Origin of the sequence: Nocardia barduliensis (assembly GCF_013315795.1) — a bacterium.
Lineage (GTDB): Bacteria > Actinomycetota > Actinomycetes > Mycobacteriales > Mycobacteriaceae > Nocardia > Nocardia barduliensis.
In genome coordinates, this window is sequence record NZ_JABLTE010000046.1 from 1 (window position 1) to 55001 (window position 55001).

General features: G+C 69.5%; 56 protein-coding genes (1 of these 56 running past the window's edge). 25 read left to right on the forward strand and 31 right to left on the reverse strand.

Annotated elements, in window-relative coordinates; translation table 11 throughout:
• The 7 genes from HOV91_RS20455 to HOV91_RS20485 form a co-directional block, all read right to left on the reverse strand.
• Nucleotides 1-539: TerD family protein (locus tag HOV91_RS20455; RefSeq protein ID WP_174187061.1), on the reverse strand; the 539-nt coding region annotated here is incomplete at its 3' end.
• A gap of 68 nt (nt 540-607) precedes the next feature.
• Nucleotides 608-1138, reverse strand: a complete 531-nt coding sequence (locus HOV91_RS20460) for a hypothetical protein (RefSeq protein WP_174187016.1) — start codon at nt 1136-1138, stop codon at nt 608-610.
• A gap of 87 nt (nt 1139-1225) precedes the next feature.
• A complete protein-coding gene (locus tag HOV91_RS20465) occupies nt 1226-2026 on the reverse strand; it encodes a family 1 encapsulin nanocompartment shell protein (RefSeq protein ID WP_174187017.1) in 801 nt (266 codons plus the stop codon).
• Nucleotides 2023-3078 carry a Dyp-type peroxidase gene (locus HOV91_RS20470; RefSeq protein WP_174187018.1) on the reverse strand — a complete coding sequence of 352 codons (1056 nt, stop codon included), beginning with the start codon at nt 3076-3078 and terminating at the stop codon, nt 2023-2025. Before HOV91_RS20470 ends, HOV91_RS20465 begins: the two co-directional genes overlap by 4 nt.
• A gap of 57 nt (nt 3079-3135) precedes the next feature.
• Nucleotides 3136-3462: a cupin domain-containing protein gene (locus tag HOV91_RS20475; protein WP_043732196.1), complete on the reverse strand. Its 327-nt coding sequence runs from the start codon at nt 3460-3462 to the stop codon at nt 3136-3138.
• 196 nt (nt 3463-3658) lie between these two features.
• Complete coding sequence (locus tag HOV91_RS20480) at nt 3659-4165, reverse strand: dihydrofolate reductase (RefSeq protein WP_174187019.1); 507 nt, start codon at nt 4163-4165, stop codon at nt 3659-3661.
• Nucleotides 4162-4989, reverse strand: a complete 828-nt coding sequence (locus HOV91_RS20485) for a thymidylate synthase (RefSeq protein ID WP_174187020.1) — start codon at nt 4987-4989, stop codon at nt 4162-4164. Before HOV91_RS20485 ends, HOV91_RS20480 begins: the two co-directional genes overlap by 4 nt.
• 111 nt (nt 4990-5100) lie before the next feature.
• On the opposite strand from HOV91_RS20485, the gene cobF reads away from it, so the two are divergent.
• On the forward strand, nt 5101-5844 hold the full coding sequence (gene cobF, locus HOV91_RS20490; protein ID WP_174187021.1) for a precorrin-6A synthase (deacetylating): 744 nt from the start codon (nt 5101-5103) through the stop codon (nt 5842-5844).
• A gap of 60 nt (nt 5845-5904) precedes the next feature.
• Complete coding sequence (locus HOV91_RS20495; RefSeq protein WP_174187022.1) at nt 5905-6774, forward strand: Fpg/Nei family DNA glycosylase; 870 nt, start codon at nt 5905-5907, stop codon at nt 6772-6774.
• 9 nt (nt 6775-6783) lie between these two features.
• Here the strand turns inward: HOV91_RS20495 and HOV91_RS20500 are convergent, their stop codons facing one another.
• Genes HOV91_RS20500 through pdxR form a run of 4 tightly spaced genes read right to left on the reverse strand, consistent with a single transcriptional unit; the run spans nt 6784 to nt 11377 of the window.
• Entirely contained in the window at nt 6784-8292 is a 1509-nt protein-coding gene (locus HOV91_RS20500) for a carboxylesterase/lipase family protein (RefSeq protein WP_174187023.1), read from the reverse strand.
• 13 nt (nt 8293-8305) lie between these two features.
• Nucleotides 8306-9742: a dihydrolipoyl dehydrogenase family protein gene (locus HOV91_RS20505; RefSeq protein WP_174187024.1), complete on the reverse strand. Its 1437-nt coding sequence runs from the start codon at nt 9740-9742 to the stop codon at nt 8306-8308.
• A gap of 8 nt (nt 9743-9750) precedes the next feature.
• Nucleotides 9751-9996, reverse strand: coding sequence for a DUF2630 family protein (locus HOV91_RS20510; RefSeq protein ID WP_043732245.1), 246 nt, complete (start codon nt 9994-9996; stop codon nt 9751-9753).
• Nucleotides 9997-10006: 10 nt separating this feature from the next.
• Nucleotides 10007-11377: a MocR-like pyridoxine biosynthesis transcription factor PdxR gene (gene pdxR / locus HOV91_RS20515; RefSeq protein WP_174187025.1), complete on the reverse strand. Its 1371-nt coding sequence runs from the start codon at nt 11375-11377 to the stop codon at nt 10007-10009.
• Nucleotides 11378-11457: 80 nt separating this feature from the next.
• Here pdxR and HOV91_RS20520 point away from each other — a divergent pair, with 80 nt between their 5' ends.
• On the forward strand, nt 11458-12132 hold the full coding sequence (locus HOV91_RS20520) for a pyridoxamine 5'-phosphate oxidase family protein (RefSeq protein ID WP_174187026.1): 675 nt from the start codon (nt 11458-11460) through the stop codon (nt 12130-12132).
• 43 nt (nt 12133-12175) lie between these two features.
• On the opposite strand, the gene HOV91_RS20525 is transcribed toward HOV91_RS20520, so the two are convergent.
• From HOV91_RS20525 to HOV91_RS20535, 3 genes are all read right to left on the reverse strand, one after another.
• Nucleotides 12176-12916, reverse strand: a complete 741-nt coding sequence (locus HOV91_RS20525) for an MspA family porin (RefSeq protein WP_174187027.1) — start codon at nt 12914-12916, stop codon at nt 12176-12178.
• A 361-nt stretch (nt 12917-13277) separates the two neighbouring features.
• The gene (locus HOV91_RS20530) at nt 13278-14519 is read right to left on the reverse strand and encodes a hypothetical protein (protein WP_174187062.1); all 1242 of its coding nucleotides are present in this window, start codon (nt 14517-14519) and stop codon (nt 13278-13280) included.
• Nucleotides 14520-14524: 5 nt separating this feature from the next.
• Complete coding sequence (locus HOV91_RS20535) at nt 14525-15298, reverse strand: crotonase/enoyl-CoA hydratase family protein (RefSeq protein ID WP_217440852.1); 774 nt, start codon at nt 15296-15298, stop codon at nt 14525-14527.
• 53 nt (nt 15299-15351) lie between these two features.
• Between HOV91_RS20535 and HOV91_RS20540 the strand changes: the two genes are divergently transcribed.
• Both HOV91_RS20540 and HOV91_RS20545 read left to right on the forward strand, forming a co-directional pair.
• Nucleotides 15352-16002 carry a TetR/AcrR family transcriptional regulator gene (locus HOV91_RS20540; protein ID WP_174187029.1) on the forward strand — a complete coding sequence of 217 codons (651 nt, stop codon included), beginning with the start codon at nt 15352-15354 and terminating at the stop codon, nt 16000-16002.
• Nucleotides 15989-17608: an acyl-CoA dehydrogenase family protein gene (locus HOV91_RS20545; protein ID WP_174187030.1), complete on the forward strand. Its 1620-nt coding sequence runs from the start codon at nt 15989-15991 to the stop codon at nt 17606-17608. Before HOV91_RS20540 ends, HOV91_RS20545 begins: the two co-directional genes overlap by 14 nt.
• A gap of 97 nt (nt 17609-17705) precedes the next feature.
• Here HOV91_RS20545 and HOV91_RS20550 read toward each other — a convergent pair whose 3' ends face one another.
• The gene (locus HOV91_RS20550; protein WP_174187031.1) at nt 17706-18107 is read right to left on the reverse strand and encodes a nuclear transport factor 2 family protein; all 402 of its coding nucleotides are present in this window, start codon (nt 18105-18107) and stop codon (nt 17706-17708) included.
• 71 nt (nt 18108-18178) lie between these two features.
• Here HOV91_RS20550 and HOV91_RS20555 point away from each other — a divergent pair, with 71 nt between their 5' ends.
• Together HOV91_RS20555 and HOV91_RS20560 are read left to right on the forward strand one after the other, a co-directional pair.
• Nucleotides 18179-19096, forward strand: coding sequence for a LysR family transcriptional regulator (locus HOV91_RS20555; RefSeq protein WP_174187032.1), 918 nt, complete (start codon nt 18179-18181; stop codon nt 19094-19096).
• Between the two features lie 111 nt (nt 19097-19207).
• Nucleotides 19208-19891: a nucleoside/nucleotide kinase family protein gene (locus tag HOV91_RS20560; RefSeq protein ID WP_312884715.1), complete on the forward strand. Its 684-nt coding sequence runs from the start codon at nt 19208-19210 to the stop codon at nt 19889-19891.
• A 151-nt stretch (nt 19892-20042) separates the two neighbouring features.
• Here HOV91_RS20560 and HOV91_RS20565 read toward each other — a convergent pair whose 3' ends face one another.
• Nucleotides 20043-20345 (reverse strand): hypothetical protein, encoded by a 303-nt coding sequence (locus HOV91_RS20565; RefSeq protein ID WP_217440861.1) that lies wholly within the window; start codon nt 20343-20345, stop codon nt 20043-20045.
• Nucleotides 20346-20617: 272 nt separating this feature from the next.
• Between HOV91_RS20565 and HOV91_RS20570 the strand changes: the two genes are divergently transcribed.
• The gene (locus tag HOV91_RS20570) at nt 20618-21166 is read left to right on the forward strand and encodes a potassium channel family protein (protein ID WP_174187033.1); all 549 of its coding nucleotides are present in this window, start codon (nt 20618-20620) and stop codon (nt 21164-21166) included.
• A 14-nt stretch (nt 21167-21180) separates the two neighbouring features.
• On the opposite strand, the gene pgi is transcribed toward HOV91_RS20570, so the two are convergent.
• Nucleotides 21181-22818: a glucose-6-phosphate isomerase gene (gene pgi / locus HOV91_RS20575; RefSeq protein ID WP_174187034.1), complete on the reverse strand. Its 1638-nt coding sequence runs from the start codon at nt 22816-22818 to the stop codon at nt 21181-21183.
• Nucleotides 22819-23048: 230 nt separating this feature from the next.
• On the opposite strand from pgi, the gene HOV91_RS20580 reads away from it, so the two are divergent.
• Complete coding sequence (locus HOV91_RS20580) at nt 23049-24506, forward strand: NAD-dependent succinate-semialdehyde dehydrogenase (protein WP_174187035.1); 1458 nt, start codon at nt 23049-23051, stop codon at nt 24504-24506.
• 184 nt (nt 24507-24690) lie between these two features.
• On the forward strand, nt 24691-25890 hold the full coding sequence (locus HOV91_RS20585) for a hypothetical protein (RefSeq protein ID WP_174187036.1): 1200 nt from the start codon (nt 24691-24693) through the stop codon (nt 25888-25890).
• 133 nt (nt 25891-26023) lie between these two features.
• Here the strand turns inward: HOV91_RS20585 and HOV91_RS20590 are convergent, their stop codons facing one another.
• Complete coding sequence (locus tag HOV91_RS20590; protein WP_174187065.1) at nt 26024-26317, reverse strand: chorismate mutase; 294 nt, start codon at nt 26315-26317, stop codon at nt 26024-26026.
• 385 nt (nt 26318-26702) lie between these two features.
• Here HOV91_RS20590 and pcrA point away from each other — a divergent pair, with 385 nt between their 5' ends.
• Nucleotides 26703-29291, forward strand: coding sequence for a DNA helicase PcrA (pcrA, locus tag HOV91_RS20595; protein WP_174187037.1), 2589 nt, complete (start codon nt 26703-26705; stop codon nt 29289-29291).
• Nucleotides 29292-29369: 78 nt separating this feature from the next.
• Complete coding sequence (locus HOV91_RS20600; RefSeq protein ID WP_174187038.1) at nt 29370-29795, forward strand: hypothetical protein; 426 nt, start codon at nt 29370-29372, stop codon at nt 29793-29795.
• An 11-nt stretch (nt 29796-29806) separates the two neighbouring features.
• Here HOV91_RS20600 and HOV91_RS20605 read toward each other — a convergent pair whose 3' ends face one another.
• Nucleotides 29807-30325 carry a TetR/AcrR family transcriptional regulator gene (locus tag HOV91_RS20605; RefSeq protein WP_174187039.1) on the reverse strand — a complete coding sequence of 173 codons (519 nt, stop codon included), beginning with the start codon at nt 30323-30325 and terminating at the stop codon, nt 29807-29809.
• A gap of 189 nt (nt 30326-30514) precedes the next feature.
• Between HOV91_RS20605 and HOV91_RS20610 the strand changes: the two genes are divergently transcribed.
• Nucleotides 30515-31738, forward strand: coding sequence for a cytochrome P450 (locus tag HOV91_RS20610; RefSeq protein ID WP_174187040.1), 1224 nt, complete (start codon nt 30515-30517; stop codon nt 31736-31738).
• Between the two features lie 180 nt (nt 31739-31918).
• Here the strand turns inward: HOV91_RS20610 and HOV91_RS20615 are convergent, their stop codons facing one another.
• On the reverse strand, nt 31919-32734 hold the full coding sequence (locus HOV91_RS20615) for an SDR family NAD(P)-dependent oxidoreductase (protein WP_174187041.1): 816 nt from the start codon (nt 32732-32734) through the stop codon (nt 31919-31921).
• 109 nt (nt 32735-32843) lie between these two features.
• Between HOV91_RS20615 and HOV91_RS20620 the strand changes: the two genes are divergently transcribed.
• A complete protein-coding gene (locus HOV91_RS20620; protein WP_174187042.1) occupies nt 32844-33449 on the forward strand; it encodes a TetR/AcrR family transcriptional regulator in 606 nt (201 codons plus the stop codon).
• A 185-nt stretch (nt 33450-33634) separates the two neighbouring features.
• Here HOV91_RS20620 and HOV91_RS20625 read toward each other — a convergent pair whose 3' ends face one another.
• Genes HOV91_RS20625 through HOV91_RS20635 form a run of 3 tightly spaced genes read right to left on the reverse strand, consistent with a single transcriptional unit; the run spans nt 33635 to nt 35840 of the window.
• Nucleotides 33635-34147, reverse strand: a complete 513-nt coding sequence (locus HOV91_RS20625; protein WP_174187043.1) for a carboxymuconolactone decarboxylase family protein — start codon at nt 34145-34147, stop codon at nt 33635-33637.
• A 50-nt stretch (nt 34148-34197) separates the two neighbouring features.
• Entirely contained in the window at nt 34198-34629 is a 432-nt protein-coding gene (locus tag HOV91_RS20630; protein WP_174187044.1) for a DoxX family protein, read from the reverse strand.
• Between the two features lie 38 nt (nt 34630-34667).
• A complete protein-coding gene (locus tag HOV91_RS20635) occupies nt 34668-35840 on the reverse strand; it encodes a serine hydrolase domain-containing protein (protein ID WP_174187045.1) in 1173 nt (390 codons plus the stop codon).
• A 280-nt stretch (nt 35841-36120) separates the two neighbouring features.
• On the opposite strand from HOV91_RS20635, the gene HOV91_RS20640 reads away from it, so the two are divergent.
• The gene (locus HOV91_RS20640) at nt 36121-37002 is read left to right on the forward strand and encodes a sigma-70 family RNA polymerase sigma factor (protein ID WP_174187046.1); all 882 of its coding nucleotides are present in this window, start codon (nt 36121-36123) and stop codon (nt 37000-37002) included.
• A 143-nt stretch (nt 37003-37145) separates the two neighbouring features.
• Here HOV91_RS20640 and HOV91_RS20645 read toward each other — a convergent pair whose 3' ends face one another.
• Nucleotides 37146-37415, reverse strand: coding sequence for a hypothetical protein (locus HOV91_RS20645; RefSeq protein ID WP_174187047.1), 270 nt, complete (start codon nt 37413-37415; stop codon nt 37146-37148).
• A gap of 254 nt (nt 37416-37669) precedes the next feature.
• Between HOV91_RS20645 and HOV91_RS20650 the strand changes: the two genes are divergently transcribed.
• The gene (locus HOV91_RS20650; RefSeq protein ID WP_174187048.1) at nt 37670-38914 is read left to right on the forward strand and encodes a helix-turn-helix domain-containing protein; all 1245 of its coding nucleotides are present in this window, start codon (nt 37670-37672) and stop codon (nt 38912-38914) included.
• Between the two features lie 10 nt (nt 38915-38924).
• Nucleotides 38925-39929 carry an NsdA family TPR-like regulatory protein gene (locus HOV91_RS20655; RefSeq protein ID WP_174187049.1) on the forward strand — a complete coding sequence of 335 codons (1005 nt, stop codon included), beginning with the start codon at nt 38925-38927 and terminating at the stop codon, nt 39927-39929.
• Nucleotides 39930-39945: 16 nt separating this feature from the next.
• On the opposite strand, the gene HOV91_RS20660 is transcribed toward HOV91_RS20655, so the two are convergent.
• Together HOV91_RS20660 and HOV91_RS20665 are read right to left on the reverse strand one after the other, a co-directional pair.
• A complete protein-coding gene (locus HOV91_RS20660) occupies nt 39946-41325 on the reverse strand; it encodes a DUF1731 domain-containing protein (protein ID WP_174187050.1) in 1380 nt (459 codons plus the stop codon).
• A gap of 231 nt (nt 41326-41556) precedes the next feature.
• Nucleotides 41557-42675 carry a M23 family metallopeptidase gene (locus HOV91_RS20665; RefSeq protein ID WP_174187066.1) on the reverse strand — a complete coding sequence of 373 codons (1119 nt, stop codon included), beginning with the start codon at nt 42673-42675 and terminating at the stop codon, nt 41557-41559.
• 741 nt (nt 42676-43416) lie between these two features.
• Here HOV91_RS20665 and sucC point away from each other — a divergent pair.
• The 6 genes from sucC (at nt 43417) to purH (ending at nt 50901) form a co-directional block, all read left to right on the forward strand.
• Nucleotides 43417-44583 carry an ADP-forming succinate--CoA ligase subunit beta gene (sucC, locus tag HOV91_RS20670; protein ID WP_174187051.1) on the forward strand — a complete coding sequence of 389 codons (1167 nt, stop codon included), beginning with the start codon at nt 43417-43419 and terminating at the stop codon, nt 44581-44583.
• Between the two features lie 26 nt (nt 44584-44609).
• A complete protein-coding gene (sucD, locus tag HOV91_RS20675; protein ID WP_040782761.1) occupies nt 44610-45524 on the forward strand; it encodes a succinate--CoA ligase subunit alpha in 915 nt (304 codons plus the stop codon).
• A gap of 430 nt (nt 45525-45954) precedes the next feature.
• The gene (locus tag HOV91_RS20680; protein ID WP_174187052.1) at nt 45955-47025 is read left to right on the forward strand and encodes a DUF5336 domain-containing protein; all 1071 of its coding nucleotides are present in this window, start codon (nt 45955-45957) and stop codon (nt 47023-47025) included.
• 93 nt (nt 47026-47118) lie between these two features.
• The gene (locus HOV91_RS20685; protein WP_174187053.1) at nt 47119-48618 is read left to right on the forward strand and encodes a cell division protein PerM; all 1500 of its coding nucleotides are present in this window, start codon (nt 47119-47121) and stop codon (nt 48616-48618) included.
• A gap of 58 nt (nt 48619-48676) precedes the next feature.
• Nucleotides 48677-49333, forward strand: a complete 657-nt coding sequence (gene purN, locus HOV91_RS20690; protein ID WP_174187067.1) for a phosphoribosylglycinamide formyltransferase — start codon at nt 48677-48679, stop codon at nt 49331-49333.
• Complete coding sequence (purH, locus tag HOV91_RS20695; protein WP_174187054.1) at nt 49330-50901, forward strand: bifunctional phosphoribosylaminoimidazolecarboxamide formyltransferase/IMP cyclohydrolase; 1572 nt, start codon at nt 49330-49332, stop codon at nt 50899-50901. Before purN ends, purH begins: the two co-directional genes overlap by 4 nt.
• A gap of 300 nt (nt 50902-51201) precedes the next feature.
• Here the strand turns inward: purH and HOV91_RS20700 are convergent, their stop codons facing one another.
• The gene (locus HOV91_RS20700; RefSeq protein ID WP_174187055.1) at nt 51202-51663 is read right to left on the reverse strand and encodes a hypothetical protein; all 462 of its coding nucleotides are present in this window, start codon (nt 51661-51663) and stop codon (nt 51202-51204) included.
• 211 nt (nt 51664-51874) lie between these two features.
• Between HOV91_RS20700 and HOV91_RS20705 the strand changes: the two genes are divergently transcribed.
• On the forward strand, nt 51875-52453 hold the full coding sequence (locus HOV91_RS20705; RefSeq protein WP_174187056.1) for a LysM peptidoglycan-binding domain-containing protein: 579 nt from the start codon (nt 51875-51877) through the stop codon (nt 52451-52453).
• A 103-nt stretch (nt 52454-52556) separates the two neighbouring features.
• On the opposite strand, the gene rpsR is transcribed toward HOV91_RS20705, so the two are convergent.
• The 4 genes from rpsR to rpmB are packed head-to-tail and all read right to left on the reverse strand — an operon-like array spanning nt 52557 to nt 53570.
• Nucleotides 52557-52811, reverse strand: a complete 255-nt coding sequence (rpsR, locus tag HOV91_RS20710; protein ID WP_011211513.1) for a 30S ribosomal protein S18 — start codon at nt 52809-52811, stop codon at nt 52557-52559.
• Between the two features lie 34 nt (nt 52812-52845).
• Nucleotides 52846-53151, reverse strand: a complete 306-nt coding sequence (rpsN, locus tag HOV91_RS20715; protein WP_043732067.1) for a 30S ribosomal protein S14 — start codon at nt 53149-53151, stop codon at nt 52846-52848.
• Between the two features lies 1 nt (nt 53152).
• Nucleotides 53153-53323 carry a 50S ribosomal protein L33 gene (gene rpmG / locus HOV91_RS20720; protein ID WP_019049259.1) on the reverse strand — a complete coding sequence of 57 codons (171 nt, stop codon included), beginning with the start codon at nt 53321-53323 and terminating at the stop codon, nt 53153-53155.
• A gap of 10 nt (nt 53324-53333) precedes the next feature.
• Nucleotides 53334-53570, reverse strand: a complete 237-nt coding sequence (gene rpmB / locus HOV91_RS20725; RefSeq protein WP_043697994.1) for a 50S ribosomal protein L28 — start codon at nt 53568-53570, stop codon at nt 53334-53336.
• Between the two features lie 101 nt (nt 53571-53671).
• Between rpmB and mrf the strand changes: the two genes are divergently transcribed.
• Nucleotides 53672-55001: the 5' portion of a ribosome hibernation factor-recruiting GTPase MRF gene (gene mrf / locus HOV91_RS20730; RefSeq protein ID WP_312884716.1), read on the forward strand. The gene runs 23 nt beyond the window's last position; 1330 of the gene's 1353 nt are visible here — the first part of the coding sequence; its start codon is at nt 53672-53674; the stop codon falls past the right edge of the window.

The window sequence follows — 55001 nt, forward strand, 5'->3', positions numbered from 1 at the left end:
GTGTATTCGTGGGGCGGGGCGGGCGCGTCGTCCACGCTGATGCCGTAGTCGGCGGCCAGGGCGGCCAGACCCGACGCGTACCCCTGGCCCACCGCGCGGAACTTCCATCCGCCGGCGCGCCGGTACAGTTCGCCGAGCACCACCGCGGTCTCGTTCGTCGCGCCGATGCTGTCGAAGCGGGCCAGTTCCGCACCGGTGCCCGCGTCCACGACGCGCACGAACAGCCCGTCCAGCTGCCCGACCGCGCCGCCCTCGGTGGACGCCGCGATCACGACGCCGTCGATCTGCGACTCGATCCGCGCCAGGTCCGCGGACAGCACGTCCAGCACGACCGATCCCGGCCGCTTGCCCTCGTGCCGGACGGCCCCGGAAGGGTGGGCGGGCTGGTTGTAGAAAACGAAATCGCGGTCCGAGCGCACCTTTCCGGACACCACCAGCAGTGCGGAGGCGTCGGCGTCCGGCACGTCGGCCCCGGCGCGCCGGCCCACTTCGATCCGGACGGCGGAACTCGGCACCGGCACGTTGGCGCCCTTCGGCATGGACACGTCTGTCAACGTAACCGAAACCGGCCCACGGCGTCCCACATCCGCACGCACCGCCGCCGGTCTCAGCGCGTCGGCGGCGCGATCTGCCAGTGTTCCTGCAGGGCCCCCGCGATCTGCGGGAGCACGGTCACCGGAATCCGCTTGTGCCGCAGGATCGCCCGGATCTCCGTCACCTGGTCGCGTTTGCGCAGGTCGTAAGCGCCCGCCACCGGGCGGACCACCGGCGGGATGGACAGCAGGACCAGTTCGCCGTGCGGTTCGTCGCCGCCGGACAGATCCAGCGCCAGCGACCAGCGGGCGCGCTCGTCGAGGGTGAACCGCCCGGCCACCACCCGGTCCCACGGGATGCTGGAGACCGTCCAGGGCTTGCGCCGGTAGATGGCGTGGTCGGTGAGCACGATGGCGTCCCTGGTGAACAGCGCGGCCAGCACCGCTATCCCGACGACGGTCCCGGCCAGCAGGCCGGTGAACACCCGGTTCACTCCGAACGCGGCGACGAACGAGCCGCAGATCGTGACGGTCGCCAGGATGCCGGACACGCTGTAGAGCGCGGCGCGCTGGGTCGGGACCACACCTGCTCGCACCGTTGTCATCTCACCTACCTGCCTCGGGCGCATTTCCGGCTCAGGCTACCGCCTCGCGCCATCGGCGCACACCCGGCCGTTTCCCACCTCCGGCCGTCAGACGGTCAGCGGTACTGCGGCCTCGGCGGTGTACACCAGGAACGTCAGGCTCTGCTGGAAGTACAGCTGGACCGACGTGCTGTCGTGCGACAGGTAGCCGATGGACAGGTCCTGGCCGATGCGCAGATCGAAGTCGCCGCCGCGGGTGGTGAGCACGATCGCGCCTTCGATGGCGGGCGCCCAGATGATCTCGCCTTCCGGTATCAGCCGCTCGATGTGCGTGCGGATCATGTGGCCGTGGTCGGCGGTCTCGCTCACCGCCGTGTACAACTCGGCGCTGAGCAGCACCGAGTACGGCCCGTCGACACCGGCCAACCGCAGGGCGCTCAAGGCCTGCGCGATCGCCTCGGGGACCAGCCGGGTGTCACTGGGCAGCGTGATCGGCTCGTTGGAGGCGCTGGCGCGGATGCCGGTGATGTGCGCGGCCGGGTAGCCCTCGAAGATCGCGCGGTCCTCGGCGAACGCGATTTTCTTCGCGGCGTCCTTCACCGGGTCCAGGTCGGCGTCCTGGGCGCCGCGCTCCACGTTGTCGAGTTCCTCGCGGGAGAGCGTGAACGGCACGCGCAGTTCGACCAGCGGCGCGACCACCCGCTGGCGGGCGAACACTCCGGGGTCGGGCGAGTCGATCGCCGTGGTGTGCCCGGTGCCGACCGCGGAGTAGTCGATGCCGTGCGGGCCGGACAGGTCGACGACGCGCCGCCCGGCGATGTGCCGCTTGAACGTGCGCGTCGCCTCCTCCTCGATGGCCGCCCACGCCTCGGCGGTGATCGGCGCCAGTTCGCGATGGAGGTTGTTCATGACCGGGTGCTCCTTTTCAACGAGCCGATACCGAGGGCGCCGTCGCCCGCGGGCGCGGCGGTGCCGGGCAGATCTGCGGGACCGCCGTCGGTCTCCACCGACACCGCCGGTTCCGCCGTTTCCCACGGCGCGGGCGGCAGATCGTCGAGGAAATCGACGGTGGGTGCGAAGAACGAGGTGCCGGTGTGGGCGACGGAGAAATCCAGGATGCGGTCATAGGCGGCCTCGTCGGTGCCGAGGAACATGCGGGTGAGCATGCGTTCGATGACGCTCGGCGTGGCCGCGTAGGCGATGTAGTAGGTGCCGAACACGCCCTCGCGGACGCTGCCGAAGGGCATATTGCCGCGCAGGATCTGACGTTCCGTGCCGTCCGGATCGATCAGCGTGTTGACCTCGACGTGCGAGTCGGCGGGTTTGATCTCGTCGGGAAGTTCGAAGTCGTCCAGTTTGGTGCGGCCGATCACCCGCTCCTGTTCTTCGACCGACAGCGCGCGCCAGTCCGCCAGCGGATGGGTGTACTTCTGCACGATGACGTAGCTGCCGCCGGTGAACTGCGGGTCTTCCGCGCCCACCAGCGCGGCCGCGGCGGCCGCGCGGCCCTCCGGATTCTCGGTGCCGTCCACGAAGCCGAGCAGGTCGCGCTGCTCGAAGTAGCGGAAGCCGACGGTCTCGTCCACGATCGTCCCCGCGCCCGCGAGCCGGTCGGCGATGGCCATGGCCAGTTCGAAACAGGCGTCCTGCACCTCGGACTTGAGGTGGAACAGCAGGTCGCCCGGTGTCGCGGGCGCGGTGTGGCGGGCGCCGACGTAACCGGGGAACGGATGCAACTCAGCGGGTTTCGGCCCGGCGAAGAGGCGGTCCCAGGCGTCGGAGCCGATCGACGTGACACAGGTCAGGTTCGCCCCGGGCAGGCGGAAGCCCACCGAGCGACGCAGGCCGGTGATGTCGGCGAGCAGATCACGGACCGCTGCCTCGCCACCCTCGTCGATCGTGGCGACCAAGAAGATCGCCGACGGTGTGAGCGGTTCGAGAATCGGCTGCGGCTCACCCATGATCGACACCCTAATGCCCGGCCGGTCCGGGCGCGGTGCGGACCCGCAGGGCGGCGACTACATCGCCACGGTCAACAGGAACGCGACGTCGTCGATCGCCTTGACGCTGTGGCGCGCCTTGGGCACCACGATCAGGTCGCCCGCCGAGCCCTTCCACTCGTTGGCGCCGCTGATCAGGATCAGTGTGCCGCTGAGCACCAGCAAGGTCGCCTCGCCCATGTTGTCGTGCTCGGCCAGGCTCTGCCCGGCCGTCAGGCCGACCACCGTCTGCCGGAGCGTGTGCGCATGGCCGCCATAGATTGTCTGTGAACTGCGTCCGCTCGTGGCGACGGCTGCCAGCTTCAACTGCTGGCGCGCTACCGCAGTCAGCGATTTCTTTTCCATGGACCGCCTTTCGCAGATCACCACAGCCGATGCCGGGCTGCTGGCAACGGCTCGAGGCGTCGGCCGGACACGCGTCCGACCCCCGCATATTCAGGAGTATGCCCCAGTCGACCGCGGCGCGGGCCGGGTTTCACCGGCCCCGTCGCTGGGGGCGGCGTTCCGGGGCCGCGCGGCGTGGCATCGACCCGTGCGCGAGTCAGGCAGTCTGCTCGCGGACGTAGTTCCGGATGCGGAAACGCAGACCGGTGGACGAGGTCCGCCATGGCTCCGGGTCGTCCGGTCGCCACTCGGGGCCGATCGGCGGCGCGAAGGCGTCACCCTCGACCGCGGTGTCGATCTCGGTGACGCGCAGGTCGGTCGCGTACTCCAGGGCGGCCCGGTAGATCTCGCCGCCACCGGCGACCCACACGGTGTGCGGGGCACACCGGGCCAGCGCCTCGGACACCGACGACGCGCGCTCGGCGCCCTCGGCCGACCAGTCGGGCTGCCTGGTCACCACGATATTGCGCCGCCCGGCCAGCGGCCGGAACCGCGGCGGCAGCGAATCCCAGGTCCGCCGGCCCATCACCACGCAATGACCCCAGGTGACGTCCTTGAACTGCGCCATGTCCTCGGGCAACCGCCACGGGATGGTGTTGCGCAAGCCGATCACCCCGTCCGAGGTCTGCGCCCAGATCAGGCCGATCGTGCGGCTCTCGCTCACACCGCCACCGGGGCTTTGATGGCCGGGTGATGCCGGTAGCCGACCACTTCCACGTCCTCGTACCGGTAGTCGAACAGCGTCGGCGCCGGCCGCAGCCGCAACGTGGGGAACGGGTAGGGGTCGCGGTTCAACTGCTCGGCGACCTGGTCGAGATGGTTGTCGTAGATGTGGCAGTCACCGCCGGTCCAGATGAAGTCGCCCGGCGTCAGCTCGGTCTGCTGGGCGACCATGTGGGTCAGCAGCGCGTAGCTGGCGATGTTGAACGGCACGCCCAGGAACAGGTCGGCGCTGCGCTGGTAGAGCTGGCAGGACAGTCTGCCCTCGGCCACGTGAAACTGGAAGAACGCGTGGCACGGCGCCAGCGCCATCTTGTCCAGGTCGGCGACGTTCCACGCGGAGACGATGATGCGCCGGGAGTCCGGGTCGGTGCGCAGGGTCTGCAACACCTGGGCGATCTGGTCGATGTGGGTGCCGTCCGGCGTCGGCCAGGACCGCCACTGCACGCCGTAGAGGGGGCCGAGTTCGCCGTTCGCGTCGGCCCACTCGTCCCAGATGGACACGCCGTGGTCACGCAACCAGCCGACGTTGGAGTCGCCGCGCAGGAACCACAGCAGCTCGTAGACGATCGACTTGAGGTGGACCTTCTTCGTGGTGATCAGCGGGAAGCCCGCCGCGAGGTCGTAGCGCAACTGGTGGCCGAAGATGCTGCGCGTTCCGGTGCCGGTGCGATCGGCCTTCTTCGTGCCGGACGCCAGCACCAGCCGCAGCAGGTCCTCGTACTGGGTGTCGGGAGCCGAGGCCGGGTCGAACGCGTCATGAGCCACGCCTCGCCACTCTAGTCCTCGTCCTCGGGCGAACTCGGGCAGCCGGACGAGCGGGTCGACCGGCCCGATCCGGCGGTCGCGGTCTTCCACGGCCCTGGCAAGCTCGAGCCCATGCGCAAGCTCTACGTGATCGGCATCGGCGCCGGTGACCCCGACCAGGTCACCGTGCAGGCGATCAAGGCCATGCGGCAGGTCGAGACCTTCTTCGTGATCGGCAAGGGCGAGGCCAAACGGGAGCTGGTCGACGTGCGGACCGCGATCCTCGACGCGCACCTGGACCGGCCGTACCGGGTGGTGCCGATCGCCGACCCGCCGCGCGACCGCGCGCCCGCCGATTACCTGGACGTGGTCGAGGACTGGCACGACCGCCGCTCGGCGCTGCTCGAGGCGGCCTTCGCCGCGGCCGACGGCGTCGGCGGCATCCTGGTCTGGGGCGATCCCGCGCTGTACGACAGCACCCTGCGCATGGTCGACCGGGTGCTCGCCCGCGGCGTGGTGCACTTCGAGCACGAGGTGATTCCTGGCATCACCAGCGCCCAGGCGCTGGCCGCGCGGCATCGGATCGTGCTGCACGGCATCGGCGAGCCGGTGTGCGTCACCACCGGCCGCCGTCTGCGCGAGGACGGCCTCGGCGCGGAGAACGCGCTGGTGATGCTGGACGGCGAGTGCTCGTTCACGGCGATCACGGACGAGAATGTGCACATCTGGTGGGGGGCCTACCTCGGTATGCCGGACGAGACGCTGATCGAGGGACCGCTGCCCGCGGTGCGGGACCAGATCGTGCGCCGCCGCGCCGAACTGCGCGAGCGCAAGGGGTGGATCATGGACATCTACCTGCTGCGCCGCACCGGGTGAGCCGCCCGGTGCCGCGCGACAACCGGCCGGCTGTCGGCGCGGCTGGGTAGTCTGGTCCCCGTGCCAGAGCTACCGGAAGTGGAGGCGTTGGCGCAGTTCCTGCGGGAGCATGCGGTCGGCGCCGTGGTCGGCCGCGTCGACGTGGCCGCCCTGAGCGCCGTCAAGACCTTCGAGCCTCCCGTGACCGCGCTGTCCGGCCGAGACGTCACCGGCGCCGGGCGCTGGGGCAAATTCCTCGGACTGGAATGCGACGGGCTGTGGCTGGTCACGCATCTGTCGCGCGGCGGATGGCTGCGCTGGATCGACGAGCCGAGCCCGACGCCACCCAAGCCGGGCGGCAAGAGCCCGCTGGCGTTGCGAGTGCATTTCTTCACGCCCGAAGGGGCGACGCCCGCGTTCGACCTGACCGAGGCGGGCACCAAGAAGCGGCTCGCGGCGTACGTCGTGGCGGACCCGAAGGCGGTGCCCGGCATCGCCCGGCTCGGTCCCGACGCGCTGGAGCTGACCGAGGCGCAGTTCGCCGACATCCTGCACGGCACCTCGCAGCGGATCAAGACCGCGCTGGTGGACCAGGCGCTGCTGGCGGGCATCGGCAACGCCTATTCCGACGAGATCCTGCACACCGCCCGGATCTCGCCGTTCGCGAACACCAAGACGCTGCCCGCCGACAAGCTGGCCGAGCTGTACTCCGCCGTGCGCGCGGTGCTCACCGATGCGGTAGGCCGTTCCGTCGGCCAGGACGCCGCCCGCCTCAAGGGCGAGAAGCGCTCCGGCATGCGGGTGCACGCCCGGACCGGGCTGGCCTGCCCGGTCTGCGGCGACACGGTCCGCGAGGTCGCCTACGCCGAGCGGTCGTTCCAGTACTGCCCCACCTGTCAGACCGGCGGCAAGATCCTCGCGGACCGGCGGATGTCGCGGTTGCTGAAGTAGCCGCCCGGCTCAGGTCACCGTCGGTACCCGCACGCCCTGCCAGGCGAGTCGTTTCGCCCGCTCCGGGTCGTGTTCCACCCGAGTGGGGTAGTCGATGATCAGCGTGGACCTGCGGGCCTCCGTGTAGGCGGGCCAGGACGGCAGCGGAGCTCCGGTGCGGGCGAAAGCCAGCCAGTTGTCCTGGAACTGGTCGGTGACCGCGCGCAGTCCGCGCCGCCCGCCCGCGGCGGTGAACGCCCGGCCGATCGGTGTGTCGCCGACACCGAAGACCGGGATGAGTTCAGTGGCGTGCGTGGCGCCGAGCCCGGACAGGTGCAGCGCGCGCGGCGCGAAGTCGTAGCGGTAGGCGTAGGTCGGGGCGTGCTGGCTGTGGCCTTCCATGACGGTCAGCGAAGGACGCCAGAAGGTGTAGTCGCCGCCCGCCCGCACCGCGGCCCTCGGCTGGGGAAATCCCGGATAGGCCGCGGCGATCCGGGATACGGCCTCGGCGGAGTGGCCGAGCGCGGAGCGCAACCGCTCCGGCGTGGTGGGCAGTTCGTCGGCGAACCGGGCGAACAGCGTGCCTTCGTCCCGGTTCGTGCCGATGATCAGCGGCACCCGGTGGGCGGAGCCGTCGCTGATCGCGTCGACCGGGGAGCGGGGCAGGAACTCGCCGTCCACGACCGGACAGACGGGGAACACGCCCGGCTGTTTCCGCAACACCTCGGCGATGGTGCGGTCGACGGCGCGGCGGATGTCGTTGGGGGACGCGGTGCGCAGCGCGTTGTGCGCGGTGTCCGGCGTGGCGCCCAGGGCGGTGACACAGCGGCGTGCGAAGCCGCGGGCTTCCTCAGCGGTCATCGCCCAGTCGGCGGGCGGGCTCTGCGAGATCGCCCGATGGAACAGGCCCGCGGCTCTCGGGGTGGCCAGGAGTCCCAGCACGGCGTGCGCGCCCGCGGACTCGCCGAAGATCGTCACGTTGTCCGGGTCGCCACCGAAGGCCGCGATATTGGTCCGCACCCACTCCAGGGCGGCGAGCTGGTCACGCAACCCGAGGTTCGCGTCGAACGGGTGCTGGTCGGTGCCGAACTCGCTGAAGTCGACATAGCCGAACGCGCCCAACCGGTAATTCAGTGACACCACCACCACGTCGCCGCGCACCGCCAGCCGCGCGCCGGAATACAGCCCGAGCGCGGAGGTCCCGATCAGGTAGCCGCCGCCGTGGATGAAGACCAGCACCGGTCGCGGCTTCGCCGTCGCCGTGGCGGGCGCGGTGACATTCAGTGTCAGCGCGTCCTCGCTGGTGGGCTGGTAGGCGCGCGGCCCGATCCGCGCCCCGGAGCGGTGCTGCATCGCCGCGGAGGTGAATTCCGTCGCCGCCCGAACGCCGGACCATGGCTTGACCGGCTGTGGAGCACGAAATCGCAGGTCCCCGATCGGAGGAGCCGCGTAGGGAATGGACCGCCAGCGCAGTACGCGGCGGCCCCTGCGGCCGCGGACGATTCCGTCGGCGGTCGCGATATCTGTTGTTGCCACCATCCAGAAATGGTAGCTACGAGCGGCGCGCCTCCAACAGGCGCAACCAGAATTCGCTGACCGCGGGAAAAGCTGGCACCGCGTGCCAGAGGGTGGACAGCGGCACTCCGCCGACCACCGCGATCGTCGCCGCGTGCAATTGCTCGCCCACCTCGGGACCGACGAAGGTGGCGCCCAGCAGCGTGTCGGTCGCGCGGTCGATCACCAGCTTCGCGCGACCGGCGTAGTCGTCACGCGACAGCGCCGACCCGGCCACGGCGATGTCGAGTTCGACGGTCTCCACCGCATGGCCCGCGTCCCTGGCCGCGGCTTCGGTCAGGCCGACGGAGGCGACCTCGGGCGCGGTGAACACCACCTGCGGCACTTTGCCGTGGTCGGAACTCGCCACGTGGCGCGGGTCGTCCAGCGGCCTGCCCTCGGCGCGCGCCGCGATCACGTCGCCGCACACCCGGCCCTGGTATTTGCCCATGTGCGTGAGTGCGGCGCGGTGGTTGAGGTCGCCGACCACATACAGCCACTCGCCCTCGACGTCGCGCGCGGTGAGGTGGTCGTCCACCGCCACGTATCCGTCCGGCAGTCCGAGCGCGTCCAGCCCGAGTCCCTCGGTGGCGGGCGCCCGTCCGGCCGCCACCACGATCTCCTCCACCTCGAGAGCCGACTCGCCCTCGGGACCGCGCAACCGGACCGTCGCCGGACCGCCGTGGATCCGGCCCTCACCGGTGTCCTTCGCGGCCGGGCGCTCGACGGCGGTGGGCGCGGTGCCGAAGCGCACCCGCACGCCCGCGTCGGTCAGTGCCGCCGCCACCCGTTCGCGCGCGAACGGTTCGGTCGTGGCGAGCAGCGCCGAGCCGCGCACCAGCAGGGTGACCTCGGCTCCGAGCGCGGCCAGCCAGGTCGCGGCCTCGGTCGCCACCACGCCGCCGCCGACCACGGCGACCCGGCGCGGCACCTCGTGCAGATTGGTGACGTCGCGCGATGTCCACGGCAGCGCGGGACGCAGGCCCGGCACATCGGGGACGTTCGCGGTGGTGCCGGTGGCCAGCACGACGGCGTGCCGGGCGCGCAGTTGCCGCCCGTCGACCTCGACCGAGCGCACTCCGGTCAGGCGGCCGGTGCCGCGCACGACGTCGATGCGGTTGCCCCGGGCCCAGTCGACCTGCGCGGAATCGTCGTGGTCGTGCACGAACGCGTCGCGCCGCCGCAGCACCGCGTCGACGTCGAGACCGGTGGCCGAAACGCCCGGCATCGCGCGTGCGGAGGCGAGGACGTGGCCCGGACGCAACAGCGCTTTGCTGGGAACGCAGGCCCAATAGGAGCACTCGCCGCCGACGAGTTCACGCTCCACGATGGCGGCCGTGCGGTCACTGCCCGCGATGGCGTAGGAGGCGGCGTTCTCGCCCGCGGGTCCGCCACCGATCACGATGACGTCGTAGTCGGTCGCTGTGCTCGACATCGCCGCGCCTACTGGAGGTAGCCTTCGACCTGCGAGACCGAATTGGCCTGCACCCCGTCCGGGGATTCCCCCGAATCGATCCGCGCCCGGCGATGGCGGAGCAGGTCCCATGCCTGGTCCAGCATCACTTCGAGTTCGGCCAGGCGCTGGCGTTCGGTCTTCGGGTCCAATTCGCCGCGGGTGGCCTGCGAGCGCAGCTGGTGCTCCTGGTCGACCAGTTCCTTGATGCGCGCCAAGATGTCCTGTTCGCTCATGCGGACCATGCTACGGCCGGGCGAGGCACTCGGCGGCCGATGCAACGGCGGTGGTGAGCTCCGGCCGGGGCAGTGCCGTGTAGCCGAGCGCGATGCCGAAGTGGGCGCGGCGCGCTCCGAGGTGGTGCCGTTCCAGACCTTCGAGCGCGACGCCACGCGCCTGCCCGGCGGCGACCACGCGCCGCTCGGCCTCGGCCGACTCGACCGGCACGACGACGTGCGAACCCGCGTCGTCACCGAGCACGCCGAGTCCGCGGCGGCGCAATTCGGTCACCACCAGCGCCCGGCGCGGCGGCAGCGCGCGCCGCAGCCTGCGCAGGTGCCTGGCCAGGTCACCGTGCGCGGCGAAGGCGACGAGCACCCGCTGGCCGGCCGGGCTGGGTCCGGTGCCGGTGCGCTCCCGATGGGCCAGCACCGCATCGGCGACGGCCGGTGCGGCCAGCAACCAGCCCACGCCGAGGGCGGGGGAGAGGATCTTGCTGGTCGTGCCCAAGTGGACGACCACGTCGGGAGCCATGGTGGCAAGCAGCGGCAGCGGCGCGGTGTCGTAGCGCAGTTCTCCGTCGTAGTCGTCTTCGATGACGAAGACGCCGGTTCGGCGCGCGTGCTCGACCAGCTCGACCCGCCGCGCGGCGGGCATGCGCGCGCCGAGCGGAAACTGATGCGCCGGGGTGCAATACACCGCCTTGATCCGGGGCGGCAGCAGATCCACGCGAAGGCCGTGGGCGTCGACCGGGACCGGCACGACCTCGAGGCCGGCCGCCGCGAAGGCCCCCGCGGCGCGCTGATAGCCCGGGTCCTCCATGGCCACGGCATCGCCCGGTCGCAGCAGCGCCGCGGCCAGCTCTCCGACGGCGGAACTGGTTCCTGCGGTGGCCAGCAGCACGGTGTCGCTGCCCGCGCCGATCCCGCGATGGCGCAACAGATGCTCGGTGACCGCCGCGCGGAATTCCGGCTCGCCCGCACGGTTCTTGCGCACGAGCGGAGCGTGATCCGCGGCGGCGCGCCAGGCGCGACGCCACGCGGCCGGGTCGATGGCGTCGACGCACGGAGCCCCGGGGGCGAGGTCGAACAGTCGCGGTGCGGGGCTGGTGTCGTGCCCCGAGCCGGTGCGCGCGGGCGCGGCGGCCGGTGCGGTCGTCAGATAGGTGCCCGAGCCGCGTCTTCCGCTGAGCCAGCCCTCCGCGTGCAACTGGTCGTAGGCGGCGGCGACCACGGTGCGGCTCACGCCGAGCCGCTCGGCCAGCGCGCGGGTGGACGGCAGCCGGTCGCCGCCGCGCAGCGGTCCTCGGGTCGCGGCGCGGCGCAGTTGGTCGGCGATCTGCACCGACAGCGGTTGCTTCAGATCGCGATCGAGGTGGAGGGGAAGGTCGTCCAGCACGATTGCTCCTCGAAGTGGACCGCTGAAATACGTTCGAATTGGCACTTTGATAATGCCATTCGCGGCCCGATGCTGAGTCCATGACCGAGACAGTCAGCCCACGGACTCCACTCTCGCCGACGCCGCGCAGCACGCCGACCCGAGCGACCGACCGCGCGAGGACCGATCGCGCCGAATTGGACGCGGTGCTCGACGCCGGGCTGATCTGCCATCTCGGTGTGCTGCTCGGCGGCACGCCGGTCGTCCTGCCCACCACCTACGGCCGCGACGGAGACACGCTCTACCTGCACGGTTCCACCGGCGCCGGGAACATGCGCGCGGCACTCGCCGGGGACATCTCGGTGGGCGTGACCCTGGTCGACGGCGTGGTCTACGCGCGTTCGGCCATGCATTTCTCGATGAACTACCGCTCGGCGGTCGTGCTCGGCCGCGCTCGCGAGGTGAGCGGCCACGACGAACGCCTGCACGGCCTGCGCGTGATCGTCGAACACGCCGCGCCCAGCTCGTGGTCGCGCGTGCGGCCGCCGAGCAAGAAGGAACTCGCCGCGACCACGGTGCTCGCCCTCGATCTCACCGAGGCGTCGGTGAAGATCCGCGAAGGCGGTCCCAAGGACGACGAGGCCGACATCGAGGCGGGTGGCGTCTGGGCGGGCGTCCTTCCGCTCCGTCAGGTGTGGGACGCCCCCGTCGACTCCCCGGACCTCGCCCCGGGTATCCCCGTCCCCACCGAGGTCCTCCAGCGCGCCGACTCCTGAGAGCCACGCGCGCCTGGGCCTACTCCTGCGTACCCGGCCGGTTTCAGAACACGAAGTGAGGTCCGTAGCCCGTCGTTTGCGCAACACCATTTCGGGCTTCGGCGCGGACGGTGACGAACGGCATCGCGGACGCGGGGGAAAGGCATCCGTTGACATTCAGCGGAGTATTGGTGTGCGCGAAGGTGAACGGGAACGTCGACTCATCATCGAGGTCCGCCTCGGCGATCACCGCCGCGGTCACGCTGCCCGGCGCCAGATTCACGGTGATCTCGCCGCCGAGTTCGCCGTTGACGCCGAAGGTGGTGTCCGCGCCGATGGCGACGGTGGGAGCGACGATGACCGGCAACTCTTCGAGCATGCCGAATTCGTTCAATCCCCCGAAATCGATGCCACCGAATTCGATGACGATCCCGGGAGTGAATTCGACACCGGTGCCGACGGCCGCGGCGATGGAGACGGAGATGCCGTCGGAGATGTCCACCGCGCAGCCGATGAGGTAACCGGCGACGATCTGCCCGCCGCGCAGCGCCGACGGCCCGTCGGAAACGACCGAAAAGTCGCCGGAAACCTTGACCGCGTGCGCGAACGGAACGCCCAATGCGACATCACCGCCGGGCACGACGTTGTTGTAGTCCACCGACGCGATCAGATGCAGACCGCCGCGGGTGCCGACCTCTCCCGGCTCGGCGCCCGCCACGGTATCGGAGGCGGCGAAAGAGGCCGTAGCGGCGACGATTACCGCGATGATCGCGGCGAGAGTACGCGAATGCTTGCGGTTCATCATGCTCCAGTCGAGTATCGATCGAATCGGAACTTCATACGCAAACGGACTCGCACGGCAACTGGGTCGTCGCGGACTCAACTCGGCGTGCGCGGCAAGGAGACTTTAACCGGCAGTGCGCCGTGCGGCGGTGATCGCGTCGGCACGGCGAGTCGGCCGGCGCGACCAGCGGTCGTCGTCGGCATCGCGCGGAGCATCGGGATCGGCGAGTGAACCATTCGAATTCTTACCAGATCACCAACAATTTGCTAGAAATTCGCCCTTGTTTTGCGCGTCGATCAACTATGCGGGCGATCCGGCGGTGCCGAAGTCACGGTGCCGGAGGGCGGACCGGGGAGAGTGCCCCGTGGCGGTTGTGCGCGAATCACCACGCGTAGGCGCGTAATCCCGCGCAGCGCATCGTGCGCACCGCCAGTTCGCGCAACGCGCCGGGGCTCGGGATCCGCTCGGGGTCGAGGCCGACCAGGCTCAGCACGTAGTCGTCGCCGATGCGGCACAGATAACCGGAGAGGCGGGTGCGGGGGAGTCGCGTCGTGCCGAGGCCGGGGTGGATGGCGCGGGCGGCCACGCCGGTGCAGCGGTGCGGGCCGAGCGTGCGCAACGACGCCGGAAGCGTTCCGATGTTGGAGCACAGGATGTCTCGCTCGCCCGCGCCCTTGGACAGTGCGTAGGCCCAGCGGTCGGGGATCACTTGCAGGAGTTCTTCCGGCATGCCGCTCGGTGCGGACATGCGCTGCTCGTAGGCGGCGCGGGCCAGCGCGCGAATCCTGGCGGGCGTGTCGGCGGGGGTGATCGCGACGCGGGTCATGGCGAGGTCGTTGTCGACGCGGGGTTCGTCGCGGGTGTCGACGGGCAGGCTCGCTTCGATCGTGTCGCCGGGAAACCCGCTGCGCCACAGCATGGTCGCGACGAGATGGATGAACAGGCTGTTGGCCGTGCCACCGTCCCGCGCGGCGACGCGGTCCCACTCCGCGGCGGGGCTTTGCAGGATGGCGCTGTGCGTCGCCACGGCCGTCCCGCGCGGCGGCTGGTCCCGGCTCGGAGCGGCGGGCTGGCGCGGTATCCCGTGCCGCAGCGCCGCCGCGGTGCCGCGCAGGACGATCGACCACTGACGCCGGGCATCGGACCAATCCGATTCCGCAGCGGCGGGATTCGGCGGACGCAGGCGCGTGCCGCCCAGTGCGTCGTCCACCGCGTGCACCAGCGCCCGCCCGTCGGCCAGCGCGTGCGAGCAGGTGAGCGAGACGACCGAACCGCCGTCGTCCAGCGTCGCGGTCGAAAGCCGCCACCCTGGGCCGTATTCCGGATCGAGCCCACCGCCCTGCGCGTCCGCCCAGTCGAGCAGTCCGGCGACCGGGAGAACGTCGTCGGCGCGATCGATCGGATACGCGCGGGCGTTCGGCCGCCAGGCTCGGCGAGCGCCCGGCACTCGCGGACGGATCACCCGCCGTCCCAGCGGACCCGAGCGCAGGGCTTCGTGTACCCGCGCCAGCAGCGCCGGGTCGACCCGGTCCGCCGTTCGCCACAGTCCCTGTAGCGCGATCGGGGTGCCCAGCCCGCGATGGGTACGCAGAAAGATCTCGTCGACGACGCTCAGGCGGCCCATCGGGCTCAAGCGCTCGCGCCGTGCCGCCCCGCGCCCGCCGCGAAGCGCTGGGCGCCGTCCAGCGCGCCGCCGGCCAGTGCTGTCAGGCCGTGGCGGAACTCGTTGCGCAGCGCGGCCTCCTCGGTCAACCCCTCCTGCTCGAGCATCGACATCCGGTCCGAGCGCAAACAGGTCTGCGGCAGCGCGGCCAGTTCCGCCGCGAGCGCCTCGGCCGCGCCGCGGGCTTCGCCGGTGGGCACCACGCGGTTCACCAGCCCCATCTGCAGCGCCTCTTCCGCGCCAACCGCGCGTCCGGTGAGCACCAGATCCATCGCGCGGCCCGCACCCACGATCCGTGGCAGCCGGATGGTGCCGCCGTCGATCAGCGGAACGCCCCAGCGGCGGCAGAAGACGCCGAAGGTGCTGTCCTGCTCCGCCACCCGCAAGTCGCACCACAGTGCGAGTTCCAGTCCGCCCGCCACCGCGAAACCGGAGACCGCGGCGATCACGGGCTTTGACAGTCGCATCCTGGTCGGCCCCATCGGGCCGTCGCCGTCCTCGGTGGCCTGGTTGGAGCGCTCGGTGCCGAGCGCCTTCAGGTCGGCACCCGCGCAGAACGTGCCGCCGTCGCCCCACAGCACCGCCACCGCCGCGTCGGGGTCGGCGTCGAACTCGCGGAAGGCGTCGGCCAGCGCGGCCGCGGTCGGCCCGTCCACCGCGTTGCGCGCCTCGGGGCGGTGCAGGATCACGGTGGTCACGGGCCCGTCACGTTCGATCAGTACGGTCACGCGCTCGACCATACGCCGTAAAAGCGCCCTTGTGTGAAGAAATGAATCCGTGCTTCACTTCTTGGGTGGCCTACCGCAGAACCCCCGCTGTGCAGGCCCGTCTGGACGCCCAGGCGGGGCTGATCGTGCAGGCGGCCACCAAGGTGCTGTCCGAGGGCGGATACGCGGCGCTGTCCATGGCGGCGGTCGCGGCCGAGGCGGGCGTGGCCACCGGCACCGTCTACAAGAACTTCGACGGCAAGGCCGCTCTGGTGCGCGCGGTGTTCCGGAAGGTCGTCGCCCGTGAGGTCGCCGCGGTGGCAGCGGCCGGTGCGCGTGGAACCGCGATCGAACGGGTGACCGCCGCGGTGGAGACCTTCGCCGGTCGTGCGCTGAAGAACCCGAATCTGGCCTACGTGCTGCTCGCCGAGCCGGTCGACGCGGCCGTGGACAGCGAACGCCTGCGCTTCCGGCGCGCGTTCGCCGAGACCTTCGAATCGGCGGTGGCCGAGGGCGTCGCGCGGGCCGAATTGCCACCGCAGGACCCGAGGATCAGCGCGGCCGCCCTGGTCGGCGCGATCGGCGAGGTGCTCGTCGGTCCACTGGCCGACGCGCCGCACGGGGAATCCGTCGTCCCCGAACTCATCGCTTTCGCGATCCGCGCGCTTGGTGTGCGCGACAACCCGGGCGCGGGCCGCGCCCGGCCGGAATCAGGAGTGTCAGATGCAGACGCATGAAGTCTTCAACCAGGTGCCCGACATCGTCCCCTTCGACGCCGCGCGCAATCCGGCGCTGCTGGAAGGCTTGCACCGGGAAGGCGCGGGCTGGGCCGAACCCGAGGTGCGGGCGCTGGGCGCGCTCGCCGGTGGCGCGCGGGCGCAGGAGTGGGGCAGGCTGGCCAACGAATATCCGCCGGTGCTGCGCACCCACGATCGCTACGGTCGCCGCGTCGACGAGGTCGAGTTCCACCCGCACTGGCACGACCTGATGCGCGTGGCCGTCGAGCACGGCTTGCACGGCGCGCCGTGGCTGGACGATCGTCCGGGCGCGCACGTCGCGCGCGCGGCGAAGTTCTATACCTGGGGCATCGCGGACGCGGGCCACATGTGCCCGATCTCGATGACCTACGCGGTGGTGCCCGCTCTGCGGCACAATGCGGAACTGTCGGCGAGGTTCGAGCCCCTGCTCGGCTCCCGCGTCTACGATTTCGGGCTGCGGGAACCGTCCACCAAGGCCGGACTCATCGCGGGCATGTCCATGACCGAGAAACAAGGCGGCTCGGACGTTCGCGCCAACACCACCACCGCGACGCCGCAGCCGGACGGCTCCTACCGGATCGTCGGGCACAAGTGGTTCACCTCCGCGCCGATGTCGGACATGTTCCTCACCCTCGCCCAGGCGCCCGCCGGCCTGTCCTGCTTCTTGCTGCCCAGGGTGCTGCCGGACGGCGCCCGCAACCCGATCCGCATCCAGCGGCTCAAGGACAAGCTGGGCAACAAGTCCAACGCCTCCTCGGAGATCGAGTACGAGAACGCCGTCGGCTGGCTGGTCGGCGCGGAGGGCGCGGGCGTCAAGACCATCATCGAGATGGTGAACATGACCCGGCTGGACTGCGTGATCGGCTCGGCCACCGGCATGCGGGCGGGCGCGGTGTACGCGGTGCATCACGCCAGGCACCGGGAGGCGTTCGGCAAGAAACTGCTCGACCAGCCCGCCATGCGCAATGTGCTGGCCGACCTGGTGATCGAATCCGACGCCGCCACCACCGTGATGATGCGGCTGGCCGGGGCCACCGACCGGGCCGGGCAGGATCCGGCCGAGGCGGCGCTGCGGCGCATCGCGCTGGCCGTCACCAAGTATTGGGTGTGCAAGCGCGCCCCCGCGCACGCGGCCGAGGCGCTGGAATGCCTGGGCGGCAACGGATATGCCGAGGAATCCGGCATGCCGCGGCTGTACCGGGAGGCGCCGCTGATGTCCATCTGGGAGGGGTCGGGCAACGTCGCGGCGCTGGACGCGTTGCGCGCCATGGGACGTCAGCCGGAGACGGTCGAGGCGTATTTCAACGAAGTGTCGCTGGCAAAGGGCGAGAACCCGCGCCTGGACGACGCGATCGCCCTGGTCGGCAAGGAACTGTCGGATCTCGACGACATCGAATACCGCGCCCGGCGCATCGTCGAGCTGATGGCGCTCGTGCTGCAGGGCGCGCAACTGGTTCGCCACGGCCACCCCGCCGTCGCCGACGCGTTCTGCGCCACCAGGCTCGGCGACGACTGGGGCATCGCGTTCGGCACGCTGCCGACCGGGGTGGACACCGGCGCGATCATCGAGCGCGCGTTCGTCTGACGGCCTGCGCGTCGGCGGTTCACCCACGGAACTGGCGGTCCGGCGCGGAGGAACGCTCGCGCCCGACGGCCGATCGGGCCACCGGGCGTCGCGCGGGTCAGACGGGCCGCGTCAGCACGCGTTCGACCAACGCCGTGTCGCAGTATTCGACCACTTCGCGCAGTTTCCCGTCGGCGACCCGGAAGACGAAGCAGTAGCTCTGGTCATAGGTCTCGCCGCGCGTGGTGACGGCTGCGGCGCGGGCCTGCACGACGACGCGGTCATCCTCGGCAGTGATCGTCTCGGCGGCGACGCGGTAGTCCGTGAACTGAGCCATGAGCGGACGCAGGAGCCGCGTGAGCACGGCGGCTCTCGGTTCCCACATGCCGCTCCAGGACCAGTCGCCGGGGAACACCCACCGGAAGTCGTCGGCCATGGCGTCGCTCAGCGCGCGGGTATTGCCGAGGGACATCTGCTCGAAGACGTCGGCGAGCAGCTGCTTGTTCTCCATCGCGGTCATGACGACGACGCTAGGGTCGCCCAATGTATGCGACAAGCGACTGTCTGGCATATCTGGTATGAGCCTTACGCATGGATGAGTTCACCGTCGCGGGTCTGCGCGTGGTACGGGAGGCGGCTGCCTGTGGATCGTTCTCGACCGCGGCGGAGAACCTCGGCTACACCCAGTCCGCGGTGTCCCGGCAGATCGCGCTCATGGAGCGGGCCGCCGGTCGCCCGCTGTTCGAGCGGCACCCCCGCGGCGTGCGGCCCACCGAGGCGGGACGCGTCGTGCTGCGGCACGCGGAGGCGATTCTCGGCGAGCTCGAGCAGGCCCGGCACAATATTCGCCACCTGGCGGTGCGCCCGGCGGGCCGACTGCGCGTAGGCGCGTTCGCCACCGCGACGGCCGCCTTGGTGCCCCGGGCGATCGCCGCCGCGGCCGCCCGCGATCGGCGGATACGAATCTCGTTGCGGGAGGGACTCACTCCCCGCCTGCTCACCGCCGTCGCGCGCGAACGCCTCGATCTCGCCGTGGTGACCGCGCCGCACATCGCTCCCGACGGCGTCACGATCGAACCACTGCTGGACGATCCGCTGCTGGTGGCGGTCGCGTCCACGCATCCGCTCGCGGGAGCCACCAGCGCGGCGCCCGATCTGCTGCGCGCCGAACGCTGGATCGCGGGAAGCCAGGAGCCCGCAGGCACCCTGCTCGGTGCGTGGCGCGATCCCGGCTGGGAGCCGGAGATCGCCTTCGTCGCCCGTGACTGGTTCGCCAAACTCGGTCTGGTCGCGGCGGGATTGGGCGTCACGGTGGTGCCCGGCATCGCCGTTCCCGTGCTACCGCCCACCATCGCGCTGCTGCGGATCGATCACCCGGCCGCGGTGCGACGAACCGTCCTCGCCCACCGCGGCGCCACCGAAACACGCGGTGCCTTCGCCGAGGCGCTGCGCGACCAGGCGGCCGAGCTGTCCGCCCAGGTGCGCCAGCGCCTTCGTAGCGGCGGGTGAGCGCCACCGGTACCGGTCGACTGCGACGCGGCGAAAGGCAGCGGTACGGGAGGTGGTGCCGGAGCGGCAACCTGCGGTGCGAGAACGGTGGGCGGCGGTAGTGTGGCTGCGGTGGCAGGGGAGTTCGTGCAACGACCGGTGAGCTGGTTGGTTCGGCGGGTGCTCGAGCGGGCCGCGCGGGGACGGTATCTGCTGGGCATCGCGGGGCCTCCGGGGGCGGGTAAGTCCACGTTGTCGGTCGCGTTGCGCGACGCGATCAATGCCGAGGCGGGCGGCCTGGTCGCCGAGATCGCACCCATGGACGGATATCACCTGGACAACGCCGTCCTGCGGGCGATGGAAAGCCTTGCGCGCAAGGGTGAGCCGGACACCTTCGACGTCGACGGCTACGTCGCGGGATTGCGACGCCTGCGCAGCACGCCGGTGGGCGAGCCGGTGCCGTGGCCGACGTTCGACCGATCCATCGATGCGCCGGTGCCCGGCGGCGTGGTGCTCGATCGGCAGTCCGTCGTCCTGACCGAGGGCAACTACCTGCTGCTCGACGACTTCGCCGGCCGGCGGTGGTCGGCGGTCCGCGCACTCCTCGACGAATGCTGGTACCTGGACGCGGCGCGCGACGTGCTCGAGAACCGTTTGCTCGACAGGCATATTCGCGGTGGTCGCACGCCCACGGCAGCACGCGGCAAAGTACGCGACAGCGACTTACGCAACGCGGATCTCGTCGCGGCCACCAAGGAGCGCGCCGACCTCGTGCTGCGCTGGCAGTCGGGCAGTTACGCGGTCCAGGAGCGCTGAGGGCACGACGCGCCGCCGCGTCGGCGCGCTTCTCCCGCAACCGCTGCCCGCGCTTGTCGGTGGAAGCGTGCTGGGGCAGGGTATGCGCCGACGGGCGCGCATGTTTCCGGTGCTGCGGAAATTTTTCGGTACTGCGGAACCGAGCGTCTGGTCAGCAGTCGAACTCCAGCCGTTCCCACGCCAGTGCTGTTCGCCAGCCGCCGCGCTGAAAGGCCCAGTCCTGGACGACGCTCACCACGGTCTCGAACGCGGGAGAGAAGACGCTGCCCCACGGGGCGTCGTCGCTGATGGTGGCACGGAAATGCGCGTCCGGTCCGCCGTCGCGAAATTCGACGATATAGCCGCGGCCCTGCTCCGGATCCACTTGTTCATCGAGGTGAACCTGAATGTAGTAATCCCCGGGTTCGGGGCCGTCGAGCCGGTCCACGATCACGAACGGCACGCTCAGGTTCATGTCCGCGAGAATGTCGTGCAACTGCGTCTCGGAGGGATTTTCGATAGTCCGGTAGGAATCAGTCGCCACGACTCGCGGCGATGTGGTCTGGTCTCCAGTCACCCCGAGCAGGATACGGCGGACAGCGGTCGCGTCTCGGTCGGTGCGTGGCGGCGGTGGGTATCGTCCGCACGACTCGACGGCGATCGGTCACGCCTGCGGCGACCACTTTGCCGGCGTTCCGGACGGCGCGCTGGCCTTCCGGCGGCATGATCCGGGCAGATGATGGGGGGATGACGGCACATCGCGCAGTCGGCAGGTCATCGCGCGTTCTGCACAATATGTCGGCCGTGGTCTGCGCTCTGCTGTTCTATTACTTCCTGCCGCTGGAGAGCGAGCCACTAGGCCGCCCCGCGGGAGTGGTCGGGCTCGCCGCCTTCGTCGTCGGCGTCGCGGGCCTGGTCTGGCTGGCCCGCTGGCGCATCCGGCGCTACTTCCTCGATCCGCGGGCGACCGGCGGGCGGGTCAACGACGTGCTGCTCGTGGTCTGCGTCGTGGTGACGTTCTTCGCCCTGTACTACTACCTGCTCGAGCAGCGCGCCCCCGGCCAGTTCGACGGCCTGCACACGCGCACCGACGCGCTCTATTTCACGATCGTCACCCTCGGAACCGTCGGCTACGGCGACGTGCACCCTGTCGGGGCCGCGGCGAGAGTGGCCACCATGGTCCAGATCCTCTTCGACCTGGGCGTCATCGGCACCTTGATCGCGATAGGCACCTCGCACATCGTCCGGCGACTGGACGAGGCGCAGCGCAAACGCCCGCCCGGCGGGATCGCCTAGCGTCGCGGGCGAGATCAGCGGTGCGCGCGGTACCAGCGGATGAGCGAGTCGGTCGAGGAATCGTCCTGTGGTTCGGGTTCTTCCGCCGCGGTGAGCAGTGGGGCCAAGGCGAGGGCCTGCTGCTTGCCGAGTTCGACGCCCCACTGGTCGAAGCTGTCGATGCCCCAGATGACGCCCTCCACGAAGACCTGGTGCTCGTAGAGCGCGATGAGCTGACCGACGACCGACGGGGTGAGCCGCGGCGCGAGGATGGTGGTGGAGGGACGGTTGCCCGGCATCACCTTGTGCGGCACGACCGCGGGATCGGCGCCTTCGGCGGCGATCTCCTCGGCGGTCTTGCCGAACGCCAGCACCTTGGTCTGCGCGAACAGGTTGCTCATCAGGATGTCGTGCATGCTGCCGGTGCCGTCGCTGGTCGCCAGATCGTCGGTGGGCTGCGCGAATCCGATGAAATCCGCCGGGACGAGCCGGGTGCCCTGGTGCAGCAACTGATAGAAGGCGTGCTGGCCGTTGGTGCCCGGCTCCCCCCAGAAGATCTCGCCGGTGGAGGTGGTGACCGGGGTGCCGTCGGCGCGCACCGACTTTCCGTTGGACTCCATGGTCAACTGCTGCAAATAGGCCGGGAAGCGAGCCAGATCGTTCGAATACGGCAGCACCGCGTGGGCTTGGGCGCCGAAGAAATTCGAGTACCAGACGCCGAGCAGGCCGAGCAGCACCGGGGCGTTCGCCTCCAGCGGCGCCTCGGCGAAGTGCCGGTCCACCGCGTGCATACCGGCGAGGAACTCGGCGAAGCGCTCCTTGCCGATGGTCGCCATCACCGACAGGCCGATCGCGGAGGCCACCGAGTACCGGCCGCCGACCCAGTCCCAGAATCCGAACATGTTCTCGGTGTCGATGCCGAACTGCGCGACCCGTTCGGCATTGGTGGACACCGCGACGAAGTGCTTCGCCACGGCCTCCTCGCCGAGCGCGGCGACCAGCCAGCGCCGGGCGGCGGTCGCGTTGGTGAGCGTCTCCAAAGTGGAGAAGGTCTTCGAGGCCACGATGAACAGCGTGGTGGCCGGATCGAGCCCGTCCAGCTTCGCGACCAGGTCGGCGGGATCGACGTTCGAGACGAAACGGGCGCCGATCCCGGCGTCCTCGTAGTGCCGCAGCGCCTGGTGCACCATGACCGGGCCGAGGTCGGACCCGCCGATGCCGATGTTGACCACGGTCGTGATGCGCTCGCCGGTCGCCCCGCGCCACGCGCCGGAGCGCAGCGCGTCGGTGAACTCGCCCATCCGGCGCAGTACCTCGTGCACCTCGGCGCCCGCGTCGACGCCGTCGATGACCATCGTCTCGCCTGCGGGCAGCCGCAGCGCGATGTGGCCGACCGCGCGGTTCTCGGAGGTGTTGATGTGCTCGCCCCGGTACATCGCGTCACGTCGCTCGGGCACACCCGCCTCGCGCGCCAATTCCACCAGCAGATGCAGGGTTTCCCGGTTGACGCGGTGCTTGCTGTAGTCGATGTGCAGATCCGCCACCTGGACGGTCAGCTCGCTGCCCCGCGCCGGGTCGTCCGCGAAGAACTCCCTGAGGTGCCGGTCGGCGACGGTGCCGTGATGATCGTGCAGTTTCCGCCATGCCGCCGTCGCGGTGATGTCGCTGCTCACGTTCGCCGAGGGTACAAGCAGGCACGGCCGCGCGCACGGGGGCGTGCGCGGAGAGTCGGGTCCGCCGGTGCCGCCGCCGAGCGAAGAATCCGCTGTGCCGCAGCGGACTTGCCGTGGTCGCGGGCATAGACGCCGGTACGACGCGCCGGACCACACGCGTGCCCCGCACACGATCGGATCGGGACCGGAGTTCCGGGATCAGCCCTCGCCGGGAGGCATAGTCTGGCGTCATGGGCTCCGAACGTGAACTTCTCGAATCCGTACCGAAGCAGTTGTGGATCGCCGGGCGGCCCGTCGACGCCACCGGCGCGGGGACCTTCCCGGTCTACAACCCGGCGACCGGGGAGGTCCTGACGCACGTCGCGGACGCGACCCCGGAGGACGCGGTGCGCGCGCTCGACGCGGCCGTCTCGGCCCAGGACGATTGGGCGGCCACGCCCGCCCGCGAGCGGGGCGAGATCCTGCGCGAGGTATTCGAGCGGATCACCGCCCGCGCGGAGGAGTTCGCCCTGCTGATGACCCTGGAGATGGGCAAGGCGCTGCCGGAGAGCCGCAACGAGGTGCGGTACGGCGCGGAGTTCTTCCGCTGGTTCAGCGAGGAGGCCGCCCGGGTACACGGGCGCTACCTGCACGCGCCCTCCGGTACCGGCCGGATCATGGTGCACAAGCAACCGGTCGGCCCCTGCCTGGCGATCACGCCGTGGAACTTCCCGCTCGCCATGGGCACGCGCAAGATCGGCCCCGCGCTGGCGGCGGGCTGCACGATGATCGTCAAACCCGCCTCGGCGACACCGCTGACCATGCTCGCGCTGGCCCAGCTGTGCAGCGCGGCTGGCCTGCCCGACGGCGTGCTGTCGGTGCTCACCTCCAGCCGCTCCGGCGCGGTGACCCAACCGCTGCTCGACGATCCCCGGCTGCGCAAGCTCACCTTCACCGGTTCCACCGAGGTGGGCAAGAAGCTGGTGGAGAAATCCGCGAACCAGCTGCTGCGCACCTCCATGGAGCTCGGCGGGAACGCGCCGTTCGTGGTGTTCGACGACGCCGACGTGGACGCCGCCGTGCAGGGCGCGATGCTGGCGAAGCTGCGCAACGGCGGGGAGGCGTGCACCGCCGCCAACCGCTTCCACGTGCACAACAGCGTGCTCGAGGAGTTCACCACCAAGCTGGTCGAGGCGATGGAGAGCGGCGTCCGGCTCGGACCGGGAGCCGACCCGGACACGACGCTGGGCCCGCTGATCAACGAGGAGCAGTTGCGCACGGTGAGCGAACTGGTCGACGACGCCGTCGCGAAGGGCGCGCGGGTGCTGATCGGCGGCAAGGCGCCCGACGGTCCCGGCTGGTTCTACCCGGCGACGGTCCTGCGCGATGTCCCGCCGCAGGCCAGGATTCTGCGCGAGGAGGTCTTCGGTCCGGTCGCCCCGATCGTCGGCTTCGACACCGAGGAACAGGGGCTCGCCGCCGCCAACGACACCGAGTTCGGCTTGGTCAGCTACGTCTACACCCGCGATCTCGATCGCGCCCTGCGGATCGCCGAGGGCCTGGAATCCGGCATGGTGGGCGTGAACCGCGGCGTCATCTCCGACCCCGCGGCCCCCTTCGGCGGCGTCAAACAGTCCGGTTTCGGCCGGGAGGGCGGCATCGAGGGGATCGAGGAGTATCTGTCCACCAAGTACATCGCGCTCACGTGAGACGGGTTCAGCACTGCTGAAGGCGATCAGCCGCTGAGTTTGCTCGCAGCGCGACCGCTTCCGTCCCCGCGCCTTTTCGGGGGGCGACTTCATCGATCATCGACACTAACCTCGGCCTGGGTTCGATGAGCGGGAGAAGGGCTGATCACGAGATGGCGCTGGTGATGCTCGATTGAGCAACGGCATGATCAGAGCCCTGTTGCAGGTTGTGGCGGATCTGAAGCGGCTGACCAAGCGGGGAGCCGAGGACCTCTCGGGCATGCCCACCGGTGCAGCAAGCGCTGTCCGGGAAGTTACCGGGGCGCACACGCACGGCGACGCCGATGGTGGGCTCGCGATCCGGCGTCGATGGTCCTCGGCAGGAGGCGCTGCCGGTCCCGGACGGCCTCTGTGCCCCCCGCCGCCGGACCGAGCGACGTTGGCGCCGGTCGGACAGCGGCTCGAAGCCGAATTGAGTCGACGTTTCGGCGAGAATGGGCCGACCGGCGAGGAACTGAGTGACTTCATAGCCCACCGTGGGCTGTCCCGGCTGGAGCAATACGCCCTTCTCGACCGGAGAATCGAGGAAACAGCGGCTTCGCTCGGCCGGGACAGTGCCGCGTTGCGCGAGCAGATGCGGCGAGAACTGAAGGACGCGCTCGCCGGGAAACCGATCGCTATCCGGGTCCGCGACGACAAACTCATCGCCATCCTCGCGGAAGGACGGATCCGGGGCTCCCGCAACCCGGTCGGTGATCGCGCCCGCGCCGAAGCCGAATGGTTCGGCCCGCACGTCCACGACGACCCGCCCGTCTACGGCTACATCGCCGTGGACGGAGTGCGCCCATCGCAAGATGGCCTGATCGATGCGTTGTCGGAACTCAACTACGGCGACAATCAGATCTACCTGAAGCCGGAGGTGCGGTCACGCACGACCATCACCTTCGGTGATTCGATGGTGGAGAGGGATCGGGCGATACCCTCCCCGCTCGACAACCCGTCGGAATATTCCTACGGCGTCGGAGTGCACGAGCTCCCTCCCATCGGCCGCGACTATCTCGGAGCGGACTTTCGCGCCTCCCATTTCATCGAAGCCCAGATGTTCGGTCTCACCACCGCGGACATCGACTTCATCGGCCTGCACCAGCCACCCGGTGCGGAACTGCGGCAGGCGCTGGACCGATCCGGACTGGAATGGCGGGTTCTCGACAATCGTACGATCGCGGCGGAGGGCAGCCCCGCGGAACGAGCGGCCGCGATCGAACGGACGAGTCAGGACTTGGAGCATCTTCGCCAGGTGCATCTGCGCTCGCATGCCGAACCGCTGGAAGCCGCGCTGTCGGCTGATCTCCGCGTCCTGCGCGATGCCGCCGCGGGTGATGGGCCGGCCACGGCACCGGGATAGCGTCGGTGGACTCCGAGCGGCACGATTCGCGGGCTGCGGGCACAGGGCGGACATAACGACCGCCCCGGGGGGTGACACCCGGGGCGGCCTTGTGGAAGCGACGGTTCAGCGAGCGCGCCGCGTAGTGGTCAGGTCAGTGGCCGAGGCGACCGCGGCCGAGGCGCAGCAGCAGCATGGCGAGGGTGTGGCCCTCCTGGCCCAGCTCGCTGAACCGCTCCAGCACCTTCATTTCGCGACTGTGCACCAGGCGCGGCCCGCCCGACGCCATGCGCGTCCGGCCGATGATCCGGGAAATCTCCGTCCGCCGCTTGATCGCGGCCAGGATCTCGGCGTCGAGATGGTCGATCTCCTTGCGGAGCTTGTCGATCTCGGCCTCGGTCTGCGGCAACGCGGATTCGGACCCGGTCGTCGTGGCTTGGGTGCTCATCATTCATCTCCTCGTGTCAGAACTTCGATCGGCGCGCGCACGAGGCTCGTTACCGATCAGTTCTTTCACCGTGAAACAGACCTGGTGGGGCCTTGCATTATCCCCCCAGAAAGGTGTGCTCAGGTACAGGCTCCGCGATCCCGGTGTCCGGCAGGCAGCCGAATCGGATGTCTTGCTGAAGCGCTGAGCATGTCGCCAGTGTGCCACGGGCTGGGGGGTATGCAAAACGGATACGTTTGGGAATCGCGGGAGAGCCGCAGGTCGTTTCAGCCGGGCTTCCCACCAGCGGGAGTTCACGCGCCGTTCAGTCATCCGGCGCCGAACCGATACCGATGTCCCCCGGGGGTTCAGCTATGTCGGTGGCCGCCGGTAGCGTGGATGGACGATGGACATCACGGTGGCTCCCCAGACGCAGGCCGGTCGGATCGCGCACCCGGACCAGGCATCGAAACCGCGGTTCCCCGGCGGTGACGCAGCGGAGGGTTCGCGGCCCGCCGCCCTGCCCGAGCCGCCGCCGACGGACGCCGAACGCGAGCGGCAGCGCGTCGAGCGCGAACAACCGCGCGCCGAGGAGGCCGAGCGCCTGCTCGACGGCCTGAACCCGCAGCAGCGGGCTGCGGTCGTGCACACCGGATCCCCCCTGCTCATCGTGGCGGGCGCGGGCTCGGGCAAGACGGCCGTGCTCACCCGCCGCATCGCCTATCTGCTGGCCGCCCGTGGTGTCACGCCGGGCCAGGTGCTGGCCATCACGTTCACCAACAAAGCCGCCGCGGAGATGCGGGAGCGGGTCACGGGACTGGTCGGCCCGCGCGCGAACGCCATGTGGGTGTCGACGTTCCACTCCAGTTGCGTCCGCATTCTGCGCACCCAGGCGGCGCTGCTGCCCGGTCTGAACTCGAATTTCTCCATCTACGACGCGGACGATTCGCGGCGCTTGCTCACCATGATCAGCCGCGACCTGGACATCGATCCCAAGAAGTACTCGGCGCGCCTGCTCGCCACCGCGATCTCGAATCTGAAGAACGAGCTCATCGATCCGGCCAGGGCCACCGCGGACGCGGAATCGGACGACACCGAGCTGCCCGGCCTGGTGGCCCGGGTCTACACCGAGTACCAGCGCAGGCTGCGTTCGGCGAACGCGCTGGACTTCGACGACCTGATCGGCGAGACGGTGGCGCTGCTGCAGAACCACCCGCAGGTCGCCGAGTACTACCGCCGCCGGTTCCGGCACGTGCTGGTGGACGAGTACCAGGACACCAACCACGCGCAGTACGTCCTGGTCCGTGAGCTGGTCGGCCACCACGTGGACGAGGCGGCCGAGGATCGGGTCCCGCCGAGCGAACTGTGCGTGGTGGGCGACGCCGACCAGTCCATCTACGCCTTCCGCGGCGCGACGATCCGCAATATCGAGGAGTTCGAGCGCGACTTCCCCGACGCCGAAACCATTCTGCTGGAGCAGAACTACCGCTCCACCCAGCACATCCTCTCCGCCGCCAACGCGGTGATCTCGCGCAACGAGAACCGGCGGGAGAAGAAGCTGTGGACCGATTCCGGCGAGGGCGACCTGATCACCGGCTACGTCGCCGACAACGAGCACGACGAGGCGTCGTTCGTGGCGCGCGAGATCGACCGGCTGGTCGACCAGGGCGAGGCCAACTACGGCGACGTCGCGGTGTTCTACCGCACCAACAACAACTCCCGCGCCCTGGAGGAGATCTTCATCCGGATGGGCCTGCCCTACAAGGTGGTCGGCGGCGTCCGGTTCTACGAGCGCAAAGAGGTGCGCGACATCGTCGCCTACCTGCGGGTGCTGGAGAACCCGGAAGACGCGGTGAGCATGCGCCGCATCCTGAACACGCCGCGGCGCGGCATCGGCGACCGCGCCGAAGCCTGCGTGGCGGTCCATGCCGAACAGCGCGGGATCGGTTTCGCCGCCGCGCTGCGCGACGCCGCCGAAGGCAAAGTGGCGCTACTGAACACGCGCGCGCAGCGCGCCATCGCTGGGTTCCTCGACCTGCTCGACGAGGTCCGGGCCGCGGGCGAACGCGCGGAATCCGACTTTCCCGATGTGGGCAACGTGGTCGAAGCCGTGCTCGAGCGCACCGGTTATCGCGCCGAACTGGAGGCGTCCGACGACCCGCAGGACGGCGCCCGCCTGGACAACCTCAACGAATTGGTCAGCGTCGCGCGGGAGTTCAGCTCCGAGGCGCACAACAACGCGGAGGCGGCCCGGCAGGAGGGATTGCTGCCCGAGGTGGGCGAAGGCGAGCCCGATCCCGGTTCGCTCGCCGCGTTCCTGGAGCGGGTCTCGCTGGTGGCCGACACCGACCAGATTCCGGACGAGGGCTCCGGCGTGGTCACGATGATGACGCTGCACACCGCCAAGGGGCTGGAGTTCCCGGTGGTGTTCGTCACCGGTTGGGAGGACGGGCAGTTCCCGCACATGCGGGCGCTCGGCGATCCGACCGAACTGGCCGAGGAACGCCGCCTCGCCTACGTCGGCATCACCAGGGCCAGGCAGCGGCTGTATCTGACGCGTGCGGTGGTGCGTTCGGGCTGGGGGCAGCCGGTGTCGAACCCGGAATCGAGATTCCTGCAAGAGATCCCCGGTCACCTCATCGACTGGCGGCGGCTCGAGCCGGCCGGATCGCCCGGAACGAGGGGCATGCGGCGGCGTGGCGGGGACGACGACGGCCTGGAGCGGGACTGGACGCGCGGCGACGGGTGGTCGCAGCAACCACGGCCCGGCTTGCGTGATCGTGGGCCGCGCAGGCCCGCTCCCGGCGGCGCGACCCGCAACAACACGAACTTGGTGCTCGCCGTGGGTGATCGGGTCAGCGACGACAAGTACGGTCTCGGCCGGGTGATCGCGGCCGAGGGCTTCGGCCCACTGGCCACGGTGACCATCGACTTCGGCACCGCGGGCAAGATCCGGTTGATCCCGCAGTACAGCCGCACTTTGGTCAAGCTATGAGTCTGCGCGGCGGCCGGTCCGCGCGGGAGGGCGTCGGCCCCTGCCGCGCGGTGGCATTGCGCCGGTAAGGTCCGCGATATGGACACGGTCGCGCAGCACATCCTGTGGTTTCTGCCCATGCTGTGGCTCGGCATGGTGCTGGCCATCTCGTTCCTGGAAGCGCCGCTGAAGTTCCGCGCCCCCGGAGTGACCCTGCCGCTGGGTCTCGGTATCGGCCGTCTCGTGTTCCGGGCGCTGAACACCGTCGAGGCCGTGCTCGCGGTACTGCTGGTGCTCGCCGCGCTGATCGCGGCGCCGGGCACGGCGACCTGGCTGTGGCTGGGCGCGGCCGTGGCGCTGCTGGCCGTTCAGATCCTCGCGGTGCGCCCGCCGCTGTCTCGCCGCGCCGATCGGGTGCTGGCGGGCGAGGAGCTACCGCGCTCGCACGCGCACTTCTGGTACATCGGCCTGGAGGTCGCGAAGGTCGTCGCGCTGCTCGGTCTCGCGATCGTCGCAACGCCGTAGGCTCGCTCGTCTCACCGGTCCGGCCGCAGCGTCGGCGAGCCGGTCCTCTCGATGCCCGCCGCATGTCGTAGCTGGGCGAGGAACGTCGCCTTGTCGTCGCCCGGGACGAGGTAGTGCGACACCGCCAGCCGCACGATCGTGGCCGCGACGAGTTCCGCGTCGTCGCCGTCGACCATCGGCGCGATGAGCCCGCGCATGATCGGCAGCACCCGCGTGATCTGCGAGAGCACGTGATGGGGCTCGACACCGACCAGGTGGCTGAGCGAGTACGAGTCCTGGAAGTCGACGATGAACCGCAGGATGGCATCCAGCCGGTCGGGACCGGTCAGGCCCTCGGTCGCGGCGCGCAGCCCGTCTTCGATGTTTCGCTGCTCGTACCGGCCGAACGCGGCGAGCAATTCCTCCTTCGAGGAGAACAGCCGATACAGCGTGGGCCGCGAAACCTTGGCCTGGACGGCGACATCCGACAGGCTCAGTTTGCGGTGCCCTCTGCGGCCGAGCACCTCGAAGGTCGCCCGCAGTATCCGCATTCGGGTAGTGGTGTCCGAGCTCGTGTCGCCGTCGGCATCCAACGTTCGTCCTTTACAACTTTCGTGAAAAATGTAACATCTCTTTGTGAGAACGAGATTCTCACACCAGTCGCTTCCCAGCCGATCCCAGGCATCCCACCCGGCGGACTCGGTGCGAAGCGTCCCTTCCCCGGAACAGTAGAGATACCCATGACAGACACACTTGTCCCGGACGACACGATTGATTTCGACCCTTACTCCGAAAAATTCCTGGCCGACCCGGACGAGACCTTCCGACGGCTACGCGACCACGCCCCCGTCTACCACAACTCGGCCTACGGCTTCTGGGCGCTGTCGCGATACGAAGACGTCGCACCGGCGATGAAGGACTTCCAGACCTATTCGTCGGCGCGGGGAATCACGCTCGAGATGGTTCTCGATCCCGACCCGCCGGACCAGGCCATACCGATGATCATCATGATGGACCCGCCCGAGCACACTCGGATGCGCAAGCTGGTGAGCAAGGTGTTCACCCCCCGCGCCATCGCTGAACTGGAGTCGATGGTCCGGGACACCGTCCACCGCTTCGCCGGGCGACTCGATCCGCGCAATTTCGATGTGGTCGAGGACTTTTCGGCGCTGTTCCCGATCGAGGTCATCACCACGATGCTCGGCGTACCGCCCGAAGATCGTCAGCAGCTCCGGCTGTGGCTGGCGGCGCCGATGGAACGCAAGCCCGGACACGCGGGCCTGACCCCGGAAGGGCGACTGGCGGTGGAGGCGAGTTCGAAGTTCTATCACCAACTCATCGTGAAACGCCGGGCCGACCCCCGTGACGACATGATCAGCCGCCTCACCCAGGTGGAGGTGGAGCGCGAAGACGGTACTCCCACCCGGCTCACCGACCGCGAGATCCTCGGCTTCGCCTCACTGCTGGCCGGGGCGGGCGCGGAGACCGTGGCGAAACTCCTGGGCAACGCCGCGGTGATCTTCGCCGACCACCCCGAGCAGTGGCAGGACCTGCGCGCGAACCGGTCCAAAATCCCGAGCGCTTTCGAGGAGCTACTGCGATACCAGGGTCCGGTGCAATACGACCTCCGCTACACCCTGCGCGAAGTGCATCTGCACGGACAGACCATTCCGGCACACAGCCCCGTGCTCATGCTGCTCGCCTCCGCCAACCGCGACGAGCGGGCATTCCGCGACGCGGACCGCTTCGACATCGACCGCCCGCACTCCGGCCACAACCTCGGCTTCGGTTACGGCATCCACAGCTGCCTCGGCGCGGCCCTCGCACGGCTGGAAGGACGGATCGGCCTGGACGCGATGCTCGACTTCATGCCCGAATACGACCTGGATCGTGCTGGTCTGCGACGAGCGGCGCAGACCAGCGTCGCGGGCTGGACCAACGTGCCCGTCCGAGTAGGCAACTGATCGCCACGTTGTTCGCGGCCATGTGATCCGGGGCTCCTCGCCCGGGCGGCGGCGGACAGCTCTCCTTCGGCTTCTGTTGTTCGGCCCCGACATGTGCTGCGGCGAGGGAGGTGATCAACAGAAGCGGTCGGCGACCGGGCAGGTCGCGCGGTTCGCCACCCTGCTCGTCCTGTGTGATCGTCATCCGGGCGCTTTGCGGCTGAGTTGTTCCCAGGCGCGATAGTTCGCCGCACGGTCCTGAAGGTCCTGCTGGACTATGTCGAAGGACCCGGAACCCACGATGAGTCGCCGGGGCGGGTCCGGCAGGTCCACCAGTTCCATGATCACGGGAGCGGCGGTGTCCGGCGCGGGGCCCGCTTCGTCGCCCCACATCTCGGTCAGTTCGTCGCGGAGTTGCTGGTAGCGCGGGTCCGGTGCGGTCATCGTGGTGCCCGTGGTGAACAGGCCGGTGTCGTAGCCGCCCATCTGCACGATGGTGAGCTTGACGCCGAACTGTTCGGCTTCCATCGCCACGGCCTCACTCACGGAGTCGAGCGCCGACTTGCCTGCCGCGTACAGGCCGACCATCGGGAAACCGCCACCGGTACCCATCGTGGTGACCTGGAGGATGCGCCCGCCGCCCTGTGCGCGCAGGTACGGCAGCACGGCCTGGGTCACCCACACGGCGCCGAACAGGTTGACGTCGAAGTGGGCTCTGATCTGCTCCTCGCTCGCCTCCTCCACCATGCCCAGCAGCATCGCGCCGGCATTGTTGACCACGATGTCGAGCCTGCCGAAGGCCGCGCACGCCTGCTTCGCGGCCGCGAACACGGCCGCGCGGTCGGTGACGTCGAGCGGCAGCCGTACCAGGTCGTCGGGGTATCGCCGGGCGAGGTCGGCGAGGGGTTCGACGTTGCGCGCGGCCCCGATCACCCGGTCACCCGCCTGTAGCGCCGCCTCCGCGAACGCCCGGCCCAGTCCTCGTGACGCACCTGTGATGAGCCATACCCGGGTCATCGGCTCCACCTCCTCCTGCTCTTGGTCGTGACAATGCAAGACGGTACGTCTCGTCTAGACAGTAGTCAAGACGGACCGTCTCGTCTCACTACTGTGTTAGGATCCCGGGATGGTCAAACCGCCCGATCCCGCCCGACGTAGCGAGCGTTCCCGGCAGGCCATCCTCACCGCGACTCGCGAGTTGATCGCCGAGGTGGGGTACGCCAAGCTGTCCATCGAGGCCATTGCGTCCAGGGCGGGCGTGGGTAAACAGACCATCTACCGCTGGTGGCCCTCCAAGGGCGCGGTGGTCCTGGATGCCTTCCTGGTGCTCAGCGAGAGCGGGCCGGAGCAGAGCATGACGCTGCCCGACACCGGCGATCTGGAGGCCGACCTCAAGGTGGTCATGCGGGCTACGGTGGCCGAATTCGCCGACCCCGCGTTCGAGAATCCGATCCGCGCGCTCAACACCGAGATCATCGCCGATCCCGCCTTGGCCGCGGACTATCACGCCAAACTGGCCGGGCCCGTGGACGAAGCCAAGAAGGAGCGGCTGCGTAGCGCTCAGCGAGCCGGTCAGCTCGCCGCCGACGCCGACCTCGACCTGGCACTCGAACTGCTGTACGCGCCGCTCTATCAGCGCTGGCTGCTCCGGTCCGGTCCGCTCACTCCCGAATACGCCGACGCCCTGGTCGAGATCTTCCTCAAAGCCATGCGACCGAACACCGCCGGGTGATCCCGGCGCGCCGAATCACTACACCGTCCTCGCGAACCATCGCAGCTCCGGCGGGCGGTCGCGAATCGGAAATCCCCGCGTAGTCGAGTCTCCGGTCGGGCTGGTTCTCGCGTGTACCCGGGAAGCGGCAAGGCTGTGGGGCCGGGTGCAACCGCCCCGGCCCCACAGACGGTGGTGTCGGATGATCAGGCCGACACGGGGGTCCACTGTTCGGCGGGCGGGCGGCCGGGCATCGGTTTGCCGATGAGGGCCAGCGGGACGAAGAAGTTCACCTGGCCGATGGCCATCGCGAGGGTGGCCAGGGCGGTGTCGTCGTAGTGCTCGGACACGCGTGCGAAGAGTTCGTCGGGGACCCGATCTCCCCGCGACGCCGGTTGCAGGACAGCCTCGACCAGGGTGAGCGCGGCGCGTTCGGGTTCGGTGAAATAGGGAGCGTCCCGCCAGGTCGCGACCGCGGCGATCCGTTCTTCGGTTTCACCGGCGGTCCGCAGGTTGCCCGTGTGCAGGATGGCGAGGTAGGTGCTGCCGACGATCTGACCGGCACGCAGTTGGACCAGCCCGAACGTGGTGCGCGGGATCGCCCCGTTGCCAGTGGCTTTGAACAGCGCCGCGCCGACCTCACCGAGGGCAGGGACGAGCTGCTGGGGGTTGGGCAGACGGGAACCGCTGCGCTGCTGGGTGGTGGTGTTCGCGTTCATCGTTGTGGGTTTCCTTATCTCTGGATGAATCTCGGGTCGGTTCGATCGGGTCAGGCAGGCTGGGGCCGGTGGAGGGAGCCACCGAGTGCGCGCAAGGTGGCGGTTCCTTGCGGCAGCCAGGCGCGGGCGGCGAAGGTGGCGGCGAGGAAGAACAGGGGCATGGCCCATTTGTCGGGGCCGTCGCCGACGGCCATATGTGACGTGGCGGCGCCGCCGTACACGAAGACCAGTCCGGCGTAGGCCCATTCCTTGGTGCGGGGGTGGCCGGGGGTGAGAATCGCGGCGAGCGCGGCGGTTTTGGCGACGCCGAGGATGGTGGCGAAGTACATGGGGTAGCCGAGGTGGTCGAAGGAGTCGCGGACGTAGGAGATCCGGGCGAGGTCCCAATAGGCGCCGACCGCGGTCTCGGCCAGCACGGCGGCCACGGGAATCCAGCGCGCGAGTTTCAGGGAACGGGTCAGCGAGGTGGTGCGAGTGGACATGACGTGTTGCTCCTGTGTGCAGAGGTCAGGACTGTGGGTCAGGCGGCGGCCGCCAAATCGGTGGTGGTCGCGGCGCGGTGCAAGGCGGCGGCCAGGCGCGCGTTCTCGGGTGCGTTGAACGCGAATGCGGCGCGGCGGCGGGTGTAGCCGCAGGCCAGACCGCTGTGCGGGTCGGCGAACCCGTCGGAGCCCGCGGAGCCGGTGTGCCCGAAGGCGTGCGCGCCGAGGAACGGATACAGCAGGCTTTTGGCTTCGAACCCCAGCGTGTAGGGGGCGCGGTCGCCCCGCACCAGGTCCGGGCCGCTGGAGTGGACGGCTGAGATCGTGGCGATGGTTTCCAGTGACAGCAGCGGATCTCGGCCGTCGATGCCGGTGGTGGCCGCCGCGTACATCGCCGCCACGCCGTTCGCGCTGCCGACGCCACCGGCCGAGCCCTGGCCGAGGCGGCGCACGGTGGTGTCGTTGGGCAGTGCCATGACGTCGGCGGCGGTGAACCCGCGTGCGTTGAGGTTGTAGGCGATCCCCGCGATGCCGTGCGGCGTCGGCGAGTTCGCGGCGAAGGCCGCCGCCATCTCCGGGCTGGCTCGCCACGGCAGGATCGGCAGGTACCGGTGATCGAGTTCGACGGGCAGCCCGAGGTAGACATCCAGCCCGTACGGGGCGCGGATACGGTGCTCGAACAGCTCCTGGACGGTGCTACCGGTAACCGCGCGCACCACCTCACCGACAATGGCGTAGGTGACGAACCCGCCGTAACCGTGCACCGCGCCCGGTTCGAAGAAGGGCCGCTGCCCCACCAGCCGTTCGGCGACGACCTGCTCGTCAGCGAGTTCGGCGACCGTGAATCCGCCGTCGACCCCGACGATCCCGGAGCGGTGCACGAGCACGTCCCGCACGGTGACGCGCTCCTTTCCCGCCGCCGCGAACCGCGGCCAGTAGTGGGCGACCGCCCGGTCGACATCGAGGGCGCCGTCCTGGATCAGTAGCGCCACCACCAGACCGGCCGCGCCCTTGCTCGTGGAATGCAGGCCGGTCAGCGTGGTGGCGGTGACTTCCGCTCCCGCCCAGAGGTCCACCACCTGGCGGCCGCGGACGAAGGCGGCGAGCTGCGCGCCGGATTCCCCGTTCTCCTCGGCGACGGCGGCGGCGAACTCGTCGCGTACGTGTTCGAATCCTTCGGCGACGGTGCCGTGTATTTCGATCGCGTTCACAGTGATGCTTCCTTTCGACAGCAGTCCCGCCGGGCCCCGCCCGGTCGAGAGCTGATCGGCTGCGGCGGCCGCCGCGGATCAGGTTCTGCTGCACTGACGGAAGGCGGCGAGGAAATGTCACCGCAACCCCGAAAACTGCTGGTCGCGCCCCAACGGCGCACGAGTGGGACGGAAGATCAGGACCCGGGTCCTGGCGGCACACAGCCGACCGGCGAAGGGATAGGGTCACGTTTCCCGTCGCCGGCGCGTCATCGATGCGGGACGAAACCGAGGAGGACCCGTGCACGATGAGCAGTTCTTGGCCGACCGATTCGAGGCACACCGCACCCACCTGCGAGCGGTCGCCTACCGGATACTCGGCTCGCTCAACGACGCCGACGACGCCGTGCAGGAGGCGTGGATACGCCTTGCCCGCACCGACACCAGCGACGTCGGCAACCTCGGCGGCTGGCTGACCACCGTCGTCGGACGGGTCTGCCTGGACATGCTGCGCACCCGCAAGACCCGCCACGAAGAACCCCTGGAAGTCGAGCGCCTACCCGACCCGGTGATCACCAGCGAGACCACACCGGACCCGGAGCACGAAGCGCTGCTCGCCGACTCGGTCGGCCTGGCCCTGCTGGTCGTGCTGGAATCCCTGAGCCCCGCCGAACGACTCGCCTTCGTCCTGCACGACATGTTCGCCCTGCCCTACGAGCAGATCGCACCCATCGTGGACCGCACGCCGCTGACCGCCAAGAAACTGGCCAGCCAAGCCCGCCGCCGAGTCCAGGAGGCGACCCCGAACCCGAATCCGGACCCGGCCGGTCGACGCCGCGTCGTCGAAGCCTTCCTCACCGCCGCCCGCGGCGGCGACTTCGACGAACTCTTGCGCCTGCTCGATCCCGACGTGGTGCTCCGCGCCGATGCCGGTGCGACGATGCGCGTGATCCGCGGCGCAACCGCCGTCGCGGGCCAAGCCGAAACCTTCCAGCGCATGGCCACCCTCTGCACCATCCATCCCGCCCTCGTCAACGGCGGCCCCGGACTGGTCAACACCCTCGACGGCAACCTGTTCTCCGTCATCGGCTTCACCGTCACCGGCGACCACATCACCGCCATCGACATCCTCTCCGACCACGACCGGCTCACCGGCCTCGACCTCACCGCCATCCTCGGATGATGCGCACCGGAAGCCAGAGGTCCACAGAGGGCATTCTGGACATTCCTTGGCCGATAGCCTCGACTATCAGCGAAATCGCCGCGCTAGTGCCCAAAGACCGCGCGACGTGCACCGCCGTCTCACCACAGGCTGGCGTGTATTCGTCAGCGCGGCTCCCGTGAGGTATCCGGCTGCATGCGTCCGGCGTCGATGAGCGTCTGCCGGGCCGCCGCCTTGCGCGGGCATTGATCGGCGCGACACGCCCTGTGTTGCTGCATGATCCGATGCGCTTCGGAAATGCCGAGCGGGTTGTCGGGAGCTTCGTGCGGCCAACCGTTCGGCCACAGTCCGGGGTCGAGCTGCCCGGCGCGTATCCGTTCGCGCTCGGCGCGCCACTCGGCGGCTACGCGGTCGATGATCGCTTGCGCTGACATGTCGTCCTGCTCGGCATCTCGCCACCAACTGAACCCCATCGCGTCTCACCCCTGCTGTGCTCGCTTGTCATTCGGGTGCACGCCACCCGGCGGGGTGATGTCACCGCGGGCCGCTCACGGCCGGCGGTGCGTCCGTCCCGGACGGAACAGGCGCGCCCGCCGGGTGGGTGCGGCTGTCAGCGTGGCGCGAAAAATACTGTCGCGGACTGGGGAAACGGCTACAGCGCGTCTACGGATGCACCTACGATCCACGCATGGGGACGGACGGGGGATTGCCGCCTGACATCGGGGAACGTCTGCGAGCCGCCAGGCAGGCGGCGGGACTGTCGCTGGCGGAGTTGGCGGCCCGGATACCGTTCTCGCGCAGCTACCTAGGCCATGTCGAGACGGGGACACGCACCGCCTCGCCCGATGTGCTCGCGGCCTATATGCGCGCGTGCGGTGAAGTGACGTGTGATCCTGCCACACTGGTCAGTATGTTGGGCAGAGCGGACGTCGACCGGCGATCGTTCCTGCGTACGTCCGTCTACAGCGCCGCCCTTTCCGCAACCGCGCTGGTATCGCAGTCGGACATGGCCCGATTGGCTCGGGTCAACGACTCCGCACACGTCGATATGGCGGAAGTCCGGGCTGTACAGGGGATTACCGACGCCTTTGTGCGTCTGGACGAAGTCAAAGGCGGCGGCATCGGCCGGACCGCTGTCGCCGAATTCCTGAGCACGGATGTGGCGGCGCTGCTGCGGTCACGTTTCGCCGATTCCACAGTCCGTTCCGCCGCGTTCAGCGCCGCTGCCGAGCTTGCCTACTTAGCGGGTTTCAAGGCGCACGACGCAGGACAGGACGGTATCGCGCAACGGTATTTTCTCTCGGCCTTGCGGCTCGCGGAGGAAGGCCATGTGCCCGGCCAGGACGCCTGGGTTCTACGCATCCTCGCTATGCAGGGAGCAGACATCGGACAGCCGAAATTCAGCCCGGCCCTCGCTGAAGCGGCCGTAGCGCGAGGCCGAGGCCGACTCGGTACGGATGCGACGGCGTTGCTCACCGTCGTCGTGGCTCGCTGTCACGCCGAAACCGGCGACCACGACCGGGCACTGGCTGCCCTGCGGACCGCCGAGCCGAATATCACTCCCGACCTGGTTGGCGAACAACCCCGCTGGGTGTCGATGTGGTGTCCCAACAAGGGCACGGTGGCGGACCAGACCGCGAAGACCTTCCTCGCGCTGGGTGACCTCGCCAATGCCGAACGTTATTACGAATTGGGCACCAGCATCTGGAACCCCCACACCCACGCCCGCGTGTGGGCACTCAGTGCTGCCGAAACCGGCTTACTACGCTGGAAACTCGGCAAACACACCGAAGCCGTCGACATGTGGCGTGCCGCCTTACCCGCGCTGCACGCCGTCGACTCCGCGCGAACCACCACAGCCTTGGCCAAGATCCGCCGCACCGCCCCCGAAATATTCACAGACACTGCATCGACCGATAATCCCACGCTGTGAGGGTGCCTTGATGGTCGGAACATATGTCGACCGGCGGTCGTTCCTGCGTACGTCCGTCTACAGCGCGGCGTTGTCCGCCACAGCGCTGGTGTCGCGGTCGGATGTGGCCCGGTTGGTCCGAGTGGACGACTCGGCGCGGGTCGGAATGCCGGAAGTGCGGGCTGTACAGGGGATCACGGATGCTTTCCTGCGTTTGGACGAGGTCAAGGGTGGTGGTATCGGCCGGACGGCTGTCGCGGAGTTCCTGAGTACGGATGTCGCGTCGCTGCTGCGGTCGCGATTCGCCGATTCGAAGGTTCGTTCTGCCGCGCTCAGCGCTGCCGCCGAGTTGGCGTACCTGGCGGGTTTCAAAGCGCACGATGCGGGGGCGGATGGTATCGCGCAGCGGTATTTCCTGTCGGCATTGCGGCTCGCGGAAGAGTCCGGTGTGCCGGGGCAGGACGGTTTCTGTTTTCGCATCCTCGGGTTACACGCCACCGATGTTCGCCAACCGCAGCACGCCGCTGAGCTTGCCGAGCGCGCAGTGGCAGCGGCGCGCGACAAAGTAGGGCCGGACACCATGTCTTTGTTCCTAGTCGGTCTGGCGCGCTGTTACGCCGAAACGGGGCAGCATCGAGCTGCGCGCACCGCTTTGCGGCAGGCGGAACCGTGGATAAGCACCGAAATAACCACCGAGTTACCGCGCTGGGCGGCGCTCTGGTGCCCGAACAAAGCGAGCGTCGCCAGGCAGACGTCGAAAGCATTCGCCGCTCTGGGCGACCAGGCTGAAGCCGAGCGGTACATGTACCTATCGCATTCGATGTGGAACCCGGACACGCACACCAGGATTCATGCGCTTTCTGCCGCAGAAACCGGTCTTATCCGTTGGCGTCTCGGGCGGCACGAGGACGCGGCGAAGCTATGGCGATCGGCGTTGCCCATTCTGTCTGGCGTGTCCTCGGAACGCGCGTCAAAAGTTCTGCGGAAGGTGCGGAAGGCCGCGCCGGAACTACTCGCCGACAGCGCTGCACATTGATGGCGAATCCGAGCAGTCAGTGGGGTAGCAGGTCGGCCAACGCCTTGTCGAGTGTGGGATAGCGGAAGGTGAAGCCAGCCTTCTGCAGGACTTTCGAAGTGGCGTGGCGGCCGGTGAGGCCGAGAGCGGGGTCGGAGCGAAGGACGACCGCACCGAGCGACAGCAGGAGCTTCGGTGTGGGGGGCGCCGGTGGCCGGTGCAGGCGCTTGCGCAGGACGCGCATCAGCTCACGGTTGCGGACCGGAGCATCGGTGGCGGCCACCAGGATTCCGTTCGGCAGCCCGACAGAGCGGTCGAGCCCGAGTGCGGCACGAACGATCGCCAGCCAGTCCTCGATGTGGATCCAGCTGAACCACTGATCGCCGGGACCGACACGACCGCCCAGGCCCGCTTTGGTGAGTTGGGTGAGCCGCTTAAGGGCGGGCGCGTCCGGGTCGAGCACGATCGAGGTGCGCAGAATGGTCCAGTGCGCGGCGCGGGCCGGGTCGAAGGCGCGTTCCCACGGTTCGGCGACGCCGGTCATCTGTGGTAATCCGATCGGCAGGGGAGTGCTTTCGGTGCAAGGGGTTTCGCCCGCGTCGGACCAAATCGCGGTGGTGCTCGCCTGTACCCAATAGTCGATCGGCGCGTCGAGTGTGGCTGCGGCCGCGACCAGAGCACGGGTGGAAGCGACTCGGCTGTCGCGTAATTCGGCGATGTTCTGCGGCGTCGGACGGCAATCGACCAGCTTCCCCGCGAGATTGACGATCGCGGTCCGCCCGGGATTACGCAGTGCCGCAACCCATTCGCGGACCGTCTTGCCATCCCACTCCGCTTGGTCGAAGGGCAGCTCGGGGTCGCGGTGGCGGGTGAGGATGATCACGCGATGGCCGCGACAGGTCAGGTCGGCGGCGACGTGTCTGCCGAGTCCTCCGGTGCCGCCCGGCACGATCACCGTGAGCGCGTCGGGACCGGGCGTCAGACCGGCCGCTCGGGCCAGACGGGCACAGCGCACGCGCCAGTCGGATTCCAGGAAGGCGGCGAGGGGGCGGGCTACGCCCGGCGAGGCGCCGAGAAACGTGACCTGCTGAGTGAACTCGGTGCCGCCGTCACGTGGGGTGAGCGTCCAGGACAGCCGCGTTCGGCCGAGCGGTCCGGGCTGCTCGATCCGGAACTCGTGCCCGGTCCGCGCGGCGGCGACGACGAAGGGCAGGGCGGTGCGCGCGTGCAGAACGCGGTAGGCGCGCCCGCTCGGCACGTACGTTCCGGTGCTGCCAACGGTGACCGGTCCGTTGATCCGCACGGCGGTGACATCCGGGTTCCATTCCGGCCATCGCGCCGGGTCGGCGAGCACTTGCCAGACGCGTTCGGGTGGCAATGCGATGAACTGCGTGTACGTCGTTGTACGGCGAGCCATGAACCGACGCTATTCCGTCATCCGTCGTCGTGGAAACGTGCGCATCGTCATGTACCGCTGCCGTGACGGCTGAGCGAGAATGCGCCGATCAGCGGTGGACAGACGAACCGCTATGCGCAACAGGAATTCCGCGAGATCTCGCTACGAGCGTGCACGCCGATGCGGACGAGACATGTGCTCGATGTCGAACCGGGGTGCCCGAGCGCCGGGCTGATGACGCGGCCGCGTCGCTCAGTCGCGCTGCGGGCCGAGGCTGATGCCGCGGGTCGCCAGCCAGGGGAGCGGGTCCACCTTGTCGACGCCGTTCAGCCAGACCTCGAAGTGGCAGTGCGGACCGGTGGAGAACCCGCGGTTGCCGATCGTGGCGATCTGGTCGCCGGCCATCACCCGCTGGCCCTGCGACACCGTGGCGGTATCGATGTGGCCGTAGATGGTGACGGTGCCGTCGTCGTGCAGCAGGCGGACCCACATGCCGAAGCCCGATGCGGGACCGGCCTCGATCACGGTGCCGTCGGCGACGGCGTAGATCGGGGTGCCGATCGGGCCCGCGATGTCGATGCCGAGATGCTGCACGCCCCAGCGGGCGCCGAACCCGGAGGTGAAGGTGCCCGCGGCGAAGAACTTGTGGAAGAGCGGGCGAAGCTTCGCGGACTCCTGGGCCGCGAGGTCCTCGGCGTACTTCTGGCCCTTCTGCAGCATGTCGTTGAACTGATCGAGGTGCGCGGGCGAGGAGACGTTGAGCACCTGGGGGGAGTCCGGCGCCGCCGTGGGATCGGCCACGTTCATCGACTGCGCGGCGATCTCGTGGATCTGTCCGGCGGCTTCGTAGTCGACGGCCTGCGACGGCTGCTCGGGCGAGGCGAAAGCCGCCTGACCGGCCGCGACGACCGCACCGGCCGCGACGGCGGCGACCGCGGCGCGACCTTTGAGCGCGGCGGGCGGCGCGGGGACGCGGTGCGCGCCACCGCGCTTGTTCGAGGAACGGCGGGCCGGAATCACGGTCGGCGCGGCGGGTGCGGCCGGCTCCTGATCGACGGCCTCGGGCGCGCTGGTCTCGGTGGCCCAGGATTCCTCGGGAGCCCAGCAACCGGTGTCGGACACCCACGGTTTCTCGTCGGGCGCCCAGGATTTCTCCTCGGGCGTCCAGGAATCCTCTTCGGCCCACGCGTCGCCGGAGTTCCAGGCGCCACCGTCGGACCAGGTGTCCTGCGGTACCCAATCCTGTTGGGCCCATGCGTTGTTCGTGGCCCAGGAGTTGTCGTAAGCCGCGCCGGAGTTGTCGTAGGACGCGGCGGGATTGTCGTAGGACGCGTTCTGGTAGGCCGACTGGTCGTAGCCCTGCTCGTGCACGGGCGCGTCGGCCGGGTAGTCGTACCCGCTGCCGAGCGGGTGGAAGTCGTAACCCGCCTGCGGCGCGGCCTCGTACCCGGCGTGCTGCTGGTCGAACGAGGGATCGGCGTGCCTGCCTACCGGGGCGAAGGGCTCGTCGTCGGGGCGGTAACGATGTCCGGACCGCACGCGATCGTCGGAAGCGAAGGTGGAGCTGTGGTTCATCGGCGGTGCCACATCGTGAAGCGGGTGGAACTCGGATGCCGCCTGACCAGCGGCGTCGATCGGTCGAATGCGGAGCGGCTCTCCGTCTGCGGAGTGCTGTGCTGCGTCAAGCTTGCCGTCCTCCTAGTCGTGACCGTGTTGTGACATCGACCGCAATGACGGTAACGAAACGATGTCGTGCCCACAAGCGGTGCGGCGAGTCCGTAACACACATGTGAGATTCATCACCATAACGTCCCGGAATATCTCACTGCGGTATGGGCACTCCGGAGAGGGCATTCAACGACGATTTGTAGTAGTTCGCGGCCCGCTCCCGGGTTCGGCCGCTCTACCTGGCGTGGCATCAGCAACCTACTCGCCAGTAGCGTTGGCCAGCGGTTTTACCGCTCCCGGCACCGTCCCGTGACCTGCGCCACTTAGGATGAACGTGGCCGATTGGCCCTCCATGTGACTGATTAGAGTCCGACCCGACCCGCTTCCGACGTCGGGCCGCCAACAAAGACGTTGTCATCACAACGCAGACGAGACGGTGAGTACATGGATCTCTTCGAATATCAGGCGAAGGAGCTCTTCGTTAAGCACGGAGTGCCTTCGTCCGAGGGCCGCGTCACGGACACGGCCGAGGACGCCCGCGCCATCGCGGCGGAAATCGGCAAGCCGGTGATGATCAAGTCCCAGGTGAAGGCCGGTGGCCGCGGCAAGGCCGGTGGCGTGAAGTACGCCGCCACCCCGGACGACGCGCTCACGCACGCGCAGAACATCATCGGCCTGGACATCAAGGGCCACATCACCAAGAAGATCCTGGTCGCCGAGGCCAAGGACATCGCAGAGGAGTACTACATCTCCTTCCTGCTGGACCGGGCCAACCGGACCTACCTGGCGATGTGCTCGGTCGAGGGCGGTATGGAGATCGAAGAGGTCGCCGCCACCAAGCCGGAGCGGCTGGCGAAGGTCCCGGTCGACGCGGTCAAGGGCGTCGACCTGGCGTTCGCGCGCTCGATCGCCGAGCAGGGCCACCTGCCCGCCGACGTGCTGGACACCGCGGCCGTGACCATCCAGAAGCTGTGGGAGGTGTTCGTCGCCGAGGACGCCACCCTGGTGGAGGTCAACCCGCTGGTGCGCACCCCGCAGGACGAGATCCTCGCCCTCGACGGCAAGGTCACCCTGGACGAGAACGCCGGATTCCGCCACCCGGAGCACGAGGCGTTCGCCGACCGGGACGCGACCGATCCGCTCGAACTCAAGGCGAAGGAAAACGACCTCAACTACGTCAAGCTCGACGGTGAGGTCGGCATCATCGGCAACGGCGCGGGCCTGGTCATGTCGACCCTCGACGTCGTCGCCTACGCGGGCGAGGGCCACGGCGGCGTGAAGCCCGCCAACTTCCTCGACATCGGCGGCGGCGCCTCGGCGGAGGTGATGGCCGCCGGTCTGGACGTCATCCTGAACGACGAGCAGGTCAAGAGCGTGTTCGTCAACGTGTTCGGCGGCATCACCGCCTGTGACGCGGTCGCCAACGGCATCGTGAAGGCGCTGGAGATCCTGGGTGACAACGCGAACAAGCCGCTGGTGGTCCGTCTCGACGGCAACCGGGTGGACGAGGGCCGCAAGATCCTCGTCGATGCCGCGCACCCGTTGGTGACGCTGGCGCAGACAATGGACGAAGGCGCCGACAAGGCCGCCGAACTGGCAGCCGCCCGATAACGACGGCCGAGTAAGGACGAAAAGAAATGTCTATCTTCCTGAACAAGGACTCCAAGGTCATCGTCCAGGGCATCACCGGCGGCGAGGGCACCAAGCACACCGCGCTGATGCTGAAGGCCGGCACCCAGATCGTGGGCGGTGTGAACGCGCGCAAGGCGGGCACCACCGTCGCGCACACCGACAAGGACGGCAACGCGGTCGAGCTGCCGGTGTTCGGCACCGTCGCGGAGGCCATCAAGGAGACCGGCGCCGACGTGTCCATCGCGTTCGTGCCGCCGAAGTTCGCCAAGGACGCCATCATCGAGGCCATCGACGCGGAGATCCCGCTGCTCGTGGTCATCACCGAGGGCATCCCGGTGCAGGACACCGCGTACGCGTGGGCCTACAACGTGGAGAAGGGCGCCAAGACCCGGATCATCGGCCCGAACTGCCCCGGCATCATCACCCCGGGCGAGTCGCTGGTCGGCATCACCCCGGCCAACATCACCGGCAAGGGCCCGATCGGCCTGGTCTCCAAGTCCGGCACGCTGACCTACCAGATGATGTACGAGCTGCGCGACTTCGGCTTCTCGACCTCCATCGGCATCGGCGGCGACCCGGTCATCGGCACCACCCACATCGACGCCATCGAGGCGTTCGAGAAGGACCCGGAGACCAAGCTGATCGTGATGATCGGCGAGATCGGCGGCGACGCCGAGGAGCGGGCCGCGGCCTACATCAAGGCCAACGTCACCAAGCCGGTCGTCGGCTACGTGGCGGGCTTCACCGCCCCCGAGGGCAAGACGATGGGTCACGCGGGCGCCATCGTGTCCGGCTCGTCGGGCACCGCCCAGGCGAAGAAGGACGCGCTGGAGGCCGCGGGCGTGAAGGTCGGCAAGACGCCGTCCGAGACCGCGGCGCTGGCTCGCGAGATCTTGGAGAAGGCCAGCATCAGCGCCTGATCTCCTCCCGCGCACGAAGGCCGCCTCCGAATTCGGGGGGCGGCCTTCGTCATGTGTGGCGGCGGGCTCAGGCTGGGCAGTAGCCGAGCGTCCGGACCAGCCACGTGCGGAATGAAGGTATAGCGGGGTTCGTCCCTTCTCTGTCCACACGAGGCAGCCGGACGGATGGTTCATCGGAGTGTCATCAGGAATTCCCCGCTATTGAGAACCCGCGTGGTGTGAAAAGCGCCATCGCGGGCAACAGTTTGAGTGAGCGGTAGGTGGTCTCGCTAGGGGCTCCGGGCCGGACACCGTCCGCGACCTGCCGGGATGTGGGCGGACTCGCTCGTCCCGGCCGTCGCGGCGGGGTGACCTGGGCGTTGGAGTGCAGTAGCGTCAGAAGTAATCCAGCCGTGAAGACCATGTACGACTCGATTTAGGAGACGACGACATGTCCTACCCGACCGGGGGCTCCGGGTACAACACACCCTCGCCCTCAACGCCATCCAGCCAGAGCCCGGCGACGGGTGGCGCCAGTGCAGGTTCGAGCGCCACCGGTTCCGATGCCAAAGGTCTGCCGTTCTTCCTGGTGGTCGGCGTAGCGGCGCTCGGCGTGATCAACTTCCTGCTCGGCTTCCTGCCGTTCCTGGGCAGCAAGCCGATCGACTTCGGCGGCACCAGGGTCAGCGGACCGGAGTCGGCCAACCTCTTCGAGGTGGCCTCCGGTTCGCCGCTGCTGGGCCTGCTGCTGCTCGGTGGTCTGCTCGCCGGGCTGTCGCTGCTGCCGAAGCAGAACTGGATCGGCGCGGCCGCCGCGGCGTCCACCGCGGGCTTCCTCGCGCTGCTGTTCCAGTCGTTCAACTTCGGCGAGGGCAGCGAGCTGAAGGTGGGCGCGTTCATCCTGCTCGTGCTGGCCTTCGTGCAGGCCGCGGTGGCGATCGCCGCGGCGCTGTTCGAAGCGGGCATCCTCAAGGCGCCCGCGCCGCGCCCGGCCACCGCGCCGAGCGGCTTCGGCCAGGGCGGCTTCGGCCAGCAGCAGCCGTCGTACGGACAGCAGTCCTACGGCCAGGGCCAGCCGGGTCAGCCCGGTTACGGCGCGAGCCCGTACGGGCAGTCCGGTTACGGCGCTCAGGCCGCTCCGCCGCAGTTCCCGTCCCAAGCGCAGCAGCAGTCGCCTTACGGGCAGGGTCAGCCCGGTTACGGCCAGAGCCAGCCGGGCCAGTCCTACGGTCAGCCGCAGTCGCCCTACGGGCAGCAGAGTCAGCCGACCACGACCTACGGCACGTCCCAGCAGCCGGGTTCGCCCTACGGCGCGCAGCCGCGCCCGGACGAGAGCGTGACCCAGCACTTCGGCGGGCAGCAGCAGTCCGGCCAGCAGTCGCCCTACGGTTCCCCGGGCTACGGGCAGCAGCAGCAGGCCCAGCCGAGCCAGCAGAACAAGCCGTTCGGCGGCGAGCAGAGTGGCGATCCCGCTTCGGACGCCACCCAGGCGTTCCGCCCCTCGGACGACAACAACAAGTAAGAACTCGGCGGCATCCCCTCCCGGGTGCGGCGGCGGTGTGCCTGCGGCGCGCCTGACCCGTTCGCGCCGGGGAGGGTGCCACGCTGAATTGCCATGAGCTCCTCCAGAAACTCCTCGACCCGCCGGATCGGCGGGTCGCGTGCGTCGCAGCCGCGTTCAGAAGCGGACGAAGCCGGGTTTCTGTCCCTCACCCCGGAGCGGTCCAGGGTTCTCATCGCGGTCGCGGGCCGTCCTTCCGCCTTCGGGCTGACCACCCTGGTGGTCCTCGTGTTCGTCGCTCTGCTCGCCTCGGGCAGCGATCTCGCGGGCGCGTCCGGGGCGATCGCCGCCTCCTGGCTGGCAGTGCACCAGGTTCCGCTGGTGATCGGCAAGACCTCGCTGGGGCTGCTGCCACTGTTGCCCACCGCGCTGCTGGTCTGGCTGGCCGCGCGGGAATCCGCACGCGCCGTGGAACCGCGGTGCACCAGGGCGGATCTCGGCTGGATCGTGGGCGCCGCGGTGGGCGGTCCGCTGCTGGTCACCTCCGTCTGCCTCGCGGTCACCGAAGACGCCTCCGGTGTGCTCCCGCTGCAACCGCCGAACACCCTCGCGGCCTTCGCGTGGGTCACGGCGCTGTATCTCCTCGCCGCCGCGATCGGAATCGGCGTCCGCCTCCGCCGACAGCTGTACGTGCTGCTGCGCCTGCCCGATTGGGCGGTCTCCGCCCTCTACGGCGCGGGCCGGTCCGTGCTGCGGCTGCTGGGCTGCGCCACGGCGGTGGTGGTGATCTCCTTCCTGGCGCACATCTCGCGCCTGGGCGAGATGTACCAGTCGGCGGGCAACGCCGGTGGCGTCCTCGGCTTGACGTTGCTCTCGCTGGCGTATCTGCCGAATCTGGCGATCCAGACCGTCGGCGTGCTGGTCGGTTCCAGCGCGCAGATCGGCGCCGCCTCCTTCGGGGTGTTCTCGGTGGTCGGCGGCCCGATCCCGGCCTTTCCGCTGCTCACCGCGGTGCCGACCGGCCCGGCGGCGGGCTGGTGGCCGGTGCTGCTGCTGGTCCCCGCCGCGGTCGGCGTACTCGGCGGGCTCGACCTGGCCCGTACCTCCACCGACCGGATCACCGCGCCGTGGGCCACGCTCACCTCCGCCGCGCTGGCCGCGCTCGCGTCGACGGTGGCGGGCGTGGTGGCGGGCGGCGAACTCGGCACGGTCGGCCGAGTCGGCCTCGACCTGCCGCTCTTCCCCCTGATCGTGTTCGCCTGGCTCGCGATTCCCGGCTACGCGGGGCTGGTGTTCGCGCGCTGGTTCCTCGTGCCCGTCGGCATCCCGCCGGTCGACTACACCGATCCGTACGACGACTACGACGAAGACGACTACGACGAGGACGACGCCTACTACGAGGCGGACGACCGCGACTACTACGAAGACGACGACTACTACTACGACGACTACGACCGGCCTGAGCTGGAGGCCCCGCTGGACGCCGAACTCGTCGACGAGCAGCCCGCGATCGAGACCGGCGGCGGATACCACCACCACGCCACCCCGGACATCGTGGACGCCGAGGTGGTCGAGGCGGACCTGCCGGACAGTGACCGGGTGGACGGTCGTTAGGCTCTAACCCGGCGGTGCCGCATCCGTCCGCCATCCGATCGATCGCAGGAGTAGAGCGCTGACGTCTCCGCATGCCTCGTGGAAGCCCGCAGCGACGCCGGCCACCGTCGTCGTGCTGGCGTCGGGCACCGGTTCGCTGCTGCGCGCCCTGCTGGACGCCGCGTCCGCACCCGGCTACCCGGCCGAGGTCGTCGCCGTCGGCGTCGACCGGTTGTGCGCCGCCACGACGCACGCCGACGCCGCGGGCGTGCCGCACTTCCGCGTGTCGCTGAAGGACTTTCCCGACCGCGCCGCGTGGGATGCCGAACTCACCGAGACGGTCGCCGCGCACGATCCGGATCTCGTAGTGTCGGCGGGCTTCATGAAGCTGCTCGGGCCCGCTTTCCTGGACCGGTTCGGCGGCCGGATCATCAACACCCACCCCGCCCTGCTGCCCGCCTTCCCCGGCGCGCACGGTGTGCGTGACGCGCTCGCCTACGGAGCGCGGGTCACCGGCTGCACGGTGCACCTGGTGGACGAGGGCGTGGACACCGGGCCGATCCTGGCGCAGGAGGCGGTGCCGGTGCTGCCGGGTGACGACGAGGCCACCCTGCACGAGCGCATCAAGGTTGTCGAGCGACGGTTGCTGGCGGAGGTCGTCGCCGCCGTCGCGACGCGAGGCATTGTCTCCGACGGACGAAAGGCAGTTATCCCAGATGAGCGAGTTCTCCGGTGAGTGAACGCAAGCCGATCAGCAGGGCGCTGGTGAGCGTCTACGACAAGACGGGGCTCGTGGAGCTCGCGACCGGTCTGCACGCCGCCGGCATCGAGCTGGTCTCGACCGGGTCCACCGCGGGCCGGATCGCCGACGCGGGCATCCCGGTGACCAAGGTCGAAGACCTGACCGGTTTCCCGGAGACCCTCGACGGCAGGGTGAAGACGCTGCATCCCCGGGTGCACGCGGGCATCCTGGCCGACTCGCGCAAGCAAAAGCACGTCGACCAGCTGGCCGAGCTGGGCGTGGAGGCGTTTCAGCTGGTAGTGGTGAACCTCTACCCCTTCACCCAGACCGTCGCCGGCGGCGCCACCCCTGACGAGTGCGTGGAGCAGATCGATATCGGCGGGCCGTCGATGGTGCGCGCCGCAGCGAAGAACCACCCCTCGGTGGCGGTGGTCGTGGACAGTGGTGATTACGACGACGTGCTCGCCGCGGTGAAGTCCGGCGGCTTCACGCTGGCCGAGCGGACGGCGTTGGCCGCGAAGGCGTTCCAGCACACCGCGAGTTATGACGTCGCGGTCGCCAGCTGGATGTCGAATGTGCTGATCGCCGAGAACCCCGACGAAGACGCGGCGATCCGGTTCCCCGAATGGCTCGGCGGCACCTGGGAGCGGTCGGCGGTGTTGCGCTACGGCGAGAACCCGCATCAGGCCGCCGCGCTGTACACCAGCGGCGACGGCAGCCTCGGGCTGGCCCAGGCGCGGCAGTTGCACGGCAAGGAGATGTCGTACAACAACTACGTCGACGCCGACGCGGCCTGGCGCGCCGCCTTCGACCACGAGGCTCCGGCCGTCGCGATCATCAAGCACGCCAACCCGTGCGGCATCGCCCTCGGCGCCGACATCGCCGCCGCGCACCGCAAGGCGCACGCCTGCGACCCGGTCAGCGCGTTCGGTGGGGTGATCGCGGCGAACCGCGAGGTCACCGTGGAGATGGCCGAGCAGGTCGCCGAGATCTTCACCGAGGTGATCGTCGCCCCGTCCTACGCCGACGGCGCGGTGGAGGTGTTGCAGCGCAAGAAGAACGTGCGCATCCTCGTCGCCGAGCCGCCCCGCCGCGCGGGCGCGGAACTGCGGCCGATCAGCGGCGGCGTCCTGCTGCAGCAGCGTGACGTGCTGGACGCCGCGGGCGACGACCCGGCCGGCTGGACCTTGGCCGCGGGCGAGCCCGCCGACGCGGAAACCCTCGCCGATCTGGCGTTCGCCTGGCGCGCGTGCCGGGCCGTGAAGTCCAACGCGATCCTGCTCGCGCACGACGGCGCTTCGGTGGGTGTCGGCATGGGGCAGGTCAACCGGGTGGACGCGGTCGGTCTCGCGGTGCAGCGGGCCGGTGACCGCGCCAAGGGCTCGGTGGCGGCCTCGGACGCCTACTTCCCGTTCCCGGACGGTCCGCAGACGCTGATCCAGGCCGGTGTCCGCGCCATCGTGCAGCCCGGCGGTTCGGTGCGCGACCAGGAGACCATCGACCTCGCTCGCGAGGCCGGCGTCACGCTCTATCTCACCGGAGCCCGCCACTTCGCCCACTGAGACCGTGGTGCCGAAACGCCGCGTCGGATCGATGGTCCGACGCGGCGTTCGCGGTTTCCGCGACGGTTGGTGGAACACGCAGTGGCGCAGTATGTCTCGCATCCACGGCTCGGACTGCCGCGAGACACCGCCCGGCGACCCCGCCGCGTTCTTCGGCGACAGAGCGCCGAAAGCCACCACCAGCTCGAAATGTTCAGCCACCACGGCGGCCGGTCGCAAGTCGGCAGCTACTCGGCTGCGAGGTAGGCGGTCCGGGGCGAGCCGGGGCCGTGCGCGGTCCTGAGCGTGCCGCGCGGCGTCCTAGACCGCGCTGAGTACCGTGCGGTTGCCCAGCGGTTCCTTCAGCGGCACCTCCAGGGTCCCGAAGACCGCGACCATCGTGCACATCCGGCCGACCGCCTCGGCGCGGCTGCCCGAACGCAGTTCGATCGTGACCGTGGAAGCCGATTCGGTGACGGTGGCGTCCACGCCGTAGCACTCCGGCGACCCGGTTTCGAAATTGACCGCTATCTTGTTGTCCGCCAACCGAGTCCACGACTGGAATGGGATCGGGTGCGCGCCGACGATGGTCGGATCGGCGGTGAAGGGTTTGCCCTCGTTGCCGCGGGGGTCCTCGATCGGCGTGCGGGGCGCGGCGCTCGTCGTGGCGCTCGCGTCCGGCCCTGCCCCCTTCTCGTCCGAGTCGCCGCAGCCCGTTGCGGTGAGACAGGCGAGCACTACGGCGACAGCTGTGACGGCGCGTCCGGCCCGGTTCCGATCCATACCGACACCCTAGCTTCGGCGTTCCTGCTCATAGCGCGCCCCAGGTGCGTCGTGCGCCGAGACGAACCGCACAGTGAACGTTCCGCGAACCGTGCGCGTAATCGCTTCGGAAACCCTTCGCGCACAGTAAGTTCGGCGGGGGTGCGCGCCAGAGCGTCGCGGCGCGGACCCATGTCGGATGCTCTACCAGCTTTTCCGGAAAGGAATCATCGTGGTCGACACGTTGCGCGTAGGCGAAGAACTCGGACGGGGCCAGTCCCTCCAGGGCGGGGCCTACACCCTCACTCTGCAGGACGACGGCAATCTGGTGCTGTCCGAACCGGGCGGAAATGTGGTGTGGGCGACGCAGACGCACGATCAAGGCGTGGAGCGCGCCGTGCTGCAGGACGACGGCAACTTCGTCCTCTACAAGGGCGACGGCGCGGCGTGGGCCACCGAGACCAACGGCCAGGCGGCCGATCGGCTGGTGGTGCAGGCCGATCGCAACGTCGTGCTGTACGGCGCGGACGGCAGCGCGCTGTGGGCTTCCGGCACCCAGACCGACACCCCGCTGCCGGCCCCGGAGCCGGAACCGGTCCAGGAGCAGGTCGCGGCTCCGGCCGCCGAGGAGGTGCCGCCCCCGCCGCCGGCTCCCGAGCCGCGCACCTACACCGTCGAGCCCGGCGACACCCTGTGGGCGATCGCCGAGCGCTTCTACGGTGACGGCAACCGGTACCAGGAGATCGCGGACGCCAGCGGCATCCCGGACCCGGACGCGATCAACCCCGGCCAGGTGCTGACCATCCCGTGAGCCGGTCTGCTCGGTAGCGACGACGAAGACCCCCGGTGCGCACGCCTCGGGGGTCTTCTTCGTTTCGCTCGTGGCGCGCCGCGCCTGGCGGCTGGTGAACGGCCTAGCGGCTGGTGAACGGCAGCAGCGCCATCTCACGGGCGTTCTTCACCGCGACTGCGACCTGGCGCTGCTGCTGCGGGGTGAGCCCGGTGACCCGGCGGCTGCGGATCTTGCCGCGATCGGAGATGAACGTACGCAGCAGGTTCACGTCTTTGTAGTCGACCGTCTCGATGCCGGCGGCGATGAGCGGGTTCTTCTTCGGACGGCGGGCCTGCTCGGCGCGAACCTTCTTCGACGGTGCTCGCTTGACTGCCATATGACGAGTTCCTTCTCACGAGAACAGTGGTTGTCTACCAGCTCGATTTGTGCACACCGGGCAGCTCGCCACGGTGGGCCATCTCGCGCACACGCACACGGGAGAGTCCGAACTTCCGGAGATGACCGCGCGGTCGTCCGTCGGCGGCGTCCCGATTGCGCAATCGTACCGGACTGGCATCGCGCGGCTGTCGTCGCAGTTCGGCCTCGGCGGCCGCCCGCTCGCCCTCCGGCGTGCCCGGCTTCCGGATGAGCTCCTTGAGTTCGGCGCGGCGTGCGGCGTAGCGTGCCACGATCGCCCGGCGCTGCTGGTCGCGCGCGATCTTCGATTTCTTGGCCATCTCAGCGCTCCTCGCGGAAGTCGACGTGCTTGCGCACCACCGGATCGTACTTGCGCAGGACCAGGCGGTCGGGGTCGTTGCGGCGGTTCTTACGGGTCACGTAGGTGTACCCGGTGCCCGCGGTGGACTTCAGCTTGACGATCGGGCGGATGTCGGTCGATTTCGACGCCATGGGTCGCTCCTCAGATCTTGTCGCCGCGGGCCCGGATGCGGGCCACCACGGCCTCGATGCCGTCCCGGTCGATGGTCTTGATGCCCTTGGCGGAGACGGTCAGCGTGACGCGCCGGCCTTCGCTGGGCAGGTAGTAGGTCTTGCGCTGGACGTTGGGGTTCCAGCGGCGGCTGGTCCGCTTGTGCGAGTGCGACACGGACTTGCCGAAGCCGGGCTTGCGCCCGGTGACCTGGCAGTGGGCCGACATGCGGGCTCCTCCAGTAGATGACAATCATTTTCGACAATGGCTGTTCGACAATGTACCGTCGCACTACAGCAAATGAAAATCGTTACTGAAAGGGGTTCTCGGTGGCTGCGCCTGATTCCACTACGGTCCCACCCGAGTCCGACCGCAGGACGCCCGTGGTGGCGCTCGCCGGTTTCGCCGGACTCGCCGCGGCGGGCGTGGATCGCGCGGCCGCGGTGCTGGGCATGGCACCGGGCACCGTCGTGGTCCGGCACGACCTGACCCAGCTGCGCGAAGGCATCGTGCACCGCACGGTGCGCACCGCGACCCAGGAGACCTCGGCGGTGCTGGAGCTCGCGCACGGTTGCGTGTCCTGCACGCTGCGGATGGATCTGCTCCCGCTGCTGTGCACGCTCGCCCGGCGCGAGTCGGTCGAGCGCATCGTGCTCGCGCTGGACCCGGCCTTCGAGGCCGAAGCGGTGTGCCACGCCATCGAGCACGTCGTTGTCGCGGACGTGCACGGGCGAGTGGACGGCCCCGCCGGGCGTGATGTGCGGGTGGACGCGGTCCTGACCTGCCTGGACGCCGACTCCTGGCTCGCCGACGCGACGGGAGAGCAGACGCTCGCCGAGCGCGGCCTGGCCGCTGCCGAGGACGACCGCACGGTGGCGCAGGTCGCCGTCGGCCAGGTCGATTTCGCCGATGCCGTCATTGCCCTCGGCGCCGTGGACGCGCCCGGAGCGCTGCCGGCCGACGCGCAGGCCGACCGGGCCAAGCTGGCCGCGGTACTGGCCAGGCTGGTCCCCGGTGCGCCGATCGCCTGGGTGGACGAGCTGTCCCGGCTCACACCGGCCCTGGTCGAGACGCTGCTGGCCCGCGTCCCCGCCGATTCGCGGCGCGGCAGGGTCTTCGACGCGCACGCGCCGCTGCTGCGCGGCCTGCCCCCCTTGACCGCCGACTGCGGCGTCGAACTCGTGGAGTTCGCCGCGGCGCGACCGTTCCATCCCGCTCGCTTGCACGAGGCGCTCGACATGCTGCTCGACGGCGTGGTGACCGCGCGCGGGCGAGTCTGGCTGGCCACCCAGCCCGACGAGGTGGTGTGGCTGGAATCCGCCGGTGGTGGTCTGCGGGTGGGCGGCGCGGGGCGCTGGCTGGCCGCGATGTCGGAAGCCGAACTGGCCGAGGCGGACCCGGAGCGCCGCGCGATGGCGGCCCTGCGCTGGGACGACCGGTTCGGCGATCGGGACATCTCGCTGTCGATCCTGGTGCACGAGGCCGATCCGGCGGAGATCCGCGAAGCGCTGCACTGGGCGCTGGTGGAGGACGACGAACTGCGCTTGGTCGAGCGCGCGCCGGAGCGAGTGGCCCTGTGGGACGACCCCTTCGGCGACTGGCATGCCGACCCGTGCGCCGGCGACGAGGCGGCGGGGCAACCCGTGGAAGACGCGAAAA

What these genes read in the sequence shown, in the direction of transcription:
- HOV91_RS20460 (WP_174187016.1), bottom strand. Translation starts at nt 1,138, where the DNA reads ATGACAACGGTGCGAGCAGGTGTGGTCCCGACCCAGCGCGCCGCGCTC.
- HOV91_RS20465 (WP_174187017.1), bottom strand. Translation starts at nt 2,026, where the DNA reads ATGAACAACCTCCATCGCGAACTGGCGCCGATCACCGCCGAGGCGTGG.
- HOV91_RS20470 (WP_174187018.1), bottom strand. Translation starts at nt 3,078, where the DNA reads ATGGGTGAGCCGCAGCCGATTCTCGAACCGCTCACACCGTCGGCGATC.
- HOV91_RS20475 (WP_043732196.1), bottom strand. Translation starts at nt 3,462, where the DNA reads ATGGAAAAGAAATCGCTGACTGCGGTAGCGCGCCAGCAGTTGAAGCTG.
- cobF (WP_174187021.1), top strand. Translation starts at nt 5,101, where the DNA reads ATGCGCAAGCTCTACGTGATCGGCATCGGCGCCGGTGACCCCGACCAG.
- HOV91_RS20500 (WP_174187023.1), bottom strand. Translation starts at nt 8,292, where the DNA reads ATGGTGGCAACAACAGATATCGCGACCGCCGACGGAATCGTCCGCGGC.
- HOV91_RS20505 (WP_174187024.1), bottom strand. Translation starts at nt 9,742, where the DNA reads ATGTCGAGCACAGCGACCGACTACGACGTCATCGTGATCGGTGGCGGA.
- HOV91_RS20510 (WP_043732245.1), bottom strand. Translation starts at nt 9,996, where the DNA reads ATGAGCGAACAGGACATCTTGGCGCGCATCAAGGAACTGGTCGACCAG.
- HOV91_RS20520 (WP_174187026.1), top strand. Translation starts at nt 11,458, where the DNA reads ATGACCGAGACAGTCAGCCCACGGACTCCACTCTCGCCGACGCCGCGC.
- HOV91_RS20525 (WP_174187027.1), bottom strand. Translation starts at nt 12,916, where the DNA reads ATGATGAACCGCAAGCATTCGCGTACTCTCGCCGCGATCATCGCGGTA.
- HOV91_RS20530 (WP_174187062.1), bottom strand. Translation starts at nt 14,519, where the DNA reads ATGGGCCGCCTGAGCGTCGTCGACGAGATCTTTCTGCGTACCCATCGC.
- HOV91_RS20535 (WP_217440852.1), bottom strand. Translation starts at nt 15,298, where the DNA reads ATGGTCGAGCGCGTGACCGTACTGATCGAACGTGACGGGCCCGTGACC.
- HOV91_RS20545 (WP_174187030.1), top strand. Translation starts at nt 15,989, where the DNA reads ATGCAGACGCATGAAGTCTTCAACCAGGTGCCCGACATCGTCCCCTTC.
- HOV91_RS20550 (WP_174187031.1), bottom strand. Translation starts at nt 18,107, where the DNA reads ATGACCGCGATGGAGAACAAGCAGCTGCTCGCCGACGTCTTCGAGCAG.
- HOV91_RS20555 (WP_174187032.1), top strand. Translation starts at nt 18,179, where the DNA reads ATGGATGAGTTCACCGTCGCGGGTCTGCGCGTGGTACGGGAGGCGGCT.
- HOV91_RS20565 (WP_217440861.1), bottom strand. Translation starts at nt 20,345, where the DNA reads ATGAACCTGAGCGTGCCGTTCGTGATCGTGGACCGGCTCGACGGCCCC.
- HOV91_RS20570 (WP_174187033.1), top strand. Translation starts at nt 20,618, where the DNA reads ATGACGGCACATCGCGCAGTCGGCAGGTCATCGCGCGTTCTGCACAAT.
- HOV91_RS20580 (WP_174187035.1), top strand. Translation starts at nt 23,049, where the DNA reads ATGGGCTCCGAACGTGAACTTCTCGAATCCGTACCGAAGCAGTTGTGG.
- HOV91_RS20585 (WP_174187036.1), top strand. Translation starts at nt 24,691, where the DNA reads ATGATCAGAGCCCTGTTGCAGGTTGTGGCGGATCTGAAGCGGCTGACC.
- HOV91_RS20590 (WP_174187065.1), bottom strand. Translation starts at nt 26,317, where the DNA reads ATGAGCACCCAAGCCACGACGACCGGGTCCGAATCCGCGTTGCCGCAG.
- pcrA (WP_174187037.1), top strand. Translation starts at nt 26,703, where the DNA reads ATGGACATCACGGTGGCTCCCCAGACGCAGGCCGGTCGGATCGCGCAC.
- HOV91_RS20600 (WP_174187038.1), top strand. Translation starts at nt 29,370, where the DNA reads ATGGACACGGTCGCGCAGCACATCCTGTGGTTTCTGCCCATGCTGTGG.
- HOV91_RS20605 (WP_174187039.1), bottom strand. Translation starts at nt 30,325, where the DNA reads ATGCGGATACTGCGGGCGACCTTCGAGGTGCTCGGCCGCAGAGGGCAC.
- HOV91_RS20610 (WP_174187040.1), top strand. Translation starts at nt 30,515, where the DNA reads ATGACAGACACACTTGTCCCGGACGACACGATTGATTTCGACCCTTAC.
- HOV91_RS20615 (WP_174187041.1), bottom strand. Translation starts at nt 32,734, where the DNA reads ATGACCCGGGTATGGCTCATCACAGGTGCGTCACGAGGACTGGGCCGG.
- HOV91_RS20620 (WP_174187042.1), top strand. Translation starts at nt 32,844, where the DNA reads ATGGTCAAACCGCCCGATCCCGCCCGACGTAGCGAGCGTTCCCGGCAG.
- HOV91_RS20625 (WP_174187043.1), bottom strand. Translation starts at nt 34,147, where the DNA reads ATGAACGCGAACACCACCACCCAGCAGCGCAGCGGTTCCCGTCTGCCC.
- HOV91_RS20630 (WP_174187044.1), bottom strand. Translation starts at nt 34,629, where the DNA reads ATGTCCACTCGCACCACCTCGCTGACCCGTTCCCTGAAACTCGCGCGC.
- HOV91_RS20645 (WP_174187047.1), bottom strand. Translation starts at nt 37,415, where the DNA reads ATGTCAGCGCAAGCGATCATCGACCGCGTAGCCGCCGAGTGGCGCGCC.
- HOV91_RS20650 (WP_174187048.1), top strand. Translation starts at nt 37,670, where the DNA reads ATGGGGACGGACGGGGGATTGCCGCCTGACATCGGGGAACGTCTGCGA.
- HOV91_RS20655 (WP_174187049.1), top strand. Translation starts at nt 38,925, where the DNA reads ATGGTCGGAACATATGTCGACCGGCGGTCGTTCCTGCGTACGTCCGTC.
- HOV91_RS20660 (WP_174187050.1), bottom strand. Translation starts at nt 41,325, where the DNA reads ATGGCTCGCCGTACAACGACGTACACGCAGTTCATCGCATTGCCACCC.
- sucC (WP_174187051.1), top strand. Translation starts at nt 43,417, where the DNA reads ATGGATCTCTTCGAATATCAGGCGAAGGAGCTCTTCGTTAAGCACGGA.
- sucD (WP_040782761.1), top strand. Translation starts at nt 44,610, where the DNA reads ATGTCTATCTTCCTGAACAAGGACTCCAAGGTCATCGTCCAGGGCATC.
- HOV91_RS20680 (WP_174187052.1), top strand. Translation starts at nt 45,955, where the DNA reads ATGTCCTACCCGACCGGGGGCTCCGGGTACAACACACCCTCGCCCTCA.
- HOV91_RS20685 (WP_174187053.1), top strand. Translation starts at nt 47,119, where the DNA reads ATGAGCTCCTCCAGAAACTCCTCGACCCGCCGGATCGGCGGGTCGCGT.
- HOV91_RS20700 (WP_174187055.1), bottom strand. Translation starts at nt 51,663, where the DNA reads ATGGATCGGAACCGGGCCGGACGCGCCGTCACAGCTGTCGCCGTAGTG.
- rpsR (WP_011211513.1), bottom strand. Translation starts at nt 52,811, where the DNA reads ATGGCAGTCAAGCGAGCACCGTCGAAGAAGGTTCGCGCCGAGCAGGCC.
- rpsN (WP_043732067.1), bottom strand. Translation starts at nt 53,151, where the DNA reads ATGGCCAAGAAATCGAAGATCGCGCGCGACCAGCAGCGCCGGGCGATC.
- rpmG (WP_019049259.1), bottom strand. Translation starts at nt 53,323, where the DNA reads ATGGCGTCGAAATCGACCGACATCCGCCCGATCGTCAAGCTGAAGTCC.
- rpmB (WP_043697994.1), bottom strand. Translation starts at nt 53,570, where the DNA reads ATGTCGGCCCACTGCCAGGTCACCGGGCGCAAGCCCGGCTTCGGCAAG.